58 protein-coding genes and 1 riboswitch (2 of these 59 only partly in view) are annotated in these 55,522 nt (G+C 60.2%); of the genes, 25 read left to right on the top strand and 33 right to left on the bottom strand.

What is annotated here, in order from left to right; translation table 11 throughout:
• Positions 1-536 carry the 5' portion of a uracil-DNA glycosylase family protein gene (locus CHH27_RS25975; RefSeq protein WP_247646162.1) on the bottom strand. Its footprint begins 364 nt before the window's first position, so only the first 536 of its 900 coding nucleotides appear in the window; the start codon lies at positions 534-536; its stop codon lies beyond the left edge, outside the window.
• 405 nt (positions 537-941) lie between these two features.
• Here CHH27_RS25975 and CHH27_RS25970 point away from each other — a divergent pair, with 405 nt between their 5' ends.
• Positions 942-2,618: an electron transfer flavoprotein-ubiquinone oxidoreductase gene (locus tag CHH27_RS25970; protein ID WP_094074177.1), complete on the top strand. Its 1,677-nt coding sequence runs from the start codon at positions 942-944 to the stop codon at positions 2,616-2,618.
• A 220-nt stretch (positions 2,619-2,838) separates the two neighbouring features.
• Positions 2,839-3,108 (top strand): hypothetical protein, encoded by a 270-nt coding sequence (locus tag CHH27_RS25965; RefSeq protein WP_094074176.1) that lies wholly within the window; start codon positions 2,839-2,841, stop codon positions 3,106-3,108.
• Positions 3,109-4,209: 1,101 nt separating this feature from the next.
• Here the strand turns inward: CHH27_RS25965 and CHH27_RS25960 are convergent.
• The 6 genes from CHH27_RS25960 to CHH27_RS25935 all read right to left on the bottom strand — a co-directional run bounded on the left by CHH27_RS25960 (position 4,210) and on the right by CHH27_RS25935 (position 11,757).
• Positions 4,210-5,508 (bottom strand): DEAD/DEAH box helicase, encoded by a 1,299-nt coding sequence (locus CHH27_RS25960; protein ID WP_094074175.1) that lies wholly within the window; start codon positions 5,506-5,508, stop codon positions 4,210-4,212.
• Between the two features lie 335 nt (positions 5,509-5,843).
• On the bottom strand, positions 5,844-6,962 hold the full coding sequence (locus CHH27_RS25955) for a PQQ-dependent sugar dehydrogenase (protein WP_094074174.1): 1,119 nt from the start codon (positions 6,960-6,962) through the stop codon (positions 5,844-5,846).
• Between the two features lie 71 nt (positions 6,963-7,033).
• The gene (locus tag CHH27_RS25950) at positions 7,034-7,372 is read right to left on the bottom strand and encodes a chorismate mutase (RefSeq protein ID WP_094074173.1); all 339 of its coding nucleotides are present in this window, start codon (positions 7,370-7,372) and stop codon (positions 7,034-7,036) included.
• 82 nt (positions 7,373-7,454) lie between these two features.
• Positions 7,455-9,749, bottom strand: a complete 2,295-nt coding sequence (locus tag CHH27_RS25945; RefSeq protein WP_094074172.1) for an NADP-dependent malic enzyme — start codon at positions 9,747-9,749, stop codon at positions 7,455-7,457.
• Between the two features lie 99 nt (positions 9,750-9,848).
• Complete coding sequence (locus CHH27_RS25940) at positions 9,849-10,493, bottom strand: ceramidase domain-containing protein (protein ID WP_094074171.1); 645 nt, start codon at positions 10,491-10,493, stop codon at positions 9,849-9,851.
• Between the two features lie 37 nt (positions 10,494-10,530).
• A complete protein-coding gene (locus tag CHH27_RS25935) occupies positions 10,531-11,757 on the bottom strand; it encodes a PLP-dependent aminotransferase family protein (RefSeq protein ID WP_094074170.1) in 1,227 nt (408 codons plus the stop codon).
• Between the two features lie 188 nt (positions 11,758-11,945).
• On the opposite strand from CHH27_RS25935, the gene moaB reads away from it, so the two are divergent.
• Entirely contained in the window at positions 11,946-12,503 is a 558-nt protein-coding gene (moaB, locus tag CHH27_RS25930) for a molybdenum cofactor biosynthesis protein B (protein WP_094074169.1), read from the top strand.
• 4 nt (positions 12,504-12,507) lie between these two features.
• Entirely contained in the window at positions 12,508-13,008 is a 501-nt protein-coding gene (locus tag CHH27_RS25925) for a GNAT family N-acetyltransferase (RefSeq protein ID WP_094074168.1), read from the top strand.
• Here the strand turns inward: CHH27_RS25925 and CHH27_RS25920 are convergent.
• Positions 13,005-13,697 carry a glycosyltransferase gene (locus tag CHH27_RS25920; protein ID WP_094074167.1) on the bottom strand — a complete coding sequence of 231 codons (693 nt, stop codon included), beginning with the start codon at positions 13,695-13,697 and terminating at the stop codon, positions 13,005-13,007. The genes CHH27_RS25925 and CHH27_RS25920 overlap by 4 nt on opposite strands.
• 359 nt (positions 13,698-14,056) lie before the next feature.
• Here CHH27_RS25920 and CHH27_RS25915 point away from each other — a divergent pair, with 359 nt between their 5' ends.
• The 4 genes from CHH27_RS25915 to CHH27_RS25900 all read left to right on the top strand — a co-directional run bounded on the left by CHH27_RS25915 (position 14,057) and on the right by CHH27_RS25900 (position 17,326).
• Positions 14,057-14,893: an ABC transporter substrate-binding protein gene (locus CHH27_RS25915; RefSeq protein WP_094075020.1), complete on the top strand. Its 837-nt coding sequence runs from the start codon at positions 14,057-14,059 to the stop codon at positions 14,891-14,893.
• Between the two features lie 162 nt (positions 14,894-15,055).
• On the top strand, positions 15,056-16,150 hold the full coding sequence (locus tag CHH27_RS25910; protein WP_247646348.1) for a PA0069 family radical SAM protein: 1,095 nt from the start codon (positions 15,056-15,058) through the stop codon (positions 16,148-16,150).
• Positions 16,151-16,193: 43 nt separating this feature from the next.
• Complete coding sequence (locus CHH27_RS25905; protein WP_094074165.1) at positions 16,194-16,847, top strand: ribonuclease HII; 654 nt, start codon at positions 16,194-16,196, stop codon at positions 16,845-16,847.
• Between the two features lie 11 nt (positions 16,848-16,858).
• Complete coding sequence (locus tag CHH27_RS25900; protein WP_094074164.1) at positions 16,859-17,326, top strand: GNAT family N-acetyltransferase; 468 nt, start codon at positions 16,859-16,861, stop codon at positions 17,324-17,326.
• Positions 17,327-17,759: 433 nt separating this feature from the next.
• Here CHH27_RS25900 and CHH27_RS25895 read toward each other — a convergent pair whose 3' ends face one another.
• The 9 genes from CHH27_RS25895 to CHH27_RS25855 form a co-directional block, all read right to left on the bottom strand.
• Positions 17,760-18,212, bottom strand: a complete 453-nt coding sequence (locus CHH27_RS25895; RefSeq protein WP_094074163.1) for a DUF4279 domain-containing protein — start codon at positions 18,210-18,212, stop codon at positions 17,760-17,762.
• 96 nt (positions 18,213-18,308) lie between these two features.
• Complete coding sequence (locus tag CHH27_RS25890) at positions 18,309-18,788, bottom strand: F0F1 ATP synthase subunit B (protein WP_198338302.1); 480 nt, start codon at positions 18,786-18,788, stop codon at positions 18,309-18,311.
• A gap of 10 nt (positions 18,789-18,798) precedes the next feature.
• On the bottom strand, positions 18,799-19,338 hold the full coding sequence (locus CHH27_RS25885) for a F0F1 ATP synthase subunit B (protein ID WP_094074161.1): 540 nt from the start codon (positions 19,336-19,338) through the stop codon (positions 18,799-18,801).
• A gap of 78 nt (positions 19,339-19,416) precedes the next feature.
• Complete coding sequence (locus CHH27_RS25880; protein ID WP_055111220.1) at positions 19,417-19,641, bottom strand: F0F1 ATP synthase subunit C; 225 nt, start codon at positions 19,639-19,641, stop codon at positions 19,417-19,419.
• Between the two features lie 72 nt (positions 19,642-19,713).
• Positions 19,714-20,463, bottom strand: a complete 750-nt coding sequence (locus CHH27_RS25875) for a F0F1 ATP synthase subunit A (RefSeq protein WP_094074160.1) — start codon at positions 20,461-20,463, stop codon at positions 19,714-19,716.
• Positions 20,464-20,517: 54 nt separating this feature from the next.
• Complete coding sequence (locus CHH27_RS25870; RefSeq protein WP_094075019.1) at positions 20,518-20,901, bottom strand: AtpZ/AtpI family protein; 384 nt, start codon at positions 20,899-20,901, stop codon at positions 20,518-20,520.
• A 222-nt stretch (positions 20,902-21,123) separates the two neighbouring features.
• The gene (gene smc, locus CHH27_RS25865) at positions 21,124-24,582 is read right to left on the bottom strand and encodes a chromosome segregation protein SMC (protein WP_094074159.1); all 3,459 of its coding nucleotides are present in this window, start codon (positions 24,580-24,582) and stop codon (positions 21,124-21,126) included.
• Positions 24,583-24,669: 87 nt separating this feature from the next.
• Positions 24,670-25,305, bottom strand: a complete 636-nt coding sequence (locus CHH27_RS25860; protein ID WP_094075018.1) for a DsbA family protein — start codon at positions 25,303-25,305, stop codon at positions 24,670-24,672.
• A gap of 262 nt (positions 25,306-25,567) precedes the next feature.
• On the bottom strand, positions 25,568-26,065 hold the full coding sequence (locus CHH27_RS25855) for a DUF721 domain-containing protein (RefSeq protein ID WP_094074158.1): 498 nt from the start codon (positions 26,063-26,065) through the stop codon (positions 25,568-25,570).
• A gap of 223 nt (positions 26,066-26,288) precedes the next feature.
• Between CHH27_RS25855 and mutY the strand changes: the two genes are divergently transcribed.
• On the top strand, positions 26,289-27,368 hold the full coding sequence (mutY, locus tag CHH27_RS25850) for an A/G-specific adenine glycosylase (protein WP_208988377.1): 1,080 nt from the start codon (positions 26,289-26,291) through the stop codon (positions 27,366-27,368).
• Between the two features lie 448 nt (positions 27,369-27,816).
• Here the strand turns inward: mutY and CHH27_RS25845 are convergent, their stop codons facing one another.
• On the bottom strand, positions 27,817-28,428 hold the full coding sequence (locus CHH27_RS25845) for a DUF6869 domain-containing protein (RefSeq protein WP_094074157.1): 612 nt from the start codon (positions 28,426-28,428) through the stop codon (positions 27,817-27,819).
• 186 nt (positions 28,429-28,614) lie between these two features.
• Here CHH27_RS25845 and CHH27_RS25840 point away from each other — a divergent pair, with 186 nt between their 5' ends.
• The 3 genes from CHH27_RS25840 to bfr all read left to right on the top strand — a co-directional run bounded on the left by CHH27_RS25840 (position 28,615) and on the right by bfr (position 30,628).
• A complete protein-coding gene (locus CHH27_RS25840) occupies positions 28,615-29,163 on the top strand; it encodes a 2OG-Fe(II) oxygenase (RefSeq protein ID WP_094074156.1) in 549 nt (182 codons plus the stop codon).
• A 221-nt stretch (positions 29,164-29,384) separates the two neighbouring features.
• Positions 29,385-29,867, top strand: coding sequence for a fasciclin domain-containing protein (locus CHH27_RS25835; protein WP_198338301.1), 483 nt, complete (start codon positions 29,385-29,387; stop codon positions 29,865-29,867).
• Between the two features lie 275 nt (positions 29,868-30,142).
• Complete coding sequence (gene bfr / locus CHH27_RS25830; RefSeq protein ID WP_094074155.1) at positions 30,143-30,628, top strand: bacterioferritin; 486 nt, start codon at positions 30,143-30,145, stop codon at positions 30,626-30,628.
• Between the two features lie 59 nt (positions 30,629-30,687).
• On the opposite strand, the gene CHH27_RS25825 is transcribed toward bfr, so the two are convergent.
• A complete protein-coding gene (locus CHH27_RS25825) occupies positions 30,688-32,196 on the bottom strand; it encodes an AMP nucleosidase (RefSeq protein ID WP_094074154.1) in 1,509 nt (502 codons plus the stop codon).
• A gap of 197 nt (positions 32,197-32,393) precedes the next feature.
• Here CHH27_RS25825 and CHH27_RS25820 point away from each other — a divergent pair, with 197 nt between their 5' ends.
• The 6 genes from CHH27_RS25820 (at position 32,394) to adh (ending at position 39,104) form a co-directional block, all read left to right on the top strand.
• The gene (locus tag CHH27_RS25820) at positions 32,394-33,194 is read left to right on the top strand and encodes a transporter substrate-binding domain-containing protein (RefSeq protein ID WP_094074153.1); all 801 of its coding nucleotides are present in this window, start codon (positions 32,394-32,396) and stop codon (positions 33,192-33,194) included.
• A gap of 107 nt (positions 33,195-33,301) precedes the next feature.
• The gene (locus CHH27_RS25815) at positions 33,302-34,108 is read left to right on the top strand and encodes an amino acid ABC transporter permease (protein WP_094074152.1); all 807 of its coding nucleotides are present in this window, start codon (positions 33,302-33,304) and stop codon (positions 34,106-34,108) included.
• A 162-nt stretch (positions 34,109-34,270) separates the two neighbouring features.
• Positions 34,271-34,957, top strand: coding sequence for a DNA-3-methyladenine glycosylase I (locus CHH27_RS25810; RefSeq protein ID WP_094074151.1), 687 nt, complete (start codon positions 34,271-34,273; stop codon positions 34,955-34,957).
• 131 nt (positions 34,958-35,088) lie between these two features.
• Entirely contained in the window at positions 35,089-36,228 is a 1,140-nt protein-coding gene (locus CHH27_RS25805; protein WP_094074150.1) for a site-specific DNA-methyltransferase, read from the top strand.
• Positions 36,229-36,506: 278 nt separating this feature from the next.
• Positions 36,507-37,478: a GAF domain-containing protein gene (locus CHH27_RS25800; RefSeq protein WP_198338300.1), complete on the top strand. Its 972-nt coding sequence runs from the start codon at positions 36,507-36,509 to the stop codon at positions 37,476-37,478.
• A 105-nt stretch (positions 37,479-37,583) separates the two neighbouring features.
• Positions 37,584-39,104, top strand: coding sequence for an aldehyde dehydrogenase (adh, locus tag CHH27_RS25795; protein ID WP_094074149.1), 1,521 nt, complete (start codon positions 37,584-37,586; stop codon positions 39,102-39,104).
• A 91-nt stretch (positions 39,105-39,195) separates the two neighbouring features.
• Here the strand turns inward: adh and CHH27_RS25790 are convergent, their stop codons facing one another.
• Both CHH27_RS25790 and CHH27_RS25785 read right to left on the bottom strand, forming a co-directional pair.
• Positions 39,196-39,906 carry an alpha/beta fold hydrolase gene (locus CHH27_RS25790; RefSeq protein ID WP_198338299.1) on the bottom strand — a complete coding sequence of 237 codons (711 nt, stop codon included), beginning with the start codon at positions 39,904-39,906 and terminating at the stop codon, positions 39,196-39,198.
• A 23-nt stretch (positions 39,907-39,929) separates the two neighbouring features.
• A complete protein-coding gene (locus CHH27_RS25785) occupies positions 39,930-40,304 on the bottom strand; it encodes a helix-turn-helix domain-containing protein (protein WP_094074147.1) in 375 nt (124 codons plus the stop codon).
• 478 nt (positions 40,305-40,782) lie between these two features.
• On the opposite strand from CHH27_RS25785, the gene CHH27_RS25780 reads away from it, so the two are divergent.
• The 4 genes from CHH27_RS25780 to CHH27_RS25765 all read left to right on the top strand — a co-directional run bounded on the left by CHH27_RS25780 (position 40,783) and on the right by CHH27_RS25765 (position 42,721).
• Positions 40,783-41,397, top strand: coding sequence for a glutathione binding-like protein (locus CHH27_RS25780; RefSeq protein WP_094074146.1), 615 nt, complete (start codon positions 40,783-40,785; stop codon positions 41,395-41,397).
• Positions 41,394-41,780, top strand: a complete 387-nt coding sequence (locus tag CHH27_RS25775; RefSeq protein WP_094074145.1) for a nuclear transport factor 2 family protein — start codon at positions 41,394-41,396, stop codon at positions 41,778-41,780. Before CHH27_RS25780 ends, CHH27_RS25775 begins: the two co-directional genes overlap by 4 nt.
• 1 nt (position 41,781) lies before the next feature.
• Positions 41,782-41,997: a 4-oxalocrotonate tautomerase family protein gene (locus CHH27_RS25770; protein WP_094074144.1), complete on the top strand. Its 216-nt coding sequence runs from the start codon at positions 41,782-41,784 to the stop codon at positions 41,995-41,997.
• A 172-nt stretch (positions 41,998-42,169) separates the two neighbouring features.
• Positions 42,170-42,721: a DUF4166 domain-containing protein gene (locus CHH27_RS25765; RefSeq protein WP_094074143.1), complete on the top strand. Its 552-nt coding sequence runs from the start codon at positions 42,170-42,172 to the stop codon at positions 42,719-42,721.
• Between the two features lie 5 nt (positions 42,722-42,726).
• On the opposite strand, the gene tyrS is transcribed toward CHH27_RS25765, so the two are convergent.
• The 3 genes from tyrS to CHH27_RS25750 form a co-directional block, all read right to left on the bottom strand.
• On the bottom strand, positions 42,727-44,004 hold the full coding sequence (tyrS, locus tag CHH27_RS25760; RefSeq protein ID WP_094074142.1) for a tyrosine--tRNA ligase: 1,278 nt from the start codon (positions 44,002-44,004) through the stop codon (positions 42,727-42,729).
• Positions 44,005-44,511: 507 nt separating this feature from the next.
• Positions 44,512-45,096 carry a hemerythrin domain-containing protein gene (locus CHH27_RS25755; protein ID WP_094074141.1) on the bottom strand — a complete coding sequence of 195 codons (585 nt, stop codon included), beginning with the start codon at positions 45,094-45,096 and terminating at the stop codon, positions 44,512-44,514.
• Positions 45,097-45,192: 96 nt separating this feature from the next.
• Positions 45,193-45,636, bottom strand: a complete 444-nt coding sequence (locus tag CHH27_RS25750; RefSeq protein WP_094074140.1) for a MarR family winged helix-turn-helix transcriptional regulator — start codon at positions 45,634-45,636, stop codon at positions 45,193-45,195.
• A 96-nt stretch (positions 45,637-45,732) separates the two neighbouring features.
• On the opposite strand from CHH27_RS25750, the gene CHH27_RS25745 reads away from it, so the two are divergent.
• Positions 45,733-46,434 carry a glutathione S-transferase family protein gene (locus CHH27_RS25745; protein WP_094074139.1) on the top strand — a complete coding sequence of 234 codons (702 nt, stop codon included), beginning with the start codon at positions 45,733-45,735 and terminating at the stop codon, positions 46,432-46,434.
• A 44-nt stretch (positions 46,435-46,478) separates the two neighbouring features.
• Here CHH27_RS25745 and CHH27_RS25740 read toward each other — a convergent pair whose 3' ends face one another.
• The 9 genes from CHH27_RS25740 to CHH27_RS25700 all read right to left on the bottom strand — a co-directional run bounded on the left by CHH27_RS25740 (position 46,479) and on the right by CHH27_RS25700 (position 54,279).
• Positions 46,479-47,123 carry a cysteine hydrolase family protein gene (locus CHH27_RS25740; protein WP_094074138.1) on the bottom strand — a complete coding sequence of 215 codons (645 nt, stop codon included), beginning with the start codon at positions 47,121-47,123 and terminating at the stop codon, positions 46,479-46,481.
• 21 nt (positions 47,124-47,144) lie between these two features.
• On the bottom strand, positions 47,145-47,612 hold the full coding sequence (locus CHH27_RS25735) for a MarR family winged helix-turn-helix transcriptional regulator (RefSeq protein WP_094074137.1): 468 nt from the start codon (positions 47,610-47,612) through the stop codon (positions 47,145-47,147).
• Between the two features lie 206 nt (positions 47,613-47,818).
• Positions 47,819-49,411 (bottom strand): aminomethyl-transferring glycine dehydrogenase subunit GcvPB, encoded by a 1,593-nt coding sequence (gene gcvPB / locus CHH27_RS25730; protein WP_094074136.1) that lies wholly within the window; start codon positions 49,409-49,411, stop codon positions 47,819-47,821.
• Positions 49,408-49,647 carry a hypothetical protein gene (locus tag CHH27_RS25725; RefSeq protein ID WP_094074135.1) on the bottom strand — a complete coding sequence of 80 codons (240 nt, stop codon included), beginning with the start codon at positions 49,645-49,647 and terminating at the stop codon, positions 49,408-49,410. Before CHH27_RS25725 ends, gcvPB begins: the two co-directional genes overlap by 4 nt.
• Entirely contained in the window at positions 49,644-50,990 is a 1,347-nt protein-coding gene (gcvPA, locus tag CHH27_RS25720; protein ID WP_094074134.1) for an aminomethyl-transferring glycine dehydrogenase subunit GcvPA, read from the bottom strand. Before gcvPA ends, CHH27_RS25725 begins: the two co-directional genes overlap by 4 nt.
• Positions 50,991-51,241: 251 nt before the next feature.
• Entirely contained in the window at positions 51,242-51,727 is a 486-nt protein-coding gene (locus tag CHH27_RS25715) for an OsmC family protein (RefSeq protein ID WP_094074133.1), read from the bottom strand.
• Between the two features lie 3 nt (positions 51,728-51,730).
• Entirely contained in the window at positions 51,731-52,102 is a 372-nt protein-coding gene (gcvH, locus tag CHH27_RS25710) for a glycine cleavage system protein GcvH (protein ID WP_094074132.1), read from the bottom strand.
• A 28-nt stretch (positions 52,103-52,130) separates the two neighbouring features.
• The gene (gcvT, locus tag CHH27_RS25705) at positions 52,131-53,282 is read right to left on the bottom strand and encodes a glycine cleavage system aminomethyltransferase GcvT (RefSeq protein WP_094074131.1); all 1,152 of its coding nucleotides are present in this window, start codon (positions 53,280-53,282) and stop codon (positions 52,131-52,133) included.
• A gap of 183 nt (positions 53,283-53,465) precedes the next feature.
• Positions 53,466-53,558: riboswitch (glycine riboswitch) on the bottom strand.
• A 139-nt stretch (positions 53,559-53,697) separates the two neighbouring features.
• Positions 53,698-54,279 (bottom strand): hypothetical protein, encoded by a 582-nt coding sequence (locus tag CHH27_RS25700; protein ID WP_094074130.1) that lies wholly within the window; start codon positions 54,277-54,279, stop codon positions 53,698-53,700.
• 191 nt (positions 54,280-54,470) lie between these two features.
• Between CHH27_RS25700 and ispH the strand changes: the two genes are divergently transcribed.
• Both ispH and thrB read left to right on the top strand, forming a co-directional pair.
• Complete coding sequence (gene ispH / locus CHH27_RS25695) at positions 54,471-55,469, top strand: 4-hydroxy-3-methylbut-2-enyl diphosphate reductase (RefSeq protein ID WP_094075014.1); 999 nt, start codon at positions 54,471-54,473, stop codon at positions 55,467-55,469.
• Positions 55,470-55,473: 4 nt separating this feature from the next.
• Positions 55,474-55,522: the start of a homoserine kinase gene (gene thrB / locus CHH27_RS25690; RefSeq protein WP_094074129.1), read on the top strand. The gene runs 917 nt beyond the window's last position; the window shows 49 of its 966 coding nt (coding positions 1-49); it begins with the start codon at positions 55,474-55,476; its stop codon lies off the right edge, out of view.

Raw genomic sequence — 55,522 nt, 5'->3', positions numbered from 1 at the left:
AGCATGCGGTCAAGCAGCTGACCGGACCGGCCCACAAAGGGTTTGCCCTGGAGATCCTCATCCCGACCAGGCGCTTCGCCGACAAACATCAACCGGGCCTGCGGATTTCCGTCCGCAAAGACGAGTTCCTTTGCCGTGAGCTTCAGATTGCAGCCTTCGAAAGCTGCGAGACAGGCCTGCAGGTCCTCAAGGGTCGCCGCCTTGGCCGCCAGGTCACGCGCCGACGCTATGACGGCGGCGTCCGGCAGGACGGCCGGCGCCCCGGCGTCGGGTCTCCTGGCCTGCGGTGCGGCCGCTACCGTTGGCATGGCAGGGGCAGCCTGCGGTCCGCCAGCATGGGGAGCCTGGCTGCCCGCCGGCGCCATGGCTGTCCTGGATGGGGCCGTGTTCTGCGCCTGCGCGCGCCGCTCGGCCTGCTCGCGGGTCAGTGCGAACCAGTCGACAGGGTCCTCACCCAGGAAACAGTTCACGCCGGCGCCGGAATAGAAATCCAGCAAAGCTTCGATCTGGCGGTTGTTTTCTGGTGTTTGTTGCAAGGAAGCGCCTCCGGCGGCGAGTTTACCCAGACGCGTGACAAGCACAAGCATGCCGGCGGAAGTATTGGCCGTCGCGACGGGTTATCCAGTGTCCTTGCACAGGCGGCAAACACAGCCACAATTACGCTTACGTAAACGTAATCTTTCTACTTGACGCCCCTGCCCGGCTTTGATCTATCTGGGCGAAATTGAAGCTGACACCGCCTGATTTCGCATACGACCATGAAAAATGTCGTGTTTTGCGCTGCAAAATGGGGCAAATAGGCGCTAGGGCTAATTCAATCTGCGGCCGAGTGGTTGCAGGAGCGGTACTGACAGCAGGATGGGACGGCATATCGCGAATGCCGGTCTGCCGGCAGTCCCTTCAAAGGGGTAAAGCCGGACCTGCGGGTGGAGGGAGAAAACATGAGCGAACAAGAAGCGCTTGGTGAACGCGAAAGCATGGATGTGGATGTCGTGATTGTCGGCGCAGGCCCTGCGGGCCTTGCCGCGGCTATCCGGCTGAAGCAGATCGCCAACGAAAAAGGCGAAGAGCTGAGCGTCGTGGTCCTGGAAAAGGGCTCCGAAGTCGGTGCGCATATTCTCTCAGGTGCCGTGATCGATCCGATCGCACTGGACCAGCTGCTGCCGGAGTGGCGCGAGGAAGACACGCCGCTGAAGACACCCGTGACCGCCGACCACTTCCTGGTGCTTGGCCCGGCGGGCTCCATGCGTCTGCCGAATGTTCTGATGCCGAAGCTGATGAACAATCATGGCAACTACATCGTCTCGCTCGGCAATGTCTGTCGCTGGCTGGCTGAAAAAGCCGAAGCGCTCGGCGTCGAGATCTATCCGGGGTTTGCCGCTGCCGAACTGCTTTATGACGACAGCGGCAATGTTGTCGGTGTCGCCACCGGCGACATGGGCATTGGCCGGGACGGCAAACCCAACGCAATGTTCACCCGCGGCATGGAACTGCGCGGCAAGTACACGCTGATCGGTGAAGGGGCCCGCGGGTCGCTCGCCAAGCAGCTGATCGAGAAATACGCCCTCGACAAGGACAGCGACGTGCCGAAATTCGGCATCGGCATCAAGGAACTGTGGCAGGTTGATCCGGACAAGCATCGCCCCGGACTGGTGCAGCATTCCTTCGGCTGGCCGCTCGACGGCAAGACCGGCGGCGGTTCCTTCCTGTATCACCTGGAAGACAACCAGGTCGCCGTCGGCTTCGTGGTTCACCTGAACTATGAAAACCCGTGGCTGTCGCCCTTCGACGAATTCCAGCGTTTCAAGACACACCCGGCGATCCGCGACACGTTCGAAGGCGGCAAGCGCATTTCCTACGGCGCGCGCGCCATCACCGAGGGCGGCTACCAGTCCGTACCGAAACTATCCTTCCCGGGTGGTCTGCTGATGGGCTGCTCCGCCGGTCTCGTCAACGTGCCGCGCATCAAGGGCTCCCACAATGCCATGTTCTCCGGCATGCTAGCCGCAGAAGAAGTCATGGCCGCCATCGGCCGCGGCGAGGCGCATACCGAGCTGACCGACTACGACACCGCCTGGCGCGCCAGCCCGATCGGCGCGGATCTCAAGAAGGTGCGCAATGCCAAGCCGCTCTGGTCGAAATTCGGAACCTGGCTCGGCATTGGCCTTGGCGGCCTCGACATGTGGACCAACGAGCTGTTCGGCTTCTCCTTCTTCGGCACCCTGAAACACGGCAAACGGGATTCAGAGACCCTGAAGCCGGCCAAGGACTGCCCCAAGATCGACTATCCGAAGCCCGACGGCGTGGTTTCCTTCGACAAGCTGTCTTCGGTGTTCCTGTCCAACACCAACCACGAGGAGGATCAGCCGATCCACCTCAAGGTCAAGGACGACGCTCTTCAGAAGTTGTCCGAACACGATCTCTTTGCCGGTCCGTCCAACCGCTATTGCCCGGCTGGTGTGTATGAGTGGATCGAGGAAGGCGATGACGCGCCGAAGTTCCAGATCAACTCGCAGAACTGCGTGCACTGCAAGACCTGCGACATCAAGGATCCGAACGGCAACATCACCTGGACCGTGCCGGAAGGCGCCGGTGGACCGAATTATCCGAACATGTGATGCGGCAATCCGTTAACGGATGAGCGAAAGCGGCCACGGGCGTTAACCCCTGTGGCCGCTTTTTTCATCAGAAAATCAATTTGTTGCCAGAGTGCGGCCCAACATTGTCCATCGCCCTGGCGCAGAACCCGCCTCCCCGCCCGCAGCGTGGTCCGCTGCACATTCATAGGAGGCTATCCTGACCAAATCCCTCGTACTTTCCTGTGCCATTGCGGCGACAATGACCCTTGGATCTCCGCTGATACCGCCGTCAGGTCTTGCCGATAAGATTGCTGTCGGTTCGGCCAAGGCCGACAACGGCGCGGCGCGCCGGACAGCGAGACGTACCGCACGGCGCGTCAGCAGACGCCAGGCGCGCTACTACAACGCGCTGCCGGCCGGCTGCGTGAAGGTCTTTGTTGCCGGAGTGTCCTATTTTCAGTGCGGCACTGTCTACTACCAGCCTGTGGTTCACCAGGGAGCCAATGTCTACGTGATCGTCACGCCCTGAGCCGTCCTTGGCCCACGTTCCATAAACAAACGGCACCGGAAGGAAATCCTTCCGGTGCCGCAGTCTTGTGGCCGATGGGTCGTATCGAACCGGCTTTGTGGGGGACCGGCCCGTTGCGGTTGTCAATTGCGCACCGGCGGACAGGCGACGCCGCGCACCCGCTGATGACGCAATTGCCCGCGCCACAAGAAAGTGCCTGCCGCACGGCAGGCAATATGAATGGGTCGAAGGTCCTTGATGGAGCCAACGTGCACTTGTTCCAGATCAGGGTCTGGGGTTCTGGGCTTTGGGTTGTTAAATAACGTTAACCAAGCCGATTGGCGCCGGGATAGCTTCACCTTGCGGCAAGGTCAATTGAATAGTGCAGCTGATAAGAACTTGTTATGGCTCCAAAAGGGATTTTTATTCCAAGCGGTCAAAAATACCTTTCGACCCTCGGCGACTTTGGGGCAGATTTGAAGCCTAAAGATCATACGCAGAAATTACAGTAGTGAATACGGCTTAAAATTTCGCTTTTTATGCAATGGGATAGCTCGATTGTAGGACAGCCTTACACCCATAAATTTTTTCTATATGACAATAGATAAAGAAAATAACAGATGCAATTCTTTGAATTTTAAAGACTTCTCGAAAGGCTCACAACCTTGATTCAATCATCGGTTGCTTCATTAGCGACACTCGCAAGCTCGAAAAACCTGCCAAGATACTGATCTTAAACAATAAAATCTTTATCCACACACTCACGCCCAGCGAAACGGTTGTGATTGCAGACTCAAGTTAGTTAATTTAGTTTTACTTTAACGGGGCAGATTTGCAGTGACACACCAAGTTCTTGGTGCTTCCTTCAAGGTCTTCGCGGAGTTCCCGCGATTTTCCCGACGAGATAATCAGATCGAGCCGCGCTGGCGGTTGGATACCTTGTGGACTGGAGGAATGCAGGCTTTTCGCCGGATAGCGGCGGTTTCGGTGAAGTGCTTGCAGCTCTTTCAACATATTCATTCAGAGCGACGCAGACGTTTCTGAAACCCATCGACCACAAGGTGCAGCACCGGGAAGGCCACTTCCCGGTGCATTTCTTTTCAGCAACTGGAATCGCACCCCTCAGGCTGCATCCCTGCGACCGCCCTGGCGCCGGCGACGGGGCCGCCTCGCCTGGGACTTGTTGTCGTTGTCTCCGGAGGAAGACTGCTTGTGGAACGGCTTCTTGCCGCCTGGCTTGCCACCACGGTTGCCACCACCGCGTTTTGCCCGGCCAGCCGCCGCCGACATCGGCGGAATCTCACCACCGGCCACATCGATCTCGATGCCGATGAGCTTTTCAATCTGCCGGAACAGGCCGATTTCCTCCGGGGCACACAAGGCAATTGCATCGCCCTCGGCGCCGGCACGGGCCGTTCTGCCGATCCGGTGCACATAAGCTTCGGCCACTTCCGGCAGTTCAAAATTGTAAACGTGGCTGACGCCCGGAATATCGATGCCGCGGGCAGCGACGTCGGTGGCCACAAGCACGTTGATCCGGCCTTCGCGCAGGTCCCGGATCGCACGATCCCTCTGGTTCTGGCTCTTGTTGCCGTGAATGGAACCGGCGGCAATGCCCGACTGGCTCAGCTTGCGCATCAACCGTTCCGCACCGTGCTTGGTGCGGCAAAACACCAGGGAAATTCCATCCGGCTTGGCTTGCAGTTGCTCGACCAGGAAGTCGCTCTTCTTGGTCCGGTCCATGAAATGAACCGACTGGGTGATCTTGTCTGCGGTCTTGCCGGCGGGTGAGACTTCCACTCTTTCCGGGTCCGTCAGATAGGACCTGGCCAGCTCATTGATCTGTTTCGGCATGGTTGCCGAGAACAGCAGCGTCTGGCGGTCGTCGGAGACGAGGCCGGCGATACGGCGTAGTGCATGGATGAAACCGAGATCCAGCATCTGGTCGGCCTCGTCGAGCACGAGGTAGGAGGCGCTGCCAAGATCGACAGCTCGCCGGTCAACCAGGTCCAGAAGCCTTCCCGGTGTTGCCACCAGGATATCGGTCCCCTTGCCAAGACGTTTGATCTGGCCGTTGATGGACACGCCGCCAACGACGGACGCGACCCGAAGTGGCGTGTGTTTCAGGAAAGAAATCAGGTTCTTGGCGATCTGGTTCACCAGTTCGCGGGTCGGCGCCAGGATCAGGGCTCTTGTGCCCTTCGGGCCGGCCTTTTCGTTTTCAGCGAGCAGGCGGTCGATCAGCGGCAGGCCGAAGGCTGCCGTCTTGCCGGTTCCGGTCTGAGCCAGGCCCATCAGGTCCCGGCCGGCCAGAATCAGCGGAATGGCTTTTTGCTGGATCGGTGTCGGCGCGTCATAGCCGTTGTCGGCAACAGCGGACAGCAAGCCGTCGGAAAGTCCCAGGCTTTGAAAGTCGGTCAAAATAAATTCCTTGATGCAAGCGCATAGCAACACGCTTGGGCAACCGCTGGATGAGCGTCCGGCGGTTCGAAGTTGGAGCGCGGCAGCCGGACGGTTGTTCACCCGGTCTCTTTGCCGCCAGACCCTCGCGTGACATGGGAGCTGGTCGGGCCCCTCATTGGGCCCATCATGTTGCAACCTTCATGCGTCGGCCCGGGTGGTCGAGGTTCTCTCGTCCCGGGCGCGCAGCCTGCTCACGCGGCAGCGATTGCTGGGCGCTATATCGTCGCTGCAACGCAAAAAGTCAAGCGACACGTTTCGAAAAGCAATTGACGGACAACCGTTTTTGCAGATTGTCAGGGCACCAGCCGGATCAGCTGGCCATCGTCGCTGTCGGTGAGCACATAGAGGAAGCCATCCGGTCCCTGGCGCACGTCGCGGATGCGTTCGCCAAGTGCATTCAACAGCTGTTCTTCCGCAACCACCTTGTCCCCTTCAAGCTCCAGACGCGCCAGATGCTGGCCGCGCAGAGCCCCGACCAGCAGGTTCCCCTGCCAGTCCGGATACTTGTCGCTGGTCACGAAGGCCATGCCGGATGGTGCAATCGACGGGTCCCAATAGTGGATGGGCTGTTCCATGCCCGCCTTCTCGGTTCCTTCCCCGATCTTGCCACCGGAATAGTGGCGCCCGTAGGAAATGACCGGCCAACCGTAGTTCTTGCCGGCTTCGGGAATATTGACCTCATCACCGCCGCGCGCACCGTGTTCAACGGTCCAGAGCGCGCCGCTTGCCGGATTGATCGCGGCAGATTGCGGATTGCGGTGACCAATCGACCAGATCTCCGGTTGGTAGCCGTCCTGGCCGAGGAACGGGTTGCCCGGAGCAGGGTCTCCGTCCGGTGTCAGTCTGAGCACGGAGCCGGTGTGATCATCCGTCTCCTGTGCCCTGGGACCGTCGCCCCGGTCGCCAAGCGTCATGAACAGATTGCCGTCCGGTGCAAAGGCCAGGCGGGACCCGAAGTGGCGCCCGCCATAGGCCCGGTTGTTCCCCTTGAAGATGGTGTCACCGTCCACGAGAGCAGGACCGGCAACGCCCTCTTGCAGGCTGGCCCGGAAAAGGGAGGTTCCGGCGCCTTCCGGCGAACCTTGCGAGAAGGTGAGATAGACGGTCCGGTCGGTTTCAAAGTCCGGGCTCAGCACAACATCAAGCAAACCGCCCTGCCCTTGCGCAAAGACCTCCGGAAGGCCATCGACAACGGTCTGATCCCCTTCTGCCGTCACATGTTTCAGGACCCCGTCGCGTTCCGTCACCAGAAAATTGCCATCCGGCAGGAAGGCGACGGCCCAAGGGTAGGAGAGGCCGGACGCAACGGTCTCAGTCTGAACGCCGGACTGTGCAAACGCAGATCCGGTCGCGACAAGGGTGGACAGGGCAAGCGCGGCAATCGGGCGGGCAACAACGGGCGTCAGGAACATTGCGGGATCCTCGTCTGGACAGGTTCCCCCTTAACCTAGGGAGCCTCGCCCCCCGGAAAAGCCGTCGCGCATTAATTTTCGGTCAGTTCGCCTTGTTCCTCGGACGCAAGGCGCGCGGCAATCGTCCGCTGCTCGAAGGCCACGTTCCAGTCGATCAGGGTGCGCCACACGGCTTCCGCCTGGTCTCCCTCCAGACCGAGCGCCTCAGCCTTCACCTTCAGGGCCGCCACCATTGTCTCGATCCTGTCGTGGTCGAACGCTTCGTCCGGGCTTTGCTTCAGCTGCGCCATCCGGCGAACATAGGTCTGACGGCATGCAAAGAGCCTCAAGAGCTCTTCGTCCAGGGCATCGATGGCTGTGCGGATGTCCGCCTTCGAATGACAGTCTTCGGCAGATTTGGGACAGGTCATGGGTCAGGGTTCCAGACTGAAAAGCGGACCGGTTGTACCGGTCCGCCCTTTCTTGAGACAGGCGCAAATTGTAGCAGCCGGGTCAGTCCGCCAAGCGGGTCTGCGCCTCGACACTGGCAAGGGCCGACATGTTGACCACGCCACGGGAAGTGACCGACGGGGTCAGGATATGCGCCGGCTTGGCCGCCCCCAACAGGATCGGGCCGACATGGAGTGCCTGGGTCGCCACCTTGAGTAGATTGTGGGCGATGTTGGCTGCATCGAGGTTGGGGAACAGCAGCAGATTGGCTTCACCCTTCAGCTTGCTGCCCGGCATGACGCGTTCGCGCAAGTGCTCGCTGAGCGCCGAATCGCCATGCATTTCGCCGTCGGCCTCCAGTTCAGGGTGGCGCTCCCAGATCAGCTCCAGGGCTTCACGCATCTTGCGGGAAGAGGCGGTGTCGCGCGAGCCGAAATTCGACAGGGACAGAAGTGCGATTTTCGGCTCGATGCCGAAGCGCTGAATTTCAGCGGCCGCCAGAATGGCCATTTCCGCAATCTCTTCGGCAGAGGGATCTTCGGTCACAAACGTGTCGGACAGGAAGAGCGCGCCTTGCGAGTTGATCAGCAGCGACATGGCCGAGAGATCCTTGGCCGTTTCGCACACGCCGATCACCTGCTTGATGTCGCGCAGATGCCGGATGAAACGGCCTTCCAGACCGCAGATCACCGCATCGGCATCGCCGCGGCGCACGGCCAGCGCCGAGATCACGGTCTGGTTTGTGCGCACGACGGTTCGCGCTGCTCCCGGGGGCATGCCCTTGCGGCCAACACATTCAAAATACTCGTCCGCATATTCCCGGTAGCGCGGGTCGTCCTGCGGGTTGATGAACTCGAAATCCACATCCGGACGGATCTTGAGGCCAAAACGCTCGCAGCGCTGCTGCAGGACATCCGGACGGCCGACCAGGATCGGCTTGGCGATCTTGTCTTCGATCAGCACCTGGGCGGCGCGCAGGACGCGTTCGTCCTCGCCTTCGGCATAGATGATGCGCTGCGGGTCCTTTGTGGCGTTCTGGATGATCGGCTTCATGATCAGGCCGGAACGGAAGACGAAGCGGTTCAGCCGGTCCAGGTAGGCGTCGAAATCCTCGATAGGACGCGTGGCGACACCCGTCTCCATCGCCGCCCTGGCAACCGCCGGGGCGATGCGCAGGATCAGGCGCTGATCGAACGGCGACGGGATCAGGTAGTTCGGACCGAAGGTTTCCGTCTTGCCGCCATAGGCGCGCGCAGCCACGTCGGAGGGTTCTTCCTGGGCAAGGCCGGCAATCGCCTCGACGGCAGCCCGCTTCATTTCCTCGTTGATCGTGGTGGCACCGACATCAAGCGCGCCGCGGAAGATATACGGGAAACACAGGACGTTGTTGACCTGGTTCGGATAGTCCGACCGTCCGGTGCACATGACCACATCATCGCGCACTGCCTTGGCCTCTTCCGGCATGATTTCCGGATTCGGATTGGCGAGGGCCAGGATCAGCGGACCATGGCCCATCTTTTCCACCATATGCGGTTTCAGCACGCCGCCGGCGGAGAGACCCAGGAACACGTCCGCCCCCTCGATAACCTCGTCAAGGCTGCGTTTGTCGGTCTTCTGGGAAAAGGCGGCCTTCCATTCGTCCATCAGCGCTTCGCGGCCCTCATAGACGACACCTTCGATATCCGTCACCCAGATGTTTTCGCGTTTCGCGCCCAGCGAGATCAGCATGTTGAGGCAGGCCAGTGCGGCCGCGCCTGCGCCGGAGGCAACGATCTTGGCGTCCTCGATCTTCTTGCCGGCCAGCTGCAGGCCGTTGCGGACCGCGGCGCCCACGATGATGGCCGTGCCGTGCTGGTCGTCATGAAAGACCGGAATGTTCATCTTCTCGCGCAGCTGCGCCTCGATCATGAAACATTCCGGCGCCTTGATGTCCTCAAGGTTGATGCCGCCGAAGGTCGGCTCCAGCACGGAGACCGCGTTGACGAATTTCTCGACATCGGTTTCCGCCACCTCAATGTCGAAGACGTCGATACCGGCGAATTTCTTGAAGAGAACCGCCTTGCCTTCCATGACCGGCTTGGAGGCAAGCGGCCCGATATTGCCAAGGCCCAAAACGGCGGTGCCGTTGGAAATGACCGCTACCAGATTGCCGCGTGAGGTGTAATTCGCGGCCTTTGCCGGATCGTCAGCGATCTCAAGGCAGGGCGCGGCCACACCCGGGGAATAGGCAAGTGCCAGGTCTCGCTGGTTGCCGAGCGGCTTGGTCGCCTGGATCTCCAGTTTCCCGGGTCGCGGATGCTCGTGATAAAACAGGGCTGCTTCTGTCAGATCGCTTTCGGTGGTCTTGTTATCACTCATGACGGTCCCTGCCTCTTCCCTAAGGTCATATTGTTATATCGCCGAACCCATGGGCCGAGCCCCGAAATGGTTCGCAAATTCCTGAAATCACTCTGAGCTTTACCCGGCGCGCTGCAAAATGAGAACCCGCAACAGCAAAAACAGCACGACGCTGTTCAGGATATGCCACAGGAAATGGGTGCCGACGGCAATCTGACTGCACAGCGGTTCGTCGATCGTGCGGAAGGTGAGCGAGACAGCAAAGACGATCCCGGTCAGCAGCACCTGTGCGCCAAAGCCGGCATTCCTGCGATAATAAACTGCCCCGACGACAAAGATGGCCACCAGAGCGGGCACGTAGCCGGCGGAGGATCCCACAAGCGGCGAAACGAGTTGCCCGATGAAAGGCGTTGCCAGGAAAAACACCGCGACGACGCCAAGGGACAGCCACCACCGAAAACCCAGGAACCTCACCAGGGCCACAAACAGATAGCCATGAATGAACAGCACGATCGGAATGACATCCGCCATCACCGCCCATCGCGTGGCGAAGGTGTGAAACAGGAACGAACCCACACCGGTGGCAAGGACAATCACGACAAGTGCCAGGGCCGGCCAGTCCTCCGGCGTCTTCCGGCGCCAGAGCAGAAAGGCGGCCAGCGCGGCCATCAGAAAGGCCGCATTGGTGACCGCGTTCAGCGGCTCGGACCAGAATTCAGGCCCGACCCGCTCACAGTAATTGTCCATCTGCTCGTTCAGAGACATCGTTCGGCCGCGTTGTGAATTGGTTCCCTGTCCGTGCTTACACCGTGGACGTGACAGTTTCGGTAATCAAGCGACCGAGCCTTGAAATACCTTCTTCGATTTTCTGAAAGTCTGCGCAGGAGAAGCTGAGCCGCATCGTGTTGCCGCCGCTGCCATCGGGATGGAAGGCTCCGCCCGGTACGAAGGCGACACCAACGCTTTCGATGGATCTCTGCAGCAGCTCTGCGGCATTGATGCCGGCAGGCAGTTCCACCCAGATGAACATGCCTCCCTCCGGCCTGGTCCACCGAACCCCATCCGGCATATGGTTTTCAAGCGCTGCCAGCATGGCGTCGCGCCTGGACTTGTAGACGGTATTGGTGCGGGCCGTATGGCTTTCGAAACACCGTTCGGCGACCCGTGCCATGGCTTCCTGGTTGAGGACCGGCGTGTTCAGGTCGCTGGCCTGCTTGATCAGGACCAGCCTGGAGATGACGGCCGAGGCGGCGCAGATCCAGCCGAGACGCAGGCCGGGCGACAGGGATTTGGAAAAGCTGCCACAGTACAGCGTGCGGGTGTTTTCAATACCGCCCGACGCCTGGCAATCGAGCGCCAGGACCGGATCAATCGGATCGCCGTCATAGCGCAGCGCTTCATAGGGCGAATCCTCGATGATCGCGCAGCCCAGCTCCTCTGCCATCGACAACAGGCGCCGACGTTCGGACAGATCCACAGAGAGGCCGGTCGGATTGGCAAAATCCGGAGACAGGTAGGCAAACTTGATGTGGCCACCGGTTGCCCCGGCCCGCGCGGCATAGTCCGCTGCGGACCGGTTGGTGCCGGGGTCGAGACGGTCGTATGTCGGTTCATAGGCGTTGAACGCCTGCAGGGCCCCGAGATAGGTCGGCCACTGGACCAGTGCCGTGTCGCCCTCGCTCAGAAACAGCTTGCCGATATAGTCGAGCCCCTGCTGCGAGCCGGACGTGACCAGGATGTTTTCCGGGCCACAGTCGATCCCGAGACCCCGCATGTGGCTGACGATCCAGGAGCGCAGTCTCTCGCTGCCCTCGCTGACACCATATTGCAGGGCCCGGCCTGCCTCCGGTCCCGCCAGGATCTCCTCATAGGCCTGTTTGAACTCTTCGGCCGGAAACAGGGCCTGGTCCGGAATGCCGCCGGCAAAGGAGATCACATCCGGCCGGTCCAGAAGCTTCAGCAATTCGCGGATTTCCGATGCGCGCATACGCGCGGCGCGCTTGGCATAGAGACTGTCCCAGGTGGTCATGATCGACTTTTCGGCTTTGATTTCGAATAATTAAGTCAATAATACTGACCTTTCTGTTTTGCAAGTGTCTCAATCTTGTTATTTTTTGTAATTTAATTGCGCAACACTTTGCCGCATGAGAGATCTCAGAACGGGCTCTGGCAGCGCATGCCGCAATCGCTTATCTGTTGAGGACAAAGGAGTTGCCCATGTCCCGCCTTGATGACAGCCGCCCGTTCATTCCCCTGAACATTGCCGTTCTGACGGTGTCAGACACCCGCAAACTTGACGATGACCGATCCGGGAACACACTGGCCGACCGGCTTGAAAAGGCCGGGCACACGCTTGCCGATCGCAAGATCGTCACAGACGACGTGCCCGCCATTCAGGAGATTGCCGGGGCCTGGATCGCGGACAAGGGCGTCGATGTGATCATCTCGACCGGCGGCACGGGCTTTACCGGCCGGGACGTCACGCCGGAGGCGATGGAGCCGCTGTTCGAAAAGCGCATGGACGGGTTTTCGGAGGTGTTTCACCGGATCTCCTACGACAAGATCGGCACCTCGACGATCCAGTCCCGGGCGACCGGCGGCGTTGCCGGCGCCACCTATATCTTCGTGCTTCCCGGCTCCCCCGGTGCCTGCAAGGACGCCTGGGACGGCATCCTGAAATGGCAGCTGGACTACCGGCACATGCCCTGCAATTTCGTGGAGATCATGCCGCGGCTCGATGAACATCTGAAGCGCGGCAAGTTGCAGGAAGCCTGATCCGATGCAGTATTCCATTCGGGTCGCGGAACCGGCGGACAAGGCGGCGGTCTCCGACCTGCTTCTCAAGAGCTATACGGCCCTGCTCAAGCCGGCCTATGACGCGGTGACGCTGAAAGAGGCGCTGCCTCTGATCACACGCGCCAATCCGGAGCTTCTATCCTCCGGCAGCTATTATGTCGCTGTGGCGCCGAACGGAGCGATCACGGGTGCCGGAGGCTGGACCAAGCATTCGCCCACGGGCCGGGACGAAACCACGACGAACGGAAACATCCGTCATTTCGGGACCGACCCGGATGAGGCCCGCAAGGGCATCGGCCGGGCGCTGATGGACCGTTGCATTCAGGAAGCCATTGCGGCCGGCCTTCAGGAACTCAATTGCTATTCGACGCTGAATGGCGAGGCCTTCTACAGCGCCTGCGGTTTCAAGACCATCGAAGCCTTTGATGTTGCCTTGTCCGGAGGGGTCACCTTCCCCTCGCTGAGGATGGTCCGCGCGCTTTAAAGAACCTTGACCGCCACGCTCGCGGGAATGCGCAGCGCACCGACGCAAAAGCGGGCAAAGGCCTGGCGCAGGCGCGCGGCCGCGTCGTTGTGCTCCGACGCGCCCGAAGCAACCGCCGCTGAGCGCAGAAACACCATCCGGCCGCGGCCGATGCGCTTGGCAATGTCGAGATCTTCCAACTCCGGCAGCGGCCTGTGACCGCCAAGCTTCTGATAGAATTGCCGGGAAATCAGCAGCCCCTGATTGCCGTAAGGCATGCCCAGGAGCTGGGATCGCAAGGACGCATAAGCTTCACTCAAACGCGCAGCAAGGCCGAAGGTTTCATACCGAAGCCTGAAGCTGGCGGCTGTCCCGGCACCGTTCGGCGCGCGGGCTGCGCGCTCGACAAAGGCCTGGGCTTCATGATGCCAACCGGGCTCCAGGACCGTTTCCGGGCGCAGGAACAAGAGCCAGTCACCGCGGTTTACAAGACCGGCCCCATACGCCAGACATGCGCTGCGGGTTTCCCCGCGCCTTTCGACCCAGCGGCCACCGGCTGCATCGACGATCTTGTCGGTATTGTCGGTCGACCCCGCGTCCACGACGATGACTTCCCGCACAATACCCTCCGCAGCCGCGGGCACCAGTGCCGACAGGGCCTGCACGAGGTCGATTTCCGAGTTTTCAGTCGCGAAGATCACACTAATCATGGGCCACTGTTTTACATGAAAATTCCCAAAGCGCGAGAGACCTCTGTAAATGATGTTAGATTTTGCCGATCGTTCTTAAAATCGCCTAATAATCAGGCGCCCAACATTCCAAACTCCGGACAGCGAGGCATAACTTACAATACCTTGAAAGCCGCAAACAGGATAAGGTCTTGCCAATACATCACATGACGCAAATCACCTGGTTCGGCTGTGACACCTCACCTTAAGGGCCCGGTTGAAAGAGCCAAGTGGCATTGGTGGGGGCACAACGTGGCCCCAAAGAACCGGACTGATGGCTTGTCGAACCGGAATTGACGTGCTGAAGTCCGGGACGATCAACACCAGACGTGGGAGCAGCAATGCCAATTGTGAACCGTGCCCTGTTCCGCCTCGTCATGATTGTGCGTCAGCGCCGGGTGCTGACGTGGACGGCCGGCTGGGTGCTGCCTCTGGTGCTGTTTGCAAATGCTGCCCTGGCGCGTGACCTGATCATTCTGGCAACGCCGGAAGAACCTTACAAATTCGTCGAAAACGGCGTTTACAAAGGCATTGATGTCGATGTCATCGATGAGGTCATGCGGCGGCTCGGTGTGACCTATTCCCTTGAACTGATCGAGTCCGGCACGCGGATCCAGCAAGAAGCCATGTCGGGCCGTGCCGACATGCTGCTCCTGTTCTCCAGGAAGCCGGAACGGATGGAGTTCCTCCACTATCCGGAAGAAAGCTACATCGATATCAGCTGGAACTTCTTTATCCGCGCTACGGATGAGGGCAAGATCGAATTCCGCGATTTTCAGGATCTCGCCGGGCTGCAGATCGGCATCACGCAGGATTTTTCCTATACGCCCGCGTTTCTGGAATCCGGGCTGAATTTTCAGACGGTGCCGCGCAATACGCTTCAGATCGGCATGCTGCTTGCCGGACGGACAGACGCCGTACCAATGAACACGATCAGTACCCTTTATGAAGAGAAAAAGGCCGGGCGGCTGGAAAAACTGTCCTATCTGGCGAAACCGCTGATCACCAAGCCCTATTACAACGTCTTTGCCAAAGCCTCCAGCTTTCCGGACATCGAGGGCCTGGTCGAGCGCTATGACGCAACCATCCGTGCCATGAAGGCCGACGGAACCCTGGACAGCATTCTGGTGAGATATCTCGGCGAACGGCACGTGGACAAAGTCAGCGGCGGCACATGAGAGTTGCGTCCTGAAGCGGTCTATGGAGCTGTGATTTCCAATTGAAGACCGACTTGCATTGCCTTTCCGACGTGATAATGTTCCCTTTATGTTCTCATCATAATCCGGATACGCCACGTGACGCTCAGGCCTGCTTTCAACGAGACTGCGAATACCGCCGATATTGGCCCGGGCACTTCGGATGCGGTCACTGTGGCCCAGGACCGCCGCCGGGGGCGCGCGGCTGCTCTCAACAAGAGCGGCCGCTTCGAGCCGCTTGAACGCGAAACCTTTGACGACGGCTGGGACAGCCTGGACGCGTTGCCGCCGCTCAAAACGGAAGTTCAGGAAGAGCGTGCGCGCACGATCATCACGCGAAACGAATCGCCGGACCTTTCTTTCGACCGGTCCATCAATCCCTACCGTGGCTGCGAGCACGGCTGCATCTACTGCTTTGCCCGGCCGAGCCATGCCTTCATGGGCCTGTCCCCCGGACTGGACTTCGAAACCCGTCTCTTTGCCAAGCCCAATGCGGCCCAGCTTCTGGAGCGGGAGCTGTCGCGGCCCGGCTATTCGCCGCGCGTGATCGCCATCGGCACCAATACCGATCCCTATCAGCCCCTGGAGCGGCACTACAAGCTGATGCGCGAGATCCTGGAGGTGCTCGACACCTATTCCCACCCCGTGGCGATTGTTACCAAGTCGGCGCTGGTGACACGAGATGTCGATATCCTGTCGCGCATGGCGGAGCGCAACCTTGTCAAGGTGGCGCTTTCCGTGACCACGCTGGACCGAAAACTGTGCCGGGCAATGGAACCGCGCGCCTCTGCCCCGCACAAACGCCTGGCTGCGATCAGAACCCTGAGCGAGGCGGGTATTCCGGCCTCCGTCATGATGGCTCCGGTGATCCCTGCCCTGACCGATAGTGAAATCGAGGCCCTTCTGGAAGCCGCGGCAGATCACGGTGCGAGCGAGGCCGCCTTTATCCTGCTGCGTTTGCCGCTTGAAGTTTCGGAACTCTTCCGCGACTGGCTTTTGCGCGAACGGCCGGACCGCTACCGCCATGTGATGAACCTGATCCGCTCGATGCGCGGTGGCAAGGATTATGACGCCAAGTGGGGCGAACGGATGCGCGGGCGCGGTCCCTATGCCGACCAGATCGCCAAACGGTTTTCGCTCGCCGCCAAGCGTTTCGGCCTCAATCTTCGCCGCCGGAAACTCAACACGGGAGACTTCGTGCCGCCTCAAAAAGGCGGTGTGCAACTGGATCTCTTCTGACAAAGCGCTTGTCTAACCTGATTGCGAGCGGCAGGTTGCAGAGATGGCTTTTACTCCGTCCCTCTTCGACCTCGCTTTTCCCGACAGTCCGGATCTGAAGATCGAGCGCAAACACGCCCAGGCTTTCAACGGACGGCTGTGTGGTGTCGACGAAGCCGGGCGCGGCCCCTGGGCCGGACCGGTCGTCACGGCTGCAGTGATCCTCGACTATGACAACCTTCCCGAGGGTCTGAACGATTCCAAGAAATTGACGGAAGCGCGCCGGGAGGAGCTGTTTGGCGCAATCGTTTCGAGCTCCGCGGTTTCGGTCGCCAGCGCGTCGCCCGCGACCATCGACCGACTGAACATCCGCACAGCTACGCTTTCTGCCATGGTCCGGGCGGTTCATCATCTTTCGACTGCGCCGGATTATGTGCTTGTTGACGGGCGCGACGTGCCCTCCGGGCTGCAACAGCCCGGCCAGGCCCTGATCAAGGGCGATGGCAGGTGCCTGTGCGTTGCAGCTGCCTCCATCGTTGCCAAGGTGACGCGGGACCGGATGATGGTGCAGCTGGAAAGGGACCTGCCCGGCTATGGCTTTGCCCAGCACAAGGGCTACGGCGTTCCGCAGCACCAGGCTGCCCTGCAGCTACTCGGCCCTTCCGCGCATCACAGAATGAGCTTCAAGCCGGTCAGGCTGTCGGCAGACACAGCATAGGGTCAGGACCTATGGCGATACCAACGGTTTCCCGGGTGAACGAGACGCATACGGCTGAGCTCCTGTCCCTGCAAAGAGAGGCCTATCAAAGCGAAGCTGCAATCTATCAGGACTGGACGATTGCGCCGCTGACCGAAACAGAAGACCAGTTCAGGCAGGCGCTTCAGAAACAGCATATTCTGGCCGCCTGGCTTGACGGGAGCATTGTGGGCTCCGTCCGGGCAGAGCTTATCGGCACAACTTGCCAGATTGGCAGATTGTTTGTCGCCCCGAAGATGCAAGGCAGAGGCATTGGCCGGCAATTGCTGATGGCCGCGGAAGCCGCCCACTCTTCCTCAACCCGTTTTCAGCTGTTTACCGGCAACAGGAGTGTGAAGAACCTCAAGCTCTATGAGCAGCTCGGCTACGTTCAGACCCATGAGCGTTTTCTCAATGACAAAATTACATTGACTGCACTGGAAAAACAGAGGCAGACCTGAAGCAACTGTCAAATTCTACAAGGTGTTGAAATTCTTTTCCTTGGCATCTGCATTGCACCCTGTCGTTAAATGCCAAGTTAACCAGCTTTTTTCAGATTTCGTTAAGGCGCCCCTTTGAGCATTGCTTGGACCCACTGATACCGGCCCACACTCACCGGGGGAATACGCACCATGTTCAATCAGGACTACGAAAAAGCCGTGACACTTCTTGCCCTGGGAGGTGTTGTCCTGTCCGCCGTACTCGTCTTTGCCTCCAGCGCCTATTTCTGACGAGGGCGTCCCCTTCCGACACATTGCAATTGCCTGCCGGGGTTCTGTCGCACAGGCTCTGGCGATCTTCTCCATCGCGGCTTTAAAAAACAGGGCGCCAGTTATCCAGGTCAAACAAACTTGCAACAATTCCGATCCGTCTTGTTGCGTTCTTGGCAAAAATCTAGCGCGTCACTTGTTCACGTAACGCGACCATTTCCTCGTGAAGATCACCGAATGGATAGAAATCGAAGTTGAAGGATATGCCCAGCGATGTTGCGCGCCTTTGCAGGTCGAATCTCAACTGCCAAGCAAAACTGGAATACACGAATGCGACACAGACAATCTCAGTCAGAAACGCGGATTGCAGCGACTGTAGGGCAGCCTTTTTTCGTTCAAGCTTGTTGAGCAGCGCTTCCACATGATCGGTGAGTGGATCCTGATCCGTCAATCCGCTGTCCAGCCTCCATTTCGAACTCCTGCGAAAATGTTTTCGTCCCTGGACCTCGAAGGTATCACCGACATTCCAGACCTTATCCGGTTCCAAACCCAGAATGCCTGATATCGCTCTTGCGTCTTCACTGCCGAGGGCATGGAAATATGCGTATTCGCGATCCGTTTCAGGTGGTGCTACCAAGTTTTCCTCTTGATCGTTTCGGTCAGTGACATGTCTTCATACAAAAAAAGCGGCCTGGAAGGCCGCTTTTTCAGATATTCAGCAAAGAAGCGAAGATCAGTTCAGCCGATCCTTCACCTGAGCAATGCTCTTGGCGAGAATGTCGTCTGCAACCTTGTCCTTGACCTTGGCCGAGAGGATGTGCTCAGCCGCAGCAACCGCGATGTCCGCGGCCTTGGCGCGAACCTCGGCAATGGCCTGGGTTTCCGCCTGCGCGATCTTTTCCTCTGCCGCCTTGGTCCGGCGTGCAATCATCTCTTCAAGAGCCTTGTTGGTTTCCACCGTCAGGCGCTCGGCTTCCGAGTTGGCTTCCGCGATGATGGCTTCCGCCTCACCTTCGGCCTCGTGACGCTTGCGCTGATAGTCCGACAAGAGAGCCTGGGCTTCTTCACGCATCTTGCGTGCGTCTTCCAGTTCCTTGCGGATCGCGTCAGCGCGGTTGTCCAGCGAACCGCCGATCTTGCCAGGTACCTTGAGGTAGATCAGCAGGGCGAAGAAGAGAACGAGACCGACCAGGGCCCAAAATGTTGCGTCCATGATCGTCTCCTCAGTTCATCGCCGACTTCAGCGCCTTGGTCAGATCGGTCTTGGTCGGAGCCTTGCCCATCAGCTGCTCGACGAGCGCTGAGGTGGTGTCTCCGGCAATTTCCTCGATCTGAGAAAGAGCTTCGGTCTTGATCCCGGCAATATGAGCTTCGGCTGCCTTCAGCTTTTCACCAAGGTCGGCTTCGGCCTTTTCGCGGCGGGTCTCGTGGTCCGCCTTCAGCTTGGCCCGCGTGTCATGGGCAATGCCATGCGCCTTGTTGCGAGCTTCGGCCAGAGCCTGTTCGTAGGCCGCGATCGCCGCATCGGTCTCATCCTTCAGCCGGTTGGCTTCGGACAAGTCACCGGCAATGCGGTCCTTACGGTCTTCCAGGATCCCTGCAATCCGCGGCATGGCCACGTTTTTCATGATCCAGTAGAACACGGCGAAGGTGATGACGAGCCAGAACAGCTGCGACGCAAACGTTGTGGCGTCAAACGGCGGAAAGCCGACGCCGTGTTCTGCGGCCGCTACTTCGATGCCTTCTGTGGTCGTGCCTGCCATTTCCTGTCTCCTAAATCCGGCTAGGCGGCGCTTGGCGCCGCCACCGGAGTCGCATCAATTGTCGCTTCGGAAAAGCGATTAAGCGAACAGGATGAGGAAGGCGATCAGAAGGGAGAAGATGCCCAGAGCTTCCGTCACGGCGAAGCCGAAGATCAGGCGGCCGAACTGGCCATCAGCTGCGGACGGGTTGCGCAGAGCGCCAGCGAGGTAGTTACCGAAGATGGTGCCGAGGCCGATGCCGGCGCCGCCCATGCCGAGACATGCGATACCTGCACCGATGTATTTTGCTGCTTCTGCTTCCATGACACGTGCTCCTAGATGGTGTTTGCAGATTTCTCACATACGGCGCTCATGGCCGCGTGATTGGATAGATCCTTAGTGTGAAGGATGAACGGCGTCGTTCAGATACATGCAGGTCAGAACGGCAAAGACGTAGGCCTGCAGGAACGCGACAAGGAATTCCAGCGCCGTCAGGGCGACCGTCATGGCCAGCGGCAGAGCCGCGCCGACGAAGCCGACCGCGCCCATGGCGCCGAGGCTGACGACAAAGCCGGAGAAGACCTTGAGAGTGATGTGACCGGCCAGCATGTTGGCGAAGAGACGTACGGACAGGCTGATCGGACGGGACAGGAACGAGATAACCTCGATCAGGGTCACGAGCGGGATCAGCGCTGCGGGAACGCCATGCGGCACGAACAGCTTCAGGAACTTAAGTCCATGACGATAGAAGCCGTAGAGGATCACGGTCGAGATCACCAGCATCGCAAGCGCGAACGTCACGATGATATGGCTGGTAACCGTGAAGAAATACGGGAACATCCCGAAGAGGTTTGCAACAAGCACGAACATGAACAGGGAGAAGACAAGGGGGAAGAACCTCATCCCGTCCGTCCCTGTCGCATCTCGTAAGGTACTTGCTATGAACTCATACATCATTTCCGAGACCGACTGCACGCGGGTCGGCACGAGGCCACGGCCGCTGGTCGAGAAGATCAGAAATGCAGACGTCGCTGCCACGGTCAAAACCATGAACAGCGAAGCATTGGTGAAAGAAAAATCCACGCCTCCGACTTCAATCGGAAAAATCGTCTGGATTTGAAACTGTTGGATCGGATCGTTCGCCACCGGCCAGCCTTCTTCGCTCGTTCACAATCGCTGCGCCCTGGGGCGCGACAAATTCTAGTCCGGTCTGTCGTCCAGATCGTCTTTTTGGCTCAGGATCTTGGCGTCCGGCTGCTCGACGACACCGGCCGAGCGCAGAACATTCAAGACACCGGCCGCAAAGCCCAGCAACAAGAAGACAATCAGCCCGAATGGCGCTGTCCCCAGCCACTGGTCGGCAACCCAACCAATCCCGGCCCCCACCAGAATGCCTGCAATGAACTCCGACGAGAGCTTCATGGCCTGCGCATATCCGGATGAGGTGCTTTGCGATTTCTTCGCGGCTTTTTCTTCCACCGCCTTGAAGTCGTCAAGCTTCCGGTTCAATTGAGCCCGCCGTTCCGACAGACCCGCTTCCGGGGCACCAACCCGATCTTCATCATCGCCGTTTTGCGAAGACATGTTCATTCGTCCTCAGCCCGCGCCGACATGTCAGATCCAACAACAGGGAGCCCCGTAAGCCGCGCGCACCATAGTCGGCGCCCCCTGCCGTGTCAAGAAGCCTTAAGGAAACAATAAGTTTTTGATTTTATTTATCTTTTTTCGCTTATACAGATTCGGCGAGACCTAAGTTGCATAAGCTTTTCGCCGCAGTGCCGCACCAGATGCGTTCCGGGCCACCGGCTAACCGGTTTCGCGGAATCGTTCCGCCGTCTCCAAATCCACCGAAACGAGCTGCGAAACGCCCCTTTCGGCCATGGTTACACCGAACAGGCGGTTCATGCGCGCCATGGTGATCGGATTGTGCGTGATGACCACGAACCGCGTTTCCGTGCTCGCGGCCATCTCGTCCAGAAGGTCGCAATAGCGCTCCACATTGGCGTCGTCGAGCGGTGCATCGACCTCGTCAAGCACGCAGATCGGGGCCGGATTCGTCAAAAACACCGCGAAGATCAACGACATGGCCGTCAGCGCCTGCTCGCCGCCGGACAGCAGCGTCATGGTCTGCGGCTTCTTGCCGGGCGGGCGGGCAATGATTTCGAGACCGGCATCCAGGGGATCGTCGCTGTCGACCAGCTGAAGCTCCGCTGTGCCGCCACCGAAAAGATGCGTGAACAGCCTCTGGAAGTGGCCATTGACCACCTCAAAGGAGGCCAGCAGGCGCTCGCGCGCCTCGCGGTTGAGGTTGGAGATGCCGGTGCGCAGTCTGCGAATCGCCTCGATCAGGTCGTCCCGTTCCGACGTGAGCGTGGTTTTCTGCTCGTCGATCTCCCGCAGCTCTTCCTCAGCGCGCAGGTTGACCCCGCCAAGACGCTCCCGTTCCGCCTTGAGCCGCTCCAGCTTGCGTTCCATGGCTTCCGGGTCGGGCAGAGGCGCGCCTTCCTTGAGGCCGGCAATCTCGGGCAGCGCTGCGACCGAGACTTCCAGGTCTTCATCGATGCGCCGTTCCAGGTCGCCCTTGCGCGCCCGGGCTGCTTCGAGCCGTTCTTCCGCCCTGATCTTCTGTTCGCGTGCGCCGGCCATGGCTTCCATCGCCGCCTTGGCCGCGCGGTCGACATCCGAAAGATCGAGCTCAGCCTGGGACAGGCGGTCGTCCCTTTCCTTCTTTGTTTCTTCCGCCTTGGCAATTGCGGAAAACAGCTCCCGGCGCTTGAGCTCGATATCTTCCGGCGCCTCGATCAGCTCGGCCCGCTCTTCCTCGGCTTCCTCCTGACGCTCTTTCAGGATGGAAATCTGCTGCGCGGCATTGGCGGCCCGGGTTTTCCAGCTGTCATATTCGCGTGCGATCGCTTCCAGGCGGCGGTCGCGCATCTGCTGTTCGCGTGTCAGGCCTTCGGAGACCGCGCGCGCCTCTGCCAAGGCGCTGCGCGCGGCCGCAACATCCCCTTGCAAGGCCTCGATCTGGTCGCGAAAGTTCGTAGCATCGGGTGCCTCTTCCAGCAGAGCCTCTGCCTCCAGCACCTGTTCGCGCGCAAGTTCCGCCTCCTCGCCAAGGCGCCCTGCCCTGTCCTGGGCCGCTTCCTTCCTGGCTGCGATCTGGGACGCTGCCCGCTCAGCGGCCGCGAGCGCTTCGCGCACGGCCGACGTGCGCCGCTGGCCGTCACGCACCTTGCCGCGCGCAATCTGTTCGTGCTCCACCGCCTGGCGAACGGCCGCTGCGGCTGCTTCCAGAACCTGCCCCTGGTCCAACACTTTTTGCCTTGCCGTCTCGATTTCCTCGGCAAGCTCCGCCAGCCGGTTTTTCTGGGCTAGCCGTTGTGCCGCAGGTGTCGGAGCGTTGGCGGCAACGACAAACCCGTCCCAGCGCCACAGGTCGCCTTCCCGGGATACAAGACACTGCCCGGGCTGCAGAGACGCCCGCAGACCCGGACCCGCATCCTGCGAGACCAGCCCGATCTGCCGCAGCCGGCGTGTAAGCTCTGTCGGCGCTTCGACACGGTCAGCCAGCATGGGCACGCCATCCGGCAGGGCCGGGTCGCTCCCATGTGGCAAGCTGCTGCCCCACTTGACGGCGGCAGCCTGTTCTAGCGACGCGTCGAGGTCCTCGCCAAGCGCGGCACCGAGGGCCGTTTCGTAGCCGGGCTCGACCCGCACCTGCTCCACGACCGGCGTATGGTCCTGGTCGGCATGAACGTTCAGTACCTGTTCCAGAGTGCGCGCTTCAGTCTCCAACCCTTGCAGGACCTGCTTTGCATCGCTCAAGGGGCCGCGCGCAGCCTGTTCGCTTTCCCGCGCTTCGAGAGTTGCCGTTTCCGCCTCTTCGGCCGCAGCTTCGGCCTCGGTCAGGGCCTCCTCGGCCAGTTCCAGCGCTTCACGATTTTCCGAGACGCCGTCCTGATCCGTCATCTGGGCGGCAAGATCGTTCAAGGCCTGCTGGGCCTCCTGGGCCTGGGCGACCAGCCGGTCGGCGCGCTGGCGGCTTTCGGCCACGGCCCGCTCCAGCTGCCTGCGCTCAGCGTTTGCACGAGCCTCGGCTGCAGTGAGATCCGACAGACGGGTCTCCAGTCCGCGCACCGTCTCCTCCGCCTCGGCGACCTTTTCGCGTGCGGTCTCGGTACGCTCCTGCACCATTTCGTTTTCTTCAAGCAGCTCGGCGCGTTCTTCCGAGAGCCGTTCCAGCACCTCGTCATTCTCCGAGACCATGCTCTGTTCGCGGCGCACATCCTCGGCCAGCTGCACCAGCCGCCGTTCGAGGTCCTGCAACCGCTCCTTGACCCTGCGCTCTTCGGCATCGAGTTCGTTGCGGGCAATTACCAGTCGCTGCAGGGCGGCGCCGGCCTTGGCAGCCTCGTCACGCAGTTCCGGCAGCTTGTGGGCGGCGATTGCCTGCACGCGGGCACTTTCGGCCTGCAGCGCCGTTGCCTCGTTGACCTGTTTCTGCGCCTCGGCGAATTGACCTTCTGCTGTCCCAAGCGCGTCGCGCGCTTCCGTCCAGCGAATGTAGAGGATCGAGGCTTCCGCCGCCCTGATCTCGGAGGAGAGATTCCGGTAGCGGGTAGCCTGACGCGACTGCCGTTTCAGATTGTCCAGCTGGCCATCGATCTGCACGAGGACATCTTCCAGGCGCTCCAGGTTCTGCTCGGCGGCGCGCAACCTGATTTCGGCCTCGTGCCGGCGCGAATGCAGACCGGAAATGCCGGCGGCCTCTTCCAGGATCTGACGCCGCGATGTCGGCTTGGCGGCAATCAGCTCACCGATCTGGCCCTGACGGACCATCGCCGGCGACCGGGCCCCTGTCGAGGCGTCGGCAAACAGCAGCTGCACGTCACGCGCACGCACGTCCCGGGCATTGATCTTGTAGTTGGAGCCCTGCTCGCGCTCGATCCGCCGGCTGACCTCCAGCGCGTCGGCATCGTTGAAAGCGGCGGGAGCCGTCCGGTCCTGGTTTTCCAGGAACAGCGTGACTTCGGCCGTGTTACGGGCCGGACGGTTGAGGCTGCCGGAAAAAATCACGTCGTCCATGCCGGACGCACGCATGTTCTTGTAGGAGTTTTCCCCCATCACCCAGCGCAGGGCCTCGACAAGGTTGGACTTGCCGCAACCGTTCGGCCCGACCACACCTGTCAAGCCGTTGCCGATGATGAACTCCATCGGTTCAACGAAGGATTTGAAACCGACAATGCGGAGTTTCGAAAACTTCATCGGCGTCCGGGCCTCCCGGGCTCGGACGCCGGAATGTCAGGCTTGAGATCACACGGGATACTCAAGGCCCGCGTTTCAATCGCCTGCTCAGAGGTTTTCCTCGATGATCTTGCCCATGTTCTCAATCGACAGCGCCCCAGAGTGCTTTTCGCCGTTGATGAAGAATGTCGGCGTCGAGTTCACCCCAAACTCGTTCGCACCACGGTCCTTCACTGCATTCACTGCGTCAAGCAAACCCTGGTTTGTCAAGCATTCCTCAAAGGACTCCTGTGTAAATCCGATCTGCTTGGAAAAGTCGAGCAGGGATTGATACGGATTGTCCGTGAAGGCCCAGCTGCGCTGGCTGTCGAACATGATGTCCACAATCTCGAAATATTTGTCCTGAGGGGCGCAGCGGGCCAGCATGAAGGCGGCGGCGGCCACCGGATCCAGCGGGAATTCGCGGAAAATGAAGCGCACCTTGCCGGTCTCGATATATTGCTTTTTCAGCTCCGGCCAGGTGCTCTTGTGGAAATTGGCACAGTGGCCACAGGTCATGGAGGCATATTCCACGATCGTGACCGGTGCATTCTCGTCGCCGAGGATCTTGTCGCCAAGCGGACCGGGCTTCAAGAGCTCCTCTTCGTTGACGGACTGGGCAAAGGCCGAACCGGTTGTGGCCAGGCTGAGCGTGGCTGCCGCCAGGGCCGTGGTCTTGAGAAACTGTCTGCGGGTCTGGGTCACGAGGATCGTCCTGTCAAATGTCAAACACTGCGCCGGGTGGCGCACGAAAGACGGTCATCTGTTCGGAAGACCGACTTGTCGAATTCCTATGTGGTTCTTTTAACCTGTCTTCGGCTGAATGCAGGATGAACCAGCTGACTGCTGTGTCTGCCCTTTCAGGCATGCGGCGTCAACAAAGCTTATCAAATGTGGCAGGAGAGAGGACGGTGCAAGAGCCGCCATCACAGTGATGTTATTGACAGGTTACCGAGACCGCCCAGCTTCAGGCCGCCTTGTCCGTGTTGCGCGCGATCACCTGGGCGCCCAGCTTCTTGAGAGCCTGCCGCAGACGGTCATTTTCAACGCCCTCCAGATTCTGCTCCAGCCGCTTTTCCTCGGTCTGGGTCAGGGCGCGCAGCGCTTTCTTCGGCGCCGGGCGCTTCACCTGTACGGGCTTTTGCAGGATCTTGATCCGGCCGATGGCACGCCAGCCATAGAAGGTGTTGATGCGCTCAATTACCTGGGCGCTGTCATGAGACAGCATCAAGGCCGTCGCGCCGTCCGTATGAACGACAAGCGTTGCCGGCTCGGGCGGTGTTTCCGGATCGCTGCGATCCGGCTGGCGCGGCCAGTTGAGACGATCGGGCTGCACACGGGTGCCATACCGCTCGCCAACAATGTCGGCCCAGGAGGCAATGATGTCGACAGATGCAAATCCACGCTTGCGGCAAACGGGCGTCATTGCCTTGCCGACCAGGTCGGAAAGCTGTTTCGCCTCCATGGGCTTGCGCGCAGGGTTTGCCTTTGCCGGTTTGATGGCCTACCTCCTCCTCAAGCCGCCCGTTCGGCAATCTGCCGGTCGGGGTGCGGATCGAGGTGATATCTCGCAATAGAATACGACAAAATGACGACGAATACTTTTCCGAAGCTGGAGCCTGCATTGAAAGCCGTCAAGTTGTCCCCAGGCTATCCAGAGCTTCCGATCGCTTTTCACCACAACAAACATGATTGATCACATGGCAACTGCTTCTCCAAGCCAATTGCTGCTTGCCTGGTATGACCGGCACGCCCGCACGCTTCCCTGGCGCGTCAGCCCGGACAACCGGAAACACGGCGAAGTTCCGGATCCCTACCGGGTCTGGCTGTCTGAAATCATGCTGCAGCAAACGACCGTTGCCGCGGTGAAATCCTATTTCGAAAAATTCGTTTCGCTCTGGCCGACCGTGGAAGATCTCGCGGCGGCGCCGGAAGAAGACGTGATGAAGGCCTGGGCGGGTCTTGGTTATTACTCACGGGCCCGCAACCTGAAAAAATGCGCGGAAACAATCGCGGCGGAGCATGACGGACGCTTTCCCGCAGATGAAGCCACGCTTTTGAAACTGCCGGGCATCGGCCCCTATACGGCTGCGGCCATCGCAACCATTGCCTTTGACCGGCACGCCGCCGTGGTCGATGGCAATGTCGAACGTGTGCTGACACGTCTTTTTCAGATCGAGACGCCGCTGCCGGATGCCAAACCGGACATCAAGGCCAGGATGGCAACACTGACGCCGGATGCACGACCCGGAGATTTTGCCCAGGCGGTCATGGATCTGGGCGCAACCATCTGCACCCCGAAGAAACCGGCCTGCGGCCTGTGTCCCTGGCGCGAGATTTGTGCGGTGCAGTCCAGCCCGTTTGCGGAAACCCTGCCGCGCAAGGCGCCCAAGAAAGAAAAGCCGACCCGTTTTGGGGCAGCCTTTGTCGCCGTGGATATCAACACCGGATCCGTGTTGCTGAGGCGGCGTCCGCCAAAGGGGCTGTTGGGCGGCATGACGGAAGTGCCTGGAACCGAATGGTCGGAGGGATTTATCGGAGAAACGGCTCTTGATGCAGTTCCCTTTGCAGCGCCCTGGGAGAAGCAGGTCAAACAGGTCACGCACACATTCACCCATTTTCACCTGAAACTGTCCGTGTTTCGCGCCGACCTCATACCCACCCAGACCACGGTGCTTGCAGGCAGCTGGTGGTCTTCCCCGCAGGAACTCGGCGAGGAAGCCCTGCCAACCGTGATGCGCAAGGTGTTGTCGGCGGCGCTTGATTGACGCCGTCCGGCTCAATCGATCTTCTCGCTATTGCCAAGACTGAGCCAAGGGCTCTCAGGAGTTCGATCAAGGCCAGTGCCGATAAATACCAGAACCGGCTGGTCTATTCATCGGACTGCTTCTCAATCAGCTCTTAAAAGCGATAAAGACAGTTCTTCCCGGCTTCTGCCGAAGTGCGGCTAGAGCACTTCCCGGCTAGATTGGCTCACTCTGTTTGAAGTCTGGCGAGACGATCTGCGCGGAGGGGCGTGAAGTCCATAGCGGGGCTATGGGCAAGCGTCTCGACAAAGCAGGTGTCCGCCAGACACAAACCCGGAGGGCCGGGCCGGTTTGGCCCAATGCCTGCGGAAATTGCCTCGACCGTGCGGCCAGCACGCTCTTCGTCAAACTCCTTGACCTTGAACCAAACCAGCCTCGGCAGAGTGAGCCAATCTAGCCGGGAAGTGCTCTAAGCCTTCCGAACCTCCCATTGATCTTCGGCAGTTCGCTGGAAACGTTCCTTGTCCCGGGTGGTGCGGTCTTCTTCGCTCAATGTGTCCGACATCCAGTCTTCGGGAAGAACCCTGAAAGGCTTGCCGTCCAGTCCTTGTTGCCCCGACTGGATCTTTCTGAGGCGGTTCCAGACCTCGTCGCACATCTTGTGGCGCCAGACGCCGGTTAGCATGCGCGCAAATTTCTGATCGTGTTTTGCCTGTCTTTCAAACAGAGGGATCAAAGAGCCGTAATAGGTCAGCAGATGCTCGGCGGGACCGGCAGCAATCCTTGCCAGCTGATCTTCGTTCTCCGCAGCGGCGACGGCATCAATGATAAAGTTCCAGATGGTATGGGGGTGCCCATAGAAACATTGCATTGTGACCCAGCCATCGGGATCACCATTCACGAACCGTCCTGCCAATATGGCAGCGACTTTTTCAAAGTCGCTCTCAGGCACATCAAAGCCGAGACAAGCAATGAATGCCCTCAGCCGGTCACGGAAACCGGAAAAAGCGCCATGGAAGGTATCGTTGTTCAGCCAGTAGATGGCCAGCAACTGCTCATGCGAAATTTTGGAATTGATCAAGTCACAACGTGGCAAACCCACGTATCAAAGTGTTGAAACGCCGTTGAGCTAATCACTGCGACCCGGCATGTCAACAGCTTGCCGGCGGTCCTCCGCAACGAGGCCCGGAACAAGGGCTTCACGGGCCTTGCGGATGGCATTATGTGTGGGCGGTCTGTCCCGCAACCGTTCCACATAGAAGATCCCATGTTCACGCATACACAAGACGCCCTTTTCTCCGCAGAAGAGTGCGCTGAAATCATCCGACTGAGCCAGACCGAACTGCAGGACAGTGGCGGACTTGTCGGCGGGCAGCAGCAGCGCGAGATCCGCCGGGCGAAAATCAGCTGGCTAGATGACGAGGGACCGGCCGCCTGGGTGATGCAACGGATCATGGGGGCCGTTGCCAAGGCAAACCGCGAAGTCTTCGATTTCAACATCTCGGACTTCCGGGAGAAGCTCCAGGTCGCGGTCTATGACGAAAGCGAAGAAGGCCACTACGACTGGCATTCGGACATCGGCGAAGGCCCGATCGCGCAGTTTCGCAAGGCGACCATTGTCACGCAGCTGTCGGCGCCGGATGCTTATGAGGGCGGCGGACTTGAGATCAATCTCGGTCACAAGGTGATGACGGCGGCACGTGACCAGGGCAGCGCCACGCTGTTTGCCAGTTTCATGTTGCATCGTGTGGTGCCCGTGCAGCGCGGCACACGCTATTCTCTGACCTGCTGGAGCCATGGGCCGCGCTTCCGATAGACGGCGCGTGATTCAGTTCGCGGACGCGCAACGCAGAACAAGGCTGATTGGATCAGTCGTTTAGCCGGGAAAATCGAAAAGCAGTTTTTCCTCATCCATCCGCTGCAAGGTGCCGTAATTCCAGCAACACAGGCTCTTGATCAAATCCTTGATCGTGCTCGGGAAATGCCGTTTCCCGACACCCCGTCCCTTTGTCTGTGTGAAGCAAGTGGGAGTCGAACATGAAACTGATTCAGAAACTGGTATTTGCCCTTCTTCTCGTTCTGCCGCTGAGTGCCGCCAAGGCAGGCAGCAAGGACATTGTCGACACGGCCGTCGGTGCAGGATCCTTCAACACCCTGGTTGCCGCCGTTCAGGCCGCTGGCCTTGTCGATACCTTGAAAGGCGATGGCCCGTTCACTGTCTTCGCCCCAACCGACGAAGCCTTCGCCAAACTGCCGGAAGGCACGGTTGAGAATCTCCTGAAGCCGGAAAACAAGGATCAGCTGATCGCTGTCCTGACCTACCACGTCGTGCCGGGCAAGGTGATGTCGTCCGACATTGCCGGCAAGAAGGCTGAAGTTGCCTCCGTCCAGGGCGGCGAAATCTCCGTCGATGCCACCGATGGTGTCAAGGTCGACAACGCAACTGTCGTCGCTGCAGACGTGGAAGCTTCCAACGGCGTCATTCACGTGATCGACACCGTGATCCTGCCGCAGTCCTAAGCACTTGCCCGGCACCTGAACCGCCCCCCGACCCAAGTGCCGGCAACAGGCGCGGTCTCTCCCGAGACCGCGCCTTTGTTTTTGCAACTCGCTCGCAAAAACTCTTTTTCCTGAAAGACTTGCAGGGTGTCTTATTTGGAGTAAGGTCTGCCCTGACGCGCCAGAAAATCGGAAAATGTCTGAACCACGGCTGGACATATGGCGTAAATCAGTTCAGAACTCTTTCTTAGAATTATTCTAATCTATAGCAATGAGAGGCTCTCAGGAGGGTTGCCATGAAGGGAAGTCAAAAAGTCATCGATTGCCTGAACGAAGCTCTGTTTCTGGAGCTCGGCGCGATCAACCAGTACTGGCTGCACTACCGTCTCCTGGCGGACTGGGGCTATGCGCGCCTTGCCAAGAAGGAGCGCGAGGAATCCATCGAGGAAATGCAACACGCGGACAAGCTCACCGACCGCATCATCTTCCTTGAAGGCCACCCGAACATGCAGAAGGTTGCACCGCTGCGCATCGGTCAGAACATCAAGGAAGTGCTGGAATCGGATCTTGCTGGCGAATACGACGCCCGCACGGCCTACTCCAAATCCCGTGAAGTCTGCCGGGAAGAAGGCGATTACGTATCCATGGCGATCTTTGAAGAGCTGCTGAAGGACGAGGAAGGTCACATCGACTTCCTGGAAACCCAGCTTGAGCTGCTGGAGAAGATCGGCGTCGAGCGCTACGGCATGCTGAACGCCGCGCCGGCCGACGAAGCCGAGTAATATTTCCGCCTCCGAAACGTAAAAAAAAGCGCGGCCCCGGGCCGCGCTTTTTGTCTGCCTTACTGAAACGCCGTTTCCGCAAAGCTTCGCAGTTTGCGGGAATGCAGCCGTTCCGCTGTCATGTCGCGCATCTTTTCCATGGCCCTGATACCGATCTGGAGATGCTGGGCCACCTGGCGCTTGTAGAAATCCGTCGCCATGCCGGGGAGTTTCAGTTCACCGTGCAGCGGCTTGTCGGAAATACACAGAAGCGTGCCGTAAGGGACGCGGAAGCGGAAACCGTTGGCAGCGATCGTTGCCGATTCCATGTCGAGGGCAATCGCCCTGGACTGGGAGAAGCGCTTGACCAGCTCCGGCTGGTCCCAGAGTTCCCAGTTGCGGTTGTCGAGTGATACCACGGTCCCGGTGCGCATGAGACGTTTCAGTTCATAACCGTCAATGCCGGTGATTTCCGAAACCGCATCTTCCAGGGCGACCTGTACCTCGGCGAGCGGCGGGATCGGCACCCAGACCGGCAGGTCCTGGTTGAGAACGTTGTCGTCGCGCACATATCCGTGCGCAAGCACGTAGTCACCCAGCGTCTGGCTGTTCCTGAGACCCGCGCAGTGACCGAGCATCAACCAGACATGCGGCCGGAGCACGGCGATGTGGTCCGTAATGGTCTTCGCGTTGGACGGGCCAACCCCGATATTGACCATGGTGATGCCGCTGCCATCGGCCCGTTTCAGGTGATAGGCCGGCATCTGCGGCAACTTTGCCGGCTCCTCGCCGCTGCAAGGTTCGCTCTGACCGGCTTCGATCACCAGATTGCCCGGCGACACGAATGCCTCGTAACCACTGTCCGGATCGGCCAGCAGCTCGTGTGACATGCGGCAGAATTCGTCGATATAGAACTGGTAGTTGGTGAAGAGCACGTAGTTCTGGAAATGCTCGGCGCGCGTTGCCGTATAGTGCTGCAGCCGGTGCAGGGAATAGTCGACGCGCGGTGCCGTGAAGGACGCCAGCGGCATCACGCCGTCCACCGGTTCATAGGTGCCGTTGGCAATGGAATCGTCCATTACGGTCAGATCCGGCAGATCGAACATGTCCGCCAGCGGCCGGTCGAGATTGGCCGCTGCAGCACCGCCTTCCACGTGGGTTCCGTCATAGAACGCAAAATGCAGCGGGATCGGCATGTCGCTGTCACCGATCAGAAGCGGAACGTCATGGTTGTTCATCAGCAGCGACAGCTGCGTGATCAGATAGTTGCGGAATAGGTCCGGCCGCGTGATCGTCGAGGCATGTGTTCCGGGCTTGGATACAAAACCATAGGACAGTCGGCTGTCGAGCCGCACATGGCTGTCGGTGATGATCTGCACCTGCGGGTAAAAAGCGCGGTACCGGCCTTCCAGTTCCTTGCCCTCCAGGAGGTCCTGAAAATGGCCGCGCAGAAACGCCGTGTTGGCTTCGAAGATCTCGATCAGCCGATCGACCGCCTTCACCGCATCGGTAAAGACTTCGAGCGGATGTGACGGCGCTAGACGCACACGGCGCGCCGCCTGTTGAAACGGGTTGGTGTTGTTGGACATAAATGTCTCCTTATTGTTGTTATGCGCCCACAGTCCCGCCAAGTTCCCTCCGGGTCAATAGATCTATCAGCAGATTTTGAATTTTTTTTCGCAGAGAGAAAATTTCTGCAACAGGCGAACACTCAGGCTTCACGCCGGTCTTTTCCATTGCAGAGGGAACCGTTAAGGTCCTTGGGAATTTTGACCAGGAGCCTCCCATGAAAAAGACCCTTCTCGGCCTTGCGGCCGCCCTTTCCTGCGTGATCGGCCTGAGCGCTGCGGCCGGCGCCGAAACGCTTCCGGATCTCGGCGGCAAGGAAATCGTGATTGCTTCGGAAAACACCTATCCGCCGCTGCAATTTGTCGATCCGAAGTCCGGCGATGCCGTTGGTTGGGAATATGAGGCAATTGCCGAGATCGCGAAGCGCCTCAACGCCAAGATCACCTACGAGAATGTCAGCTGGGATGCGATGATCCCCGCCGTTTCCGCGGGCGAATATGACCTTGCCATGAACGGCATCACGATCCGTGAAGACCGGGCCGACAAGGTCGATTTCTCCGAGCCCTATATGCGTTCCGAGATGTTCATGCTGGTGCGCGCCGACGAGGACCGGTTCTCAGATCCCAAGAGTTTTGCCGCCAACACGGACTTCCTGGCCGGTGCCCAGCCGGGCACGACGCCTTTCTACGTCACCGTCTACGAAGTTCTGGACGGCGATGAAGCCAATCCGCGCATCAAGCTGTTCGAAACCTTCGGTGCGGCCGTGCAGGCCCTGAAAGCCGGCGATGTCGACCTCGTCCTCACCGACAGCACCGGTGGCCGGGGCTACGTTGCGGCCAATCCCGACACGTTCAAGCTGATCGGCGACCCGATGGGCTCTGAAGATTTCGGCTTCATCTTCCCGAAAGGCTCCGACCTGGTGGCGCCGTTCAATGCGGCCATTGCCTCCATGCGCGCCGACGGTACGCTGGATGCGCTGAACCAGAAATGGTTCTTCGACTACAAGGTCGGCCAGTAAGCGCCTGAGCACGGCTGGACTTTCATCAGCGTGGCCGCTATCCGGGGTTTGGCCCGGATAGCGGCCATTTTCATTTCTTCGCCGACGCACCAACCACAAGATCGCCCATGTTCAACAGCAAAAATCAGACCGGCTCTCCGAAACAGGACTTTCCCTATTGGCTGCTGGTTGCTGTTGGCATTGCGGTGTTTCTGCTGATCCAGATCGCCACCGACGAGATCTACAGCCAGGTCATGGCGACAGTTTCGCGCGGCATCTGGCTGACCATCTTCGTCACGCTCGTGGCTTTCTTCCTGGCCTCCCTGATCGGGCTGCTCCTGGCGCTGGCGTCGCTGTCCGGTTCGCTGATCCTCAGGCAAAGCGCGCGTTTCTATATCGAGATCGTGCGCGGCATGCCGATCATCGTGCTGCTTCTTTATATCGCCTTCGTCGCGACACCCCTGATGGTGGCCGGTCTCAACGCGCTCCTGGAGCCGCTAGGGATTGGCACATTGCGCACCCGTGACTTCCCGCTGCTCTGGCGCGCCGTCCTCGCCCTGACGATCGGTTATTCGGCCTTTATCGCCGAAGTTTTCCGCGCCGGCATCCAGGCTGTCGACACCGGCCAGATCGAGGCGGCCGAGGCACTCGGCATGAACCGCTGGCTCCGCTTCCGCCTGATCGTCTTTCCACAGGCGCTGAAGACCATCCTGCCGCCGCTCGGCAATGATTTCATCGCGCTGATCAAGGACAGTTCGCTGGTGTCGGTTCTTGGGGTCGCCGACATTACCCAGCTCGGCAAGGTCTATGCGGCCGGCTCGTTCCGCTATTTCGAGACCTATAACGTGGTTGCCCTGATCTACCTGATGATGACGATCACGCTTTCGCTTGCCCTGCGCAAATTTGAACGGGCAAAGGACGTCGGAGAACGATAAGGTTTCACTCGACTTGTCCGTCGTCATCCTGGCCAGGCAAAGCGCGTGCCGGGACCGGAGGGCCGACGGACCAGTTTGGATGTTGCAGACCTCCGGGTTCCCCGATCCCGGATCTTCGCTTCGCTGCGTCCGGGATGACGAACTCATTTGGAGAGTTGAGCCATGCGTTCCTTTGAAGAGATCGAAGCCCTCGCCGCCGACAAGAAGGGCGGGCCCGACGCCCTTCGCGCCCTGCTGGACGAACACAACGCCCCCAGGCCCGTCGCCGAACTGGAGACAGTGGGTGATGACCGCTGGCTCGCCATGTTCACCAAATGCGTGTTTCAGGCCGGCTTCAGCTGGAAGGTGATCGAGCAGAAATGGCCCGGTTTCGAAGACGCCTTCGAAGGATTTGATGTTGCCCGCCTCGCCTTTCTTCCCGACGAGGCTTTCGAGGCGCTTCTGAAAGACACCCGCATCGTGCGCAACGGCGCGAAGATCAAATCGGTCCAGCACAATGCAATTTTCCTGAAGGACTTGGCGGCAGAACATGGCAGCGCCGCGCGGTTTTTCGCCACTTACCCGGTCGACGATCAGGTGGGCCTGATGGAGCTGCTGAAGAAGCGAGGCAGCCGTCTTGGAGGAAACACCGGGCAAATCGCCTTGCGCTTCATGGGCAAGGAGAGTTTCATCCTCTCCGGCGACGTGGTTAACGCCCTGATCCGCGAAAATGTCATTGAGAACGATCGCATGTCGAAAAAAAATCTGGCAGCGATTCAGGCCGCTTTTAACGATTGGAAGACAACTTCCGGTCGTCCCATGAATGAAATCAGCAGAATTCTGGCGTTTTCGGTCGGGACAGGCCATTAACCTCTCATTCAGCTTTTACGATTGTAAACAAAGCATTGATTCAATGAGAATTTTTGTTTTGGCCGCTTAACCGCTGATTTACCAAACCCGGTAACCATGACACTCGAAATTGCGTGAGGTATTGCGTCGCAATGAGTGTACTGCGTACCGGGGTGTCCTTCGCGGCACCCCGTCCAATCAAATCCGAGGAAGCTGGTGCTTCCTGGCTGAACACGATCCTGAAGGGCGACTGCGTGGCCGCCCTTGAGAAGCTGCCGTCCCGGTCGGTTGACCTGGTCTTTGCGGATCCGCCCTACAATCTCCAGCTGGGCGGCGACCTGCATCGGCCGGATCAGTCGAAGGTGGATGCCTGTGACGACCACTGGGACCAGTTCGAGAGCTTCGAGGCCTATGATGCCTTTACCCGGGCCTGGCTTCTGGCCGTCCGGCGGGTGATGAAGCCCGATGGCTCGCTCTATGTGATCGGCTCCTATCACAACATCTTCCGTGTCGGCGCGATCCTGCAGGATCTCGGCTTCTGGATCATGAACGACATCGTCTGGCTGAAGTCGAACCCGATGCCGAATTTCCGCGGCAAACGGTTCACCAATGCCCACGAGACCATGATCTGGGCGACCAAGTCCAAGGACGCCAAGCCGACCTTCAACTACGACGCCCTGAAGGTCTTCAACGAAGATCTGCAGATGCGCTCCGACTGGCACCTGCCGCTGTGCACCGGTGCCGAACGGCTGAAGGACAAGCAGGGTCAGAAGGTTCATCCGACGCAGAAACCGGAAGCCCTGCTTTACCGGGTGCTGACGGCCTCTTCCAAACCGGGCGACGTCGTGCTGGACCCGTTCTTCGGCACGGGCACGACCGGGGCCGTTGCCAAGAAACTTGGCCGGAACTTTGTCGGTGTGGAACGCGAGCAGGACTATATCGATGCGGCGACCCAGCGCATCGACGTGATCGAGCCGGGCAATGCGGAATCCCTGGAAATGCAGCAGGGCAAACGCGCCCAGAAGCGCATTCCCTTTGGCACGCTCCTGGAAAGCGGTCTGCTGGAACCGGGCACGGAGCTCACCTGTTCCAAGGGCAAGCATCTGGCCGTGGTGCGTGCCGACGGTTCTCTGAAATCCGGTGACCATACCGGCTCGATCCACAAGGTCGGCGCCCTGGTCCAGGGTCAGGAGGCCTGCAATGGCTGGACGTTCTGGCACACCAAGGACGGTGCCAAGACCTCGCCGATCGACGAGCTGCGCAAGGAAATCAGATCCCGCCTGCAGGCATAAGCAGGCTTTACAAAGAGAGGCGACCTTCGCTTTCCCCGCGAGTTCACTTCAACCCCGTCTCCCAGAACAGGAGGCGGGGTTTTTCTTCTCTTGCTCGCGAAGATTTTTTGCAAACCTGTCTCAGGATTGAGACAACTCCGCAAAACTCCCTGTGCAGACCACCTTGCCATCCCTCGCCCCCCGGTTCATCCTAAGCTGTCATTTGGACGTTTTGGGAGGAACGGGCCAAGGGCTGGACGCGACCATTCAGAGAAGCACAGCCGGGGTCATTGGCAGTCATGAAGGATCACGTCGAAACCGTCTTTCGAACCGTTCAGTCCCGTTCGGCGCCTGCCGTGTCGCGGATCGCTGCGTCCTGGCGGCGCTCCATCGACAAACATGGCCTTCATCCCGGAGAGAAACGTGCGCCCGAGCGCCTGGCCGATCCCGCCCTTCGGGAACGGCGCGACCTGGCCGGCGCCTTCCTGCAGATCGCGGCGCCCAAGCTCGACCAACTGTTCGGGCTGGTCGGTCAGTCCGGCTGCACCGTTCTCCTGACCGATGCGGATGGCGTCGTTCTAGACCAGCGCAGCACGGCCGCTGACGCGGATGTGTTCGAGCACTGGGGGCTGGCCCAGGGGACGGACTGGAGCGAAGCCTCGGTCGGCACCAACGGCGTCGGCACCTGCATTGCCGAGGAACGCACCGTCATCATTCACCGGAACGAGCACTTTCTGGCGCGCAATGCCGCGATGAGCTGCATGGACGCTCCGATCTACGGTCCAGACGGCCACATTGCCGGGGCTCTCGATGTTTCCTCGGCGCGCGCCGACCAGACGGAAACCTTCAACCGGCTGATTGCGGCGATGGTGGCGCAGACAGCACGCCAGATCGAGGTCGACACCTTTCGCGCCGCCTTTTCGGACAGCCGCATCGTCTTTGCCGACAAGGACACGACCGACGCCGCCATTCTGCTTGCGGTCGATTCCGACGATCTGATCGTCGGTGCGACCCGGGGCGCCCGAAAGGCCTTCGGCCTTGGAGCCTCCGGCCCGATCATTCCCCTGCCCGCCTCCGATCTGCTTGGCCGCGAGGACGGACCGACCGGGTTCGAAAAGGCCGAACGAACTGCCGTCGTCAGGGCGCTGGCGCGGGCCAAGGGCAATGTGTCGGAAGCCGCCCGCGCGCTCGGCGTCGGCCGGGCGACCCTTTACCGGCGTATGAAACGGCTGGGCATCGGCGATAACGGACCGGACCTGTCTCAGGGCTGAGACACTTGAATGCCGCAACCTTTTCCCGACTGCTGACAGCGCGCCTTCTCCTCTGCACCTTCTCCCCGTTCCCGGTGGAGGACCGGGCCAAGAGGAGGAAATCTCATGAACCAGATGCCCAGGATTGCGGTCGACACGACGTCCCCGTTCAAGGACCGCTACGACAATTTCATCGGCGGCAAATTCGTCGCGCCGGTCAACGGCCGCTACTTTTCCAACATCACGCCGATCTCCGGCCAGACCGTCTGCGACGTCGCACGCTCGGACGCTGCGGATGTGGAGCTGGCGCTGGACGCCGCTCATGGGGCCAAGGAAAGCTGGGGCCGCGTGCCGGCAGCCGAACGCGCCAATGTTCTTCTGAAAATCGCTGACGTCATCGAAGCGAACCTCGATCTGCTGGCCAAGGCCGAGACCTGGGACAACGGCAAGCCGATCCGTGAGACCACGGCAGCGGATATTCCGCTGTCAGCCGACCACTTCCGCTATTTTGCCGGTGTGCTGCGCAGCCAGGAAGGTTCCATGTCGGAAATCGACGCAGACACCATTGCCTATCACTTCCACGAACCGCTCGGTGTCGTCGGCCAGATCATTCCCTGGAACTTCTCGATCCTGATGGCCGCCTGGAAACTGGCGCCCGCCCTTGCCGCCGGCAACTGCGTGGTGCTGAAACCGGCCGAACAGACCCCGGCCGCCATCATGGTGCTGGCCGAGCTGATCGCTGATGTCCTGCCCGCCGGCGTCCTGAACATCATCAACGGTTACGGCGCCGAGGTCGGTGCACCGCTGGCAAAATCCTCGCGCATCGCCAAGATCGCCTTCACCGGCTCGACCCAGACCGGCAAGATGATCATGCAGTATGCGACGGAAAACCTGATCCCGGTGACGCTGGAACTCGGCGGCAAGTCACCGAACATCTTCTTCTCCGACGTCATGCGCGAGGACGATGCCTTTCTCGACAAGGCCATCGAGGGCTTTGTCCTGTTCGCCTTCAACCAGGGGGAAGTCTGCACCTGCCCGAGCCGTGCGCTCATCCAGGAAGACATCTATGAAGCCTTCATCGAGCGGGCGATTGCCCGTGTGAAAGCGATCAAGCAGGGCGACCCGCGGGCTCTCGACACCATGGTCGGGGCCCAGGCCAGCCGCGAACAGCAGGACAAGATCCTGTCCTATCTCACCATAGGGGTCGAGGAAGGTGCCGAAGTGCTCTGCGGTGGTGCCGAAGCCAAGTTTGACGGCGATCTTGATGGCGGCTTCTACATCCAGCCGACCATCCTGAAAGGCCACAACAAGATGCGGGTGTTCCAGGAGGAAATCTTCGGTCCGGTGGTGTCCGTCACGACGTTCAAGACGGAAGAGGAAGCTCTCGCCATCGCCAACGACACCATGTACGGCCTTGGCGCCGGGGTCTGGTCGCGGGATGCCAACCGCTGCTACCGCTTCGGTCGCGCCATCGAGGCCGGTCGTGTCTGGGTCAACAATTATCACGCCTATCCGGCCCATGCGGCCTTTGGCGGTTACAAGCAGTCCGGCATCGGCCGCGAGACCCACAAGATGATGCTCGACCATTACCAGCAGACCAAGAACATGCTGGTCAGCTACAACCCGAACAAGCTCGGGTTCTTCTAAAGGCTGCCAGCGTTACCCGATCTTGCTATGGCAGTCTGCGGGGCGGTTCCGAAAGGAGCCGCCCCGTTGGGTTCTTCGAGCAGGCAGCCTGTTAGGCAATCTCTTCCAGCAAATCCGCCAGGGCCTCCGGTTCCGTCACCATGGCGTCGTGCCCCGTGGCAATCTGGGAGACGGGCCAGCCGAAGCCGATGGCCCGTTCCAGAGCGACCCTGGCCGGTCGATAAGGCGGATCGGTGCACTGGATGTAATGGGCAGGCAAGCCATTACCGACCGGGTTCCTGAGATCCAGCGCGGTGGTGAAGGTCCGGAATGGATGCGGGGTCAGACGCGGCGCCAGGAAGGCGGCATCTTCTGGCCGGGTCACGCCGAAACTTTCAGGCGGTGCCGGCGGCAGGCTGAGGCCGCCACTGGAACTTTCCGCAAGCGCCCGGCGGTCCGCCGCCATGTCTTCCGGCAGCAGATCGAACCAGGTTTCCCCGCTCGAAAGCATGATGGCGTCCAGATAGACCAGCTTTCCAATCCGTTCCGGCACACGGTCCGCGACGCCGGTGATCGGAATGCCGCCGAAACTGTGACCGACCAGGATCACGTCCTTCAGGTCTTCGCAGTCCAGGTGGCGGACAATATCCTCCACGAAGGTTTCGATGGTGATATCCGCGGTCAGGAGATGCGCGCGTTCGCCAAGACCGGTCTGGGTCGGCGCCGTGACCCGGTGTCCACGCGTGCGCAGCTGATCGGCCAGCCGCGACCAGCACCAGCCCCCGTGCCAGACGCCATGCACCAGAACAAATGTCTTTGTCACCTTGCTCTCCCCGGCGATCAGACCTATTCGGCGGCCTCGACATCCATCTGGTAGCCGCGCCGCTGTTTCAATTTGTGGCCCACGGCAACAATCGCTTCAAGGGCCGGGATCAGCTCCTCACCCAGTTCCGTCAGTTCATATTCGACCGATGGTGGCGACGTCGGACGGACATGGCGGATGAGAACGCCGCGTTCTTCCAGTTCGGACAGGCGCGCGGACAGCACCTTGGAGGAGACGGGAGGGATATCGGTTTTCAGCTCGTTGAAACGGCGGGGACCGGCCCGCAGGCTCCAGATGACATTCGGTGCCCAGGCACCGGCAATCACCTGCATGCACTCGGTTAAAAGGCAGGGCTCCGGCGGTTTCGGGCTTCGGTTCTTGCGCATTTTCAGTGGCATGTCTCTGGCTCTTTTTCGATGTCTCGCATTGGCTCGGGTTTTCGGCGTCTTGGCATCTGTCGTCTCTCACAGAAGCTGTCACGTCCTGCTCTTGGTGTCACCCCGGACAAGCGCAGCGCAGATCCGGGGCCTACTCGCATGGCCTCTTGCCGAAGCAGGTTAAGGCTCCGGGCCACGTCACCAAAGGGCAAACGCTCTGGCAACAAGTGGGCCCCGGGTCTCGCTTTGCTCGCCCGGGGTGACCCCGTGATTGGCGGCGCTGTCACGGACCAAAACAAGGCATCACCCATTTGTCCAAGCGAACCACAGCTCCTGTGGCGAAAGGATACAAGTTCCTTGCGCCTTTCCCCGATTTCGCTCCGGTCATCAGGTTTCTCCCGGGTAACTTGAAAAACATAGTTACCATCAGAAACCTACTTGTCAATGGTGACTTGAAGGAACACCTTCTGGCCATCGACGCAAACGATGGAGCCTAGCGATGAAACTCTTTTACAAACCCGGTGCCTGTTCGATGGCCGCGCATCTGCTTCTGAACGAGGCCGGCGCCAGCTACAGCCTGGAAAAGGTCGACACGGATGCCGGCCTGACCGAGACCGGAGCGGCTTATGCCGACACCAATCCCCGCGGATATGTGCCCGCGCTTGAGTTCGCCTCCGGGGATGTCCTGACTGAAAACGTCGCCATCCTGCACTGGCTCGGCGAGCAACACCCGGAGCTCTCGTCCGACAGCACCGGCAGGCCGCTCGACCGCTTCCGGACCCTGGAACTGCTCAGCTTCCTGTCGTCCGAGTTGCACAAGGGTTTCAGCCCCTATTTCTCGGGAAAGACCTTTTCGGAAGATCAGGCCAGGGAAAACCGGAAGAAGCTCGACGCCAAGCTTGGCCAGTTCGATGCGCTTTTGAACAAGGGTGGCGACTACCTGCTGGGTGACACGTTTTCCGTGGCGGACGCCTATGCCTTCGTGATCCTGAACTGGAGCAACTTCATCGGCGTGTCGCTGGACGCCTGGCCGGGCACCAAAGCCTATCTGGAGCGGATCGCGACCCGCCCGGCTACGCGCAAGACGCTGGAAGAAGAAGGCCTGGCCGCATGAGCAACGTTCTGACAGATATACAGTCGGTCATTGGCGACTATTTCGACGCCCTCTACCACTGCGACACGGTGCTTCTGGAGAAGGTGTTTCATCCAAAGGCGGTCTATGCGACCGCCGACCAGACGCCCCTCCTCCACCGGACCATGGCGGAATACGTGCCGGTGGTAGCCAAGCGGCAATCTCCGGCCTCCAGGGGCGAAGCACGCCGGGATGCGATCGACGAGATCCAGCTCGCCGGTGACAACACGGCTTTTGCCCGTGTCCGCTGTTCGATCGGCAACAATGACTTCACCGACTTCCTGACCTTCGTGCGCGAGGACGGGCGCTGGAAGATCATGGCCAAGATTTTCCAGATCAAACCGAGAGAAGAAGGAGCAGCCTGAGATGCCATACGTGAACATTCAGGTGACCCGTGAAGGAGTGACCGCGGAGCAGAAAAAAAGGCTCATCAAGGGCGCCACCGACCTTCTGGTCGAGGTGCTCGACAAGAACCCGTCGACCACGTTCGTGGTGATCGACGAGGTCGACCTGGACAACTGGGGGATCGGCGGCGTGCCGGCGGAAGAGTATCGCAGGCAGCTGCTAGAAACGGCAGGCTGAGCGGATCGAGAGGCCGGAGCCGGGCAAGCCACCCGGCTCCGGCCCGCCTTCTCATTGCAAGGCATGACTTGGGCAAAACCCGCGTGTTAGCTTCCGCGAGCACTCGCGCTGATTTGCGGAAGCTAACACGCGAGCGAACTGCTTCAGGAATACGACCGGACGACACAAAATCATGCCCCGCACACTCTACCAATCCATCCTTGGCGACGATTTCGAGCAAATTCCTCTGAAAATCCGGGAGATGCACAGCTTTGCCCGCGTGGCGCGGGGAACCGCAGACGTGACGCGCGGCCAATCCATAATAGGCGGTCTCATCTGTCGGCTGGCAAGGTTGCCGGAGGCTCGTAAGGATGTTGCCGTTGAAACCACGTTCGCGCCGATTGATGGCGGCGAACGCTGGACACGCCGCTTTGACGGCCAGCCGTTTCAAACGGACATGATCGCCGGTACGCAGGAAAAGTACCCTTGCATGGTGGAACGGCTGGGCCCCTTTACATTCAAGATGCGCGTCACCGCCTCACCGGAGGGGATCGACCTGGCACCTGAAAAGGTGTTTCTCGGGCCAATCCCCTTATGGCTGGCTCTTGCCCCCATCGCCATCGGCCGCGAACGGGTGCGGGAGGGCCGCTATCGATTTACTGTGGAAGTGACCTTCCCGCTCATCGGGAAGGTCTTTGGCTATGATGGCTGGCTGGAACCGGCCGAGCGTGTTGCTGAGAGCTGATCGGTTTACTCAAACCCGATCAGGGCCTTGCGGCGACGGCCGACCGATACCGACAGGCGGTCATCGGCCTGAAGATCGCCCGTGGCGATGCGGCGGCGCGGGTCGTCGACGATGGCATGGTTGAGACGGACACCGCCGCCTTCCACCAGACGCCGCGCTTCGCCGTTGGAGGCGGCAAAACCGACGGCCACCACCAGTTCCAGAAGGCCGAGGCCCTCGGCAAGGCGTGTCAGCGGCAAGGTATGCGTCGGTTCCAGAATATCGCCTTCGCCGGAGAACAGCGCATCCCCCTGCTGCAGGGCGGCGCGGGCTTCCTCCGGACCATGGACAATCGCGGTCACCTGGGTTGCCAGGATCTTCTTGGCCTCATTCAGTTCTGCCCCTTCCAATGCCGCCAGACGATCGATCTCGCTCATCGGCAGTTCGGTGAAGAGGCGCAGGAACTTGGCGACATCCGCATCGGCCGTGTTGCGCCAGAATTGCCAGAAGCCGAAGGGCGACAGGTGTTCGGGATGCAGCCAGACGGCACCGGCGGCGGTCTTGCCCATCTTGGCGCCGCTCGCCGTGGTCAGCAGCGGTACGGTGAGGCCATGCAGCTTGCGGCCATCCCGGCGGCCGAGTTCCACACCATTGACGATGTTGCCCCACTGGTCGGACCCGCCAACCTGAAGGGAACACTTGTGCCGTTTGGCGAGTTCCAGGAAATCGACAGCCTGCAGCATCATGTAGCAGAACTCCAGAACGGTTAGCGGCATCTGCGCTTCGAGGCGTGACTTCACGCTATCGAAGGTCATCATGCGGTTGACGGTGAACTGGGAGCCATAGTCGCGGAGGAATTCCAGGAAGCGGAACTCATTCAGCCACTCCGCGTTGTCGACCAGAAGTGCCCCGTCCTCACCTTCCATATCCACCAGGCGCTCTACCGAGCGGCGGATGGTGGCGATGTTGGCCGCGATCTGGCGTTCTTCCAGAAGCGGCCGCGCATCGTTGCGGAAACTCGGGTCGCCGATCTGGCTGGTGCCGCCGCCCAGGACGATGATCGGCTTGTGGCCCAGCTTCTGCAGCCAACGCATGGTCATCAGCGGCATCAGATGGCCGACATGAAGGCTGGCGGCCGTGGCATCGAACCCGGCATAGGCGGTGATAGGCCCTTTGGAAAGCGTTTCGTCGAGCGCTTCGATATCCGTGCACTGATGCACAAGGCCACGCTCCAGAAGCACGGCAAGCGCTTCGGATCGGAGTTTGGTCGCCGGCTTGCCGGCTTCGATCATATGTTTGGTCATGGTCTGCTTCCTGGGTTTTCCCCCGCCAGGAAGCTTGGGGTTGGAAACCAAAAAGCCGCCTGACGCGGCGGCTTTTGAGGTTTCTATCGGGTGAACAAGATCCTACGCAGCCGCCGGTATGTCGGTGACGTAATAAAAATACACGAAGGATGCGCTCATCTTGGTCATGCCAGCTTATGTGCGCGACGAACGGGAAAGAGTCAAGCCTGTTTGGTTTGGGGATCACCGTCGTCTCGTCGGGTGTGACAGGAATGCCTCATGGCAAAGCCAATGAGGATCCAGAGTTTTCAAAGACCTCCGATGTCACCCCGGGCGAGCGAAGCGAGACCCGGGGCCTACTCATTTCCTGAGAATACCTGTTCTGCGGAGGCTCGCCTCCGAAGCTTTATCACTTCAGCAAGAGGGCTTGCGAGTAGGCCCCGGATCTGCGCTGCGCTTGTCCGGGGTGACACGGAGGGAAGGGTCCGACAGGTGCTCGTTTGCAGGCTGCATTGACCGGCGTCTAGCCTATGAAAGTCCCAGCTCCCGCTCGCCCCGGTCGAGGATCAGGGGCACGATCAGGTCTTCCTCGTCGTCGAGATGGCGCATCAGGCCGCTGATCAAGGTGTCGCTGACACCTGCAAAACCGTCTGCCGCACGGCGGATGGCGTCACGGTCGCACGTTCCCATCTGCCCGAACAGGGTGTTGGCGCTTTTGACCACGGTTTCGATGCGGTGATGGATCAGCTCATGATCGCCCGCGAGCAATTCGAAGCCGGCCACAAGCCGCTTTTCCGCCGCCATGAAGACCGGGAAATAGTGATGATCCTCGATCATGTGATGGTGATGCAGTTCAGACAGGAATTGCTGCAGCCGCGGCGCAAACAGGCCGCCGAACCGGTCCGCTTCGATTTGGTCTTCCCGAAAGTCCGACAGCAACTGTTCCAGCGATTGGCCCAATTGACGGAACCCGTTGTGGCGCGCCAGCCAGAACTCCGTGAGCGGACCGAGATTCCGGTGACCGGACCAGTCCGCGCGCGGGTGGTCTCTCAACAGGAACAGCCACTCGTCCGGCAATCCGTTCCGTTGGTCGAGATCGGTCCTGTCCTGCATATCGTTCCCGCTCCAAGCTGCTCTTGCCGCGCATATATAGGCTGCCTTGCGCTCCCTTGCCGGAAACAGTGTGTTCACACTCTGCAGGCAGGTCTCTCAGGGCAACAGCTTGCCCAGGATCTTCCAGAGGGTCTCTGCATCGCCCTTGTCGAGAAGACCAGCGAACTCCGCTTCGACCGCGTCCCGATACTTCGGCCACATCGTGGCCACCAGCGTTTCGCCCGCCGGCAGCAGACAGATCATGACACCCCGGCCGTCCTCGGGGCTCTTGCGCTTTTCGACATAGCCGGCCGTCACCAGCCGATCGATCAGCCGGGAGACATTGTACTGCGCCAGGAGGATCCGTTTCTCGATGTCCACCGGACGCAAGGCCTGCCCTTCGGCGCGGCGCAATTCCAGCAGAATGTCATACCAGCCGAGCGGCGGAAAACCCTCGGCCTTCAGCCGGCCTTCCACCCGCTCAAGCACCTTGCTGCTGGCCCGTTGAAGCCGCGCCCAGGCATCGACCGGGGCTGGCGATGGATCGCTTTTTGTCATCATGTCCGAGACATATAAACTTTATGCAACTGCATCAATCTTGATCTTTCATGCATTTGCATTTATTTGAATGCACATGCATGAAAATGGAGATCCTCAATGACGACATCCCTCACCCTGATCAGCCACACGCTCTGCCCCTATGTTCAGCGCGCCGCCATCGTTCTTGCCGAGAAGGAAATCCCGTTCGAGCGCATCATGATTGACCTTGCCAACAAGCCGGACTGGTTCAGAACCGCTTCACCGCTCGGCAAGGTCCCCCTGCTCAAGACAGGCGACCGATACCTGTTTGAATCCGCTCCGATTGTTGAGTATCTGGACGAGACGACAGCGCCGAAACTGCATCCGGATGAACCGCTCGAGCGGGCGCGGCACCGGGCCTATGTTGAATTCGCCTCCCAGACGCTGAACGGGATCGGCGCTCTTTACAGCGCGCAGGACGACACCGGCTTTGCCGCAGCATCAGCCGCCTTGACGCAAAAGTTCCGGCACCTTGAGGACGTCATTGCGCCCGGCGGACCGTTCTTTGCCGGGTCAGCCTTCTCGCTCGTGGATGCCGCATTTGCACCGGTATTCCGCTATTTCGACGTGTTCGAGAGCTTCCTGGCCCTCGATATCCTTGAGAGGCTCGACAAGGTCTCGGCCTGGCGTCATCAGCTTTCTCAGCGCCCGTCCGTGCGCAATGCGGTGTCCGGCGAATACCCGGACCTGCTCCGGGGTTTCTTGCGCAAGAAAAACAGCTGGATGTCGCACCTGCTGGACCTTCATGAGCGGCGCGAAAGCACTGCGATGGCCTGTTAACGGATAACGCGACCACCGGCGGCGTTCCCTGGCCACGTGCCAGGTCAGGCGAATGCCACGCCTGCGTCTCCGAGTTCGGCCTTGAGCGGCGGCCATTTGTCCGGTGTCCCGGTCAAGGTGGCCGGTTCGCGAATTTCAACCTGATAGCCTCGGGCGAGTGCGCCCCTGGCGGTCAGCTGCACGCAGTAACAGGTGTCCAGACCGACCAGGATCAACCGGCTGACACGTTTTTCAGCTAGCCAGGCCTCGAAATCGGGATTGCTGAAAGTGTCGCCAATCGACTTTTCAAACTCCGGCGCGCCGCGAACATCCAGCGTGCGATCCAGCTTCAGGCCTTCGCGACCCGGCGTTCCGACACCGCCGCCAACCAGTTTCATTGCCAGGATCACCGGCCAATCGCGAAAGACATTGCTGACGAAGGCGATCTGATGCCCCGACTTCCGGCTCAGTGCGATCTCCTCGGAGATGGCCTCAAGCGCCGCATCGCGTTTCTTAGGATCGAACGCCCGCTTGCCGGTGTTGCGGGTGAAATCCTCCTGGACATCAATCACCACCAGCGCCGTTTCCGGGCGCATCGCTCCGTCGATCACAGCCCCCGTTGTCGGCACCGACAGCTTTCTGAGAGAGAGAATGACATAGGCCACCAGGGCCACAACACACAGTCCGATTACGATCCAAAAGCCGGTCATGACACGTCTCCCGTCAAAGCATTATTCCAGGGATTGGGGCCGGTCCGGGTCGTCCTCGAACGCGGCAAAATGGTCGAGCATCCCGCAAAGCACTTTCTGGGCAGAGGTCAGATCCGTCTCGGAAAAGAGTTCGCAGACCGCGTCGATCTCGTCATTTTCCTTTGCCCGGATCTCCCCGAACGCGCCCCGCCCTTTTTCCGTCAATGCAAAGAGCGGCGAGCGTTTGTGGGCCGGATTCGGTTTGCGCTCCACCAGCGTCTGCTCCTCCAGCGCATTCATCATCAGCTGGATCTGCTGACGCGCCAGGAACAACGCGCGGCCGGTATCGGGCACGGACATGGGCCCAGCCTCCTCCAGCACCTCCATCACGGCGCGCATGCCGACTGTGACGCCTGTTCCGTCCAGTTTGGCTTCCACCGCCCGCGCCAGGCGCCGATGCACCGGCCGGATCAGGCGAATGATTTCGTATAGCTCGACAGATTTGTTCAAGGGGCACCTCTTTCGACAAGTTTTATGTCATAATGACAATTATATTGTCAATATAGATTTCCAATTTCCTGCTTTCGGTTCGTCGTCCCGGCCAAGCGAAGCGCGAGCTGGGATGACGATGGAAGGGACCAGGAAATCGAATAAACAAACAAAAACCCCGGCCAAAGCCGGGGTTTTCAATCTTGGTGATCAATCGCAGAAACCGCTTATTCGGCTGCCGCCGGGGTGACTTCCGCCGGCTCCGGCTCGCTCCAGCTGAGCACCGGCTTGCGGGCGGCGCCGGTCTCGTCGAGACGGCAGCGCGGGGCCAGATAAGGTGCCCCGGAAAAGCGCTGGGTTTCGCCCCGCTTGGCGCTCATGACCAGATCGCGCATGGTGGCGACGAAAAGATCGAGCGCAGCCCGGCTTTCCGACTCCGTCGGTTCGATCAGCATCGCGCCATGCACCACCAGCGGGAAATACATGGTCATCGGGTGATAGCCCTCGTCGATCATCGCCTTGGCGAAGTCGAGCGTGGTCACGCCGGTGTCCTTGAGGAAACTGTCATCAAACAGAACCTCATGCATGCAGGGGCGCTCGCCGAAGGGCAGGCTCATCAGGTCCTGCAGGCCGACACGCACATAGTTGGCGTTCAGCACCGCGTCCTCGGAGGCCTGTTTCAGACCATCGGACCCGTGGCTCATCATGTAGGACAGGGCCCGGACATACATGCCCATCTGACCGTGGAACGCGGTCATGCGGCCAAAGGGCTGCTCAGCCTCCGATGTCGCTTCCTCGGTCTCGACCAGCTCGAGGCCGTCATTGGTCCGGCGGATGAACGGCAGCGGTGCGAAAGGTGCCAGACGTTCGGACAGAACCACCGGGCCGGAACCCGGGCCGCCGCCGCCATGGGGCGTCGAGAAGGTCTTGTGCAGGTTGATATGCATGGCATCGACGCCAAGATCGCCCGGGCGTGCCTTGCCGACGATGGCGTTGAAGTTGGCACCGTCGCAGTAGAAATAGGCGTCTGCCGCGTGGATCAGGTCGGCGATCTGCTTGACCTCGCGCTCGAACAGCCCGCAGGTGTTCGGGTTGGTCAGCATGATGCCGGCGATGTTGCCTTCATGCGCCGCAATGGTGCTTTTCAGCGCCTCAAGATCGACGGTGCCGTCGTCCTTGGCATCGATGTTGACCACCTTGTAACCGAGCAGTGCAGCCGTTGCCGGGTTGGTGCCGTGAGCGCTTTCAGGCACCAGCACGATTTCCGGGCTGCGGCCGGCGGCCGTATGCGCTGCCTTGATGGCCATCATGCCGCAAAGTTCACCATGGGCACCGGCTTTCGGGCTCATGGCCACGGCGGCCATGTGGGTGGAGACCATCAGCCAGTGGGCCAGCTCGTCGATCAGTTCCAGCGCGCCCGGGACGGACGAAACCGGCTGGAGCGGATGGATGTCGCCGAAGCCGGCCAGGCGGGCCATCTTCTCGTTGAGCCGCGGATTGTGCTTCATGGTGCAGGAACCGAGCGGATAAAGCCCGCTGTCGATTGCATAGTTGTTCCGCGACAGGCGCACGTAATGGCGCATGGCTTCGGGCTCTGCGAGGCCCGGCAGACCGATTTCGCCCTTGCGTTCAAAACCGCCGAGTTCAAACTCCGCGCTTTCGTCCTCGTCGAGATCCACACCGGTGGTTTCCAGCGAGCCGACTTCAAAGATCAGCGGCTCTTCCATGTCGAGACCGCGGTTGCCAGTGAACGTCTTCGGGCGGAAGCTGTCGCCCGCGTCGCCCGCAGCGGTCGGGCGGCCTTGCGTGTTCATGCTCATTTTGAAATCCCACCGTTTCGAAGTTCAAGGCTCATTTTGACATTACCACCGAGCGCTCTGTCGCAAGCAACGCTCCAATCCTGCCAAATTGCCGGATCTGCGGTTTGGCCGTCCGACAAAAGTGCACAAGATCCAAGAAGTGCGGCGACTTCTTCTGAACCTGTTTGCTGATGGTGATCAGTTAAAAACTGAAACATTGCGCTGAACGCTTGCTGTCGTGTGAGTACCTCACTCATGCCAGCACCTCCTTCAGCGCGCCCGCAAAGGCCGCGCGGTCTTCATCGGTGTTGACTTCGGTCGAGGCAACGACCAGCAGGTTTTCCAGATCCTTGTTGCCTGGTTCCAGACGCGAGACCGGCAAACCTGCCAGAATGCCGCGCGCAGCGAGCTGTTCAACGACACCCTCTGCCGCCTTCGGCAGCGAAATGGTGAACTCGTTGAAATACGTCTTGTTCAGCACCTCGACACCCGGAACGCCGGCCAAGAGCTTTTTCAGCTTGACCGCATTGCCGTGGTTGATGCGCGCCAGCTTCGTCAGGCCCGCCTGCCCCAGCAGCGACATGTGAATGGTAAAGGCCAGACAGCAGAGGCCCGAGTTGGTGCAGATGTTGGACGTCGCCTTGTCGCGGCGGATGTGCTGCTCGCGGGTCGAGAGTGTCAGCACGTAACCGCGCTTGCCTTCCGCATCGACGGTCTCGCCGCAGAGACGGCCCGGCATCTGGCGGACATATTTCTGGCGGGTCGCGAAGAGGCCGACGTATGGTCCGCCGAAATTGAGGCCGTTGCCGATGGACTGGCCTTCGCCGACCACGATGTCCGCGCCCTGCGTTCCCGGAGGCTCGATCAGGCCGAGGGACACCACTTCGGTAAAGACGGCAATCAACAGCGCCTTGTGCTGATGGGCCTTTTCGGCGATCGGCTTCAGATCGATCATCTGGCCATAGAAGGACGGCGACTGAACCACGACACAGGAGGTCTCGTCGTCGATCTGGGACAGGATGTCCTCGGTGCCGTTCGGATCGGCCGGCAGGCTGACAACCCGGTCGCCGGCCATGTGGGACAGGCCTTCCACCACTTCCCGGTACTGCGGATGCAGCCCGCCGGAAAGTACCGCCTTGTTGCGCTTGGTGACCCTGTGCGCCATCAGCACGGCTTCGCCGGTACCGGTGGAGCCGTCATACATGGAGGCGTTGGCAACATCCATGGCGGTCAGGCGCGCAACCTGGGTCTGGAACTCGAACAGGTACTGAAGCGTGCCCTGCGTGATTTCCGGCTGGTACGGCGTATAGGACGTCAGGAACTCGGAGCGCTGGATCAGGTGATCCACGGTGGCCGGCACGTGGTGCTTGTAGGCGCCGGCGCCGACGAAGAACGGCACGGAGCCGGCCGAGGTGTTTTTCGCGGCCATGGCCGAGAGCTTGCGCTCCACTTCCATTTCGCTGGCCCGTTTCGGCAGGTCCAGCAGTTCCTTCATGCGGACATTTTCCGGAATGTCCGCAAACAGGTCATCGATCGAGTTGACGCCGATCCGCGCGAGCATGTCGCTGCGGTCGGTATCATTCAAAGGCAGGTAGCGCATCAGGCAGCTCCCATGGGTTTGAGATGCTTTGCAAACGAGACCGGATATCACCGGTGTCTTCCTGGCCAGGCACAGAGCCGAACCGGGACCCACTCGTTCGCTGAGCGGTTCATTTGATCCGGGCCGGACAGCGTTTCGCGGTTCTGTGCGAAAATCGCTGCGGCCGTTTGAGGAGCGAGCAGGCCCCGGATCTCCGCTTCGCTTCGTCCGGGGTGACATGGAAAATCCCGCAGTCCTACTGCTCCGTTTCGTTACGGCGCGACCAGACGGAGCGGTTCGGGCTCTATCTTGATCTCGCAATTCACCGAATTGGCGATGAAGCAGACTTCATGTGCCTTTTCGTGCAGGTCGGTCAGCCAGGTCGGGTCCGGTTCCTCGCTTGCAACGAGCGTGACTTCGGGTCTCAGCACCACTTTCGTGATGGCCATCTTGCCGCGGGCGACGCGGCTCAACTCGCCATAGGCATTGTCGCGGTAGCTGGAAACAACGAAGTTCGCCCGCCGGGCGAGATCCAGGAAAGACATCATGTGGCAGGAGGAAATCGCTGCCACAAAAGCTTCTTCCGGATCGACGGCGGCTTCAATGGAGTGCGGCAGGGGCACCACGGTGGGAGACGAGCTGGCGGGAACTTCCAGCCCGCCGTCGAAACGCCAGATATGACCACGCGAATAGGCATTGCCGGCATAATCGCCGTCAACCGCCCACTCGATCTGTGCCGTGTAGTAATGCCCCGCCATGGATTAAAGCGTCTCCACGTAGGCCTTGTAGGCGGCTTCGTCCAACAGTTCGGAGAGCTGACCCGAATTGCCAACCTTCATCTTCAGGAACCAGGCAGCCCCTTCAGGATCTTCGTTGACCTTGGCCGGCTCGTCCGTCAGTGCGTCATTTGCCTCGACCACCTCACCGTCGATCGGCGCATAGACTTCACTGGCAGCCTTGACCGATTCAACCACAGCCGCTTCATCGCCCTGCGACAGGGATTTGCCGGCTTCCGGCAGTTCAACGTAAACGACGTCGCCAAGCTGCTCCTGAGCGTATGCAGTGATGCCGATGGTCGCGACATCGCCGTCAACGGAAATCCACTCGTGGTCCTTGGAATAGTAAGTTGTCATGTGTTTCACGTCCGTTTTCTGGAAAGACTCAAGCTTTTGGTTTGCGGTAATAGCGGTTCGGCACGAAAGGCATGTCGGCAACGGTCGCCGGCAGACGGCGGCCACGCACGACCAGCTCCAGCGTGGTACCGGCTGCAGCATGTTCTGCTGGTACGTATCCCATCGCGATCGGGGCACCGACGGTCGGTGCAAATCCACCTGATGTCACGGTGCCGATCACAGGTCCATCGGGAAGGGCAATTTCAGCCCCTTCCCGGGCAGGCGCCTTGCCGTCGAGACGAAGTCCCACACGAACGCGGCCCGGTCCGTCGGCAAGTTCACGCTGGATCCGGTCTGCTCCAGGAAATCCGCCTTCTTCGCGGCGACGCTTCTGCATGCAGAACGTGATCGCGCCTTCCACCGGCGACGTCGTCTCGTCAATGTCGTGGCCGTAAAGGCAAAGGCCTGCCTCAAGGCGCAGACTGTCGCGGGCACCGAGGCCGATCGGCTCGACCCGCTCATCAGCGAGCAGCGCCCGGGCGATTGCCTCTGCAGCACCGGCAGGAACGGACATTTCGACACCGTCCTCACCGGTGTAGCCGGCACGGGCAACGTGGCAGTCGATGCCGTCAAATTCCATGGAAGACGCGGACATGAAGGCCAGGTCGGCCGCCTTCGGCGCATGTGCGGCAACTGCGGCCACGGCTTCCGGTCCCTGAACGGCGATCAGGGCGCGGTCTTCAACCACTTCCAGGCGCACGTTTTCAGGCAGGTTCTGCCGGAAGTGGGCGTAATCGACATCCTTGCGCGATGCATTGACGACCAGCATCAGGCGCCCGTCATCTTCCTCGGAAACGGAACGGGTCACCATCAGGTCGTCGATGATGCCGCCTTCGGAATTCAGCAAAACGGTGTAGCGCTGGCGTCCAAGGCCGAGTTCCACAAAGTTTGAAGGGGTCATTGCCTCGAGCGCACGCGCGGTGGTCTCGTGATCCGGTCCCACCAGGATCGCCTGTCCCATGTGGGACACGTCGAACAGGCCCGCCCTGGAGCGCGTCTGCTGGTGCTCGGCCATGATGCCGGCCTTGTACTGCACTGGCATGGCATAACCGGCGAACGGCACCATGCGGGCGCCAAGCTCGACATGAAGGTCGTGAAGAGGCGTTTGTTTCAGATCTGTCTCTGCAACGGGTTCCGCCATGAACGGTCCTCGTGTTCGGGGTTGCGCAGTCCCAGACCGGCCTTCAAAAAGACCCATATCTGTCTGCACCCCCTCTGTCCGAGTACCTGAGAGATTTCCCTTCAGGCGCGTTACGCCATCCGGTTACTCCTTCGGTGAGCAGTCCGCGAAACGACTGTGCGGAGCACTGCTTTCCAGAGCGTTTTGGCCTGTGCGGTCCTTCTGCCTGAGAGTTTCCGGGGCGGTTGCTCCTTCGGCGCCGGTATCCTTTCACCCGGCCTCTCCCGCACATGCGCAAGCATGTTGCCACGCCAATCGGGGGACGACCCCGACTGGGACGCGATTGTGAGAGCCGGACATGCTCTTGTCAATATGCGACATGTCCGACAAGTCGTTTTGTCAAGACGGCCTGTTCAAGTCCGGCAAAACACCGCCCTTAGCGACGGCGGCCTTCGTCGAAACCGAACACGATCTTCACGCTGGCTCCCGCCGGCACGACGAACTTGTTTTCAATCAGTGTCCATGTCTCGCTCGGCGCCCCGGCCCCGAGCGTGACCGGCACCTTGAGCAGCTCCGAGGACAGAGGCTTGGCGTCACTCCCACCCGGCACGATCGCAACTCGGATCGGCAGAACAACTTCACCGCCTTTCCAGGCAGGACCGGTCGTCACGTCCCCGGAAAGGCCGATCTTCACCCGTCTGGACCCGTCCGGCTCCTGCGTACAGGTATTGGCCCAGTCCACGATCGTTGCCTGGTAAAGCAGGCCCTGAGGATCATTGTCCTTGCCGCGCACATGTTTCTTGATCAGGAACGTGTTCGATTTCAGCTGTAACGGAGGACAAGGGACAGGAGGTGCGAAGGTTTCCGGCGAAATCTCGATGGGTTCCTGGCCACCTGAGATGACCTTGCCGGCAATGCCGTCGGCACCGCCGCATCCCGCCAGTGCCGCCGTCAAAAGGCCCACGGTCGCAATTGCCTTCAGGTTTCTGCCGGTGACGGCGGGAATCGCACTGCTCATCGTCTATCCATATTCATGCACACATTACGGCGGAGCTTCATAGCAGCTGCCGAATTGCTTGGCGAGACTTGTTCAATGCAAACCTTGAACCAGCCGAATGTGGCTGAATTGGTGCGCAGTTCGCCGCGCCTCCCTTGACAGAAGCAGCCTGCCTGCCCTTATAGCGTCAAGAACGAATGTCGAAAGCATCCATGACCGAGACAAGACAAGACCATCCCGCCCTGACCATCCGGCTCTGCGCTCCGCGCGGATTCTGTGCCGGTGTTGATCGGGCGATCCAGATTGTTGAACTTGCACTGGAAAAATACGGCCGTCCCGTCTATGTGCGCCACGAGATCGTGCACAACAAGTTCGTGGTCGACGGCCTGAAAGCGAAAGGTGCCATCTTTGTCGAAGAGCTGGAAGAAATTCCGGCTGAAGATGCCAGCCGTCCGGTGATCTTCTCGGCCCATGGCGTGCCAAAATCCGTCCCGGCGGACGCGGAAGCCCGCAACATGTTTTTCCTGGACGCGACCTGCCCGCTCGTCTCCAAGGTCCACAAGGAGGCCGAGATCCACTTCCGTCGGGACCGAGAAGTGCTGCTGATCGGCCACGCCGGGCATCCCGAAGTCATCGGCACGATGGGGCAACTGCCCGAGGGAACTGTCACCTTGATCGAAACCGAGGACGACGCAAGATCGTTCACACCCAGATCTGACCGGCCGCTGGCCTACATTACCCAGACCACCCTCTCGGTGGACGACACCGCCGGTATCGTCGCCGCCCTCCAGGAACGCTTTCCGGAGATCGTCGCGCCGCATAAGGAAGACATCTGCTACGCCACCACAAACCGCCAGGAAGCGGTCAAGGCGGTGGCCCCGGGCGTCGATGCGATGATCGTGGTCGGTGCCCCGAATTCCTCCAATTCCCAGCGGCTGCGGGAAGTCGCTGAGCGGGCCGGGTGCAAAACGTCGGCTCTGATCCAGCGCGCAAGCGACATTTCGTGGCAGGATTTCGAAGGAATCAGCTCCCTCGGCCTGACAGCAGGTGCATCTGCGCCCGAGACTCTGGTAGAGGAAATCATCGGCGCGTTTGCGGAACGTTTTGACGTCACGGTCGAGACGGTACGCACCGCCGAAGAGACGATTGCCTTCAACCTGCCGCGGGAGCTGCGAGACGTGACCGTTTCCACCAGGGCGGCCAACGGATAACGCCATGGCTGTTTATACCGAAGTGACCGATGAGGAACTCAACGACTTCATCG

The organism is Labrenzia sp. VG12, from assembly GCF_002237595.1.
Taxonomy (GTDB): domain Bacteria; phylum Pseudomonadota; class Alphaproteobacteria; order Rhizobiales; family Stappiaceae; genus Roseibium.
The sequence above is the reverse complement of the archived record's forward strand: the minus strand, read 5'-3'. Positions and strand labels throughout refer to the sequence as shown.

Excerpts from the sequence above, each read along its gene's own strand:
- CHH27_RS25970 (WP_094074177.1), top strand. The coding sequence starts at position 942 with ATGAGCGAACAAGAAGCGCTTGGTGAACGCGAAAGCATGGATGTGGAT.
- CHH27_RS25965 (WP_094074176.1), top strand. The coding sequence starts at position 2,839 with ATGACCCTTGGATCTCCGCTGATACCGCCGTCAGGTCTTGCCGATAAG.
- CHH27_RS25955 (WP_094074174.1), bottom strand. The coding sequence starts at position 6,962 with ATGTTCCTGACGCCCGTTGTTGCCCGCCCGATTGCCGCGCTTGCCCTG.
- CHH27_RS25950 (WP_094074173.1), bottom strand. The coding sequence starts at position 7,372 with ATGACCTGTCCCAAATCTGCCGAAGACTGTCATTCGAAGGCGGACATC.
- CHH27_RS25945 (WP_094074172.1), bottom strand. The coding sequence starts at position 9,749 with ATGAGTGATAACAAGACCACCGAAAGCGATCTGACAGAAGCAGCCCTG.
- CHH27_RS25940 (WP_094074171.1), bottom strand. The coding sequence starts at position 10,493 with ATGTCTCTGAACGAGCAGATGGACAATTACTGTGAGCGGGTCGGGCCT.
- CHH27_RS25935 (WP_094074170.1), bottom strand. The coding sequence starts at position 11,757 with ATGACCACCTGGGACAGTCTCTATGCCAAGCGCGCCGCGCGTATGCGC.
- moaB (WP_094074169.1), top strand. The coding sequence starts at position 11,946 with ATGTCCCGCCTTGATGACAGCCGCCCGTTCATTCCCCTGAACATTGCC.
- CHH27_RS25925 (WP_094074168.1), top strand. The coding sequence starts at position 12,508 with ATGCAGTATTCCATTCGGGTCGCGGAACCGGCGGACAAGGCGGCGGTC.
- CHH27_RS25920 (WP_094074167.1), bottom strand. The coding sequence starts at position 13,697 with ATGATTAGTGTGATCTTCGCGACTGAAAACTCGGAAATCGACCTCGTG.
- CHH27_RS25915 (WP_094075020.1), top strand. The coding sequence starts at position 14,057 with ATGCCAATTGTGAACCGTGCCCTGTTCCGCCTCGTCATGATTGTGCGT.
- CHH27_RS25905 (WP_094074165.1), top strand. The coding sequence starts at position 16,194 with ATGGCTTTTACTCCGTCCCTCTTCGACCTCGCTTTTCCCGACAGTCCG.
- CHH27_RS25900 (WP_094074164.1), top strand. The coding sequence starts at position 16,859 with ATGGCGATACCAACGGTTTCCCGGGTGAACGAGACGCATACGGCTGAG.
- CHH27_RS25890 (WP_198338302.1), bottom strand. The coding sequence starts at position 18,788 with ATGGACGCAACATTTTGGGCCCTGGTCGGTCTCGTTCTCTTCTTCGCC.
- CHH27_RS25885 (WP_094074161.1), bottom strand. The coding sequence starts at position 19,338 with ATGGCAGGCACGACCACAGAAGGCATCGAAGTAGCGGCCGCAGAACAC.
- CHH27_RS25880 (WP_055111220.1), bottom strand. The coding sequence starts at position 19,641 with ATGGAAGCAGAAGCAGCAAAATACATCGGTGCAGGTATCGCATGTCTC.
- CHH27_RS25870 (WP_094075019.1), bottom strand. The coding sequence starts at position 20,901 with ATGTCTTCGCAAAACGGCGATGATGAAGATCGGGTTGGTGCCCCGGAA.
- smc (WP_094074159.1), bottom strand. The coding sequence starts at position 24,582 with ATGAAGTTTTCGAAACTCCGCATTGTCGGTTTCAAATCCTTCGTTGAA.
- CHH27_RS25855 (WP_094074158.1), bottom strand. The coding sequence starts at position 26,065 with ATGGAGGCGAAACAGCTTTCCGACCTGGTCGGCAAGGCAATGACGCCC.
- mutY (WP_208988377.1), top strand. The coding sequence starts at position 26,289 with ATGATTGATCACATGGCAACTGCTTCTCCAAGCCAATTGCTGCTTGCC.
- CHH27_RS25840 (WP_094074156.1), top strand. The coding sequence starts at position 28,615 with ATGTTCACGCATACACAAGACGCCCTTTTCTCCGCAGAAGAGTGCGCT.
- CHH27_RS25835 (WP_198338301.1), top strand. The coding sequence starts at position 29,385 with ATGAAACTGATTCAGAAACTGGTATTTGCCCTTCTTCTCGTTCTGCCG.
- bfr (WP_094074155.1), top strand. The coding sequence starts at position 30,143 with ATGAAGGGAAGTCAAAAAGTCATCGATTGCCTGAACGAAGCTCTGTTT.
- CHH27_RS25825 (WP_094074154.1), bottom strand. The coding sequence starts at position 32,196 with ATGTCCAACAACACCAACCCGTTTCAACAGGCGGCGCGCCGTGTGCGT.
- CHH27_RS25820 (WP_094074153.1), top strand. The coding sequence starts at position 32,394 with ATGAAAAAGACCCTTCTCGGCCTTGCGGCCGCCCTTTCCTGCGTGATC.
- CHH27_RS25815 (WP_094074152.1), top strand. The coding sequence starts at position 33,302 with ATGTTCAACAGCAAAAATCAGACCGGCTCTCCGAAACAGGACTTTCCC.
- CHH27_RS25810 (WP_094074151.1), top strand. The coding sequence starts at position 34,271 with ATGCGTTCCTTTGAAGAGATCGAAGCCCTCGCCGCCGACAAGAAGGGC.
- CHH27_RS25805 (WP_094074150.1), top strand. The coding sequence starts at position 35,089 with ATGAGTGTACTGCGTACCGGGGTGTCCTTCGCGGCACCCCGTCCAATC.
- CHH27_RS25800 (WP_198338300.1), top strand. The coding sequence starts at position 36,507 with ATGAAGGATCACGTCGAAACCGTCTTTCGAACCGTTCAGTCCCGTTCG.
- adh (WP_094074149.1), top strand. The coding sequence starts at position 37,584 with ATGAACCAGATGCCCAGGATTGCGGTCGACACGACGTCCCCGTTCAAG.
- CHH27_RS25785 (WP_094074147.1), bottom strand. The coding sequence starts at position 40,304 with ATGCCACTGAAAATGCGCAAGAACCGAAGCCCGAAACCGCCGGAGCCC.
- CHH27_RS25780 (WP_094074146.1), top strand. The coding sequence starts at position 40,783 with ATGAAACTCTTTTACAAACCCGGTGCCTGTTCGATGGCCGCGCATCTG.
- CHH27_RS25775 (WP_094074145.1), top strand. The coding sequence starts at position 41,394 with ATGAGCAACGTTCTGACAGATATACAGTCGGTCATTGGCGACTATTTC.
- CHH27_RS25770 (WP_094074144.1), top strand. The coding sequence starts at position 41,782 with ATGCCATACGTGAACATTCAGGTGACCCGTGAAGGAGTGACCGCGGAG.
- CHH27_RS25765 (WP_094074143.1), top strand. The coding sequence starts at position 42,170 with ATGCCCCGCACACTCTACCAATCCATCCTTGGCGACGATTTCGAGCAA.
- tyrS (WP_094074142.1), bottom strand. The coding sequence starts at position 44,004 with ATGACCAAACATATGATCGAAGCCGGCAAGCCGGCGACCAAACTCCGA.
- CHH27_RS25755 (WP_094074141.1), bottom strand. The coding sequence starts at position 45,096 with ATGCAGGACAGGACCGATCTCGACCAACGGAACGGATTGCCGGACGAG.
- CHH27_RS25750 (WP_094074140.1), bottom strand. The coding sequence starts at position 45,636 with ATGATGACAAAAAGCGATCCATCGCCAGCCCCGGTCGATGCCTGGGCG.
- CHH27_RS25745 (WP_094074139.1), top strand. The coding sequence starts at position 45,733 with ATGACGACATCCCTCACCCTGATCAGCCACACGCTCTGCCCCTATGTT.
- CHH27_RS25740 (WP_094074138.1), bottom strand. The coding sequence starts at position 47,123 with ATGACCGGCTTTTGGATCGTAATCGGACTGTGTGTTGTGGCCCTGGTG.
- gcvPB (WP_094074136.1), bottom strand. The coding sequence starts at position 49,411 with ATGAGCATGAACACGCAAGGCCGCCCGACCGCTGCGGGCGACGCGGGC.
- CHH27_RS25725 (WP_094074135.1), bottom strand. The coding sequence starts at position 49,647 with ATGAGTGAGGTACTCACACGACAGCAAGCGTTCAGCGCAATGTTTCAG.
- gcvPA (WP_094074134.1), bottom strand. The coding sequence starts at position 50,990 with ATGCGCTACCTGCCTTTGAATGATACCGACCGCAGCGACATGCTCGCG.
- CHH27_RS25715 (WP_094074133.1), bottom strand. The coding sequence starts at position 51,727 with ATGGCGGGGCATTACTACACGGCACAGATCGAGTGGGCGGTTGACGGC.
- gcvH (WP_094074132.1), bottom strand. The coding sequence starts at position 52,102 with ATGACAACTTACTATTCCAAGGACCACGAGTGGATTTCCGTTGACGGC.
- gcvT (WP_094074131.1), bottom strand. The coding sequence starts at position 53,282 with ATGGCGGAACCCGTTGCAGAGACAGATCTGAAACAAACGCCTCTTCAC.
- CHH27_RS25700 (WP_094074130.1), bottom strand. The coding sequence starts at position 54,279 with ATGAGCAGTGCGATTCCCGCCGTCACCGGCAGAAACCTGAAGGCAATT.
- ispH (WP_094075014.1), top strand. The coding sequence starts at position 54,471 with ATGACCGAGACAAGACAAGACCATCCCGCCCTGACCATCCGGCTCTGC.